Source organism: Cupriavidus sp. YAF13 (assembly GCF_052113425.1).
Lineage (GTDB): Bacteria > Pseudomonadota > Gammaproteobacteria > Burkholderiales > Burkholderiaceae > Cupriavidus.
Map to the genome: position 1 here is coordinate 57,121 of NZ_JBFRDD010000005.1, position 57,671 is coordinate 114,791.

The window sequence follows — 57,671 nt, forward strand, 5'->3', positions numbered from 1 at the left end:
GAAGAAGACCATTTCGCCGTTGACCGGGTCGATCTTGGGGTGCGCGGTCATGGGCCCGGAGAGTTTTTCATCGAAGGTCTGGTAGCCGCGTGGCGCCAGCGATACCGGGTCGACTTCAAACGGCGCGTGCGCTTCTTCCAGCGCCAGCAGGCGCCCGCCATGCCAGACCACGTTGGTATTGGCCACGGTGGAGTTCAGCTCAAGCAGCCTGGGGTCCGTCAGGTGCCGGCTTGCCAGCGAGCCCGACAAGCCTTCGCCGTTCTCGCTTTCCATGACCCATTTCGGCGTGCGGATCCAGCGGTTGCGGTAGGACACGCGGCCCTTCTCGAAATGAAACGCGTGCAGCATGCCATCGCCCGAGAACCAATGATATTTGCCGCGCGGCGCGAACTGCGGATTCGGCCCGTTGCGGTAATAGGTGCCGCGCAGCCCGGCGGGCACTTCGCCCGTGACCGGCAGGTTGGGCGCGTCGCACTCGGCGTGCAGCGGCGCGAAGTAGCCGGACAAATAGGGCTCGTTGGTGGGGAAGGCGATGGCCATGGTTGCTGTCTCCGATCGGTTGGTTTTTCTTGCGGTTTTTACTTGCTTGTTATCGTCACGATGCTGGTGGGAACGGATTAAGTCAGGCGTCAGGGATCAGGTGGCCTATGTCAGATGGCGCGCGCCTGGTCCTGCCAGTGCGGCTCGCGCAGCTTGCGCTTGAAGATCTTGCCGGTGTCTTCTCGTGGCAGAGTCGCGTGGATCTCGACAATGCGCGGCACCTTGTAGTTGGCAATACGCTCGCGCAAGAACGCTTGCACCTGCACGCCTTCCAGGCTGTGCCCCGGGCTTGGCTGGACCGCGGCGGCCAGGCCTTCGCCGAACTCCGCATCGGGAATGCCGAAGACCGCGCAGTCCGCAACGCCCGGCATGGTCTGCAGCACCGACTCGATCTCCGCCGGATAGATGTTCACGCCGCCCGAGATGACCATGTCGGCCTTGCGGTCGCAGATGTGCAGGAACCCGTCCTCATCCAGGTAGCCCATGTCGCCCAGCGTGATCAGCCCGTCGCGCTCCACGGCCGCGCGGGCTTCGGGCCGGTTGATGTAGGTGAAGTCGGGCAGGGCGCGCTGGCGCACATAAATCAGGCCGATTTCCCGCGCCGGCAACGCGTTACCGTCCTCGTCCAGGATGCGGATTTCGGCATCGGGAAGCGGGCTGCCCGCCGAGCCAGGATGGCGCAGCCAGTTCGCCGAGTCGGCGAACGTGGTGTAGCCCGCCTCGCTCGATCCGTAGGCCTCCGTGATGATAGGCCCGAACCACGCGATCATGGCTTGCTTGATGGGAACGGGGCAGGGCGAGCCGGTCGACGCCACCTGGCGCAGCGCGGACAGGTCATGCCCCGTGCGCGCTTCAGGCGGCAAGGCCAGCAGGCGCTGGTACATGGTCGGCACCAGGTAGGCATGCGTGACCTTGTGGCGCGCGAGCAGCGCAAGCGTGCGCTGCGCATCGAAGCGCGGCTCCAGCACCAGCGTGGCGCCCAGGTTGCAGAAGTGCGAGAGGTAGGCCATGGCCGCGCTGTGGTAGATCGGCGCGGACAGGTAGGCGGTCACGTCCGCACCGGTGCCGTAGACGATGTCGGTGACCCGCTGCAGCCGCTGCTCCATGGCAGCGCGGGCTTCGGGCGCGCCGGGAATGCGGCGCACGCCTTTGGGCTTGCCGGTGGTGCCGGAGGTATAGGCGATGGCCCCGTGCGAGGTGCCGGTGCGCGGCGGCATGGCCGGCAGGCCCGCCCCGAAATCAGCCCAGTGATGCGCCCGCGGGCTGGACGGCGGCGCCGCGTCGCGCGAGACCAGGATGACGCCCACGTCCGTGGGGATGCCTTCGCGCACCTGGTCGAGCAGGTCCGCATCGGCAACCAGCACGCGGGCGCCGCTGTCGGTCAGGATATGGTTGGCTTCGAGCGCCTTGAAGTGCCAGTTGATCGATGCCAGGTACAGCCCCGCCTGGCGGCAGGCCAGCACAAGCGCCACGTACTCCGGGCTGTTGCGCAGCATGGCGGCGATGGTGTCGCCCTCCTTGCATTGCAGATCGTGCAGGCCAGCGAGAATGCGCTGGATCTCCCCCTTCATCCAGTCGGCCGAGTACGCTCGCCCGTCAAACCATAGTGCCGGAACCATCGTGTCTCCTGTCGTTGGTCGTTGCGCCTGCCAGGCGGCACGATCGATTCTTCTTTAACTATGCAGTGATCAGTTGTGGACTCTAGCAGGCGAATCATGACGTTGCAAGGAGGTTTTACGCGAGTGGCGGGAGACGGCAGATGGCGGCACGCGGGGGGCCGCGGGGCTGGGAACCAGGGGGGCGAGACGGCCATCGCGACCCCGACGTTTTCCAACGTCCTGTGTTTTGCAGTCTATTGCCCAAACGAGGCTTTCGGCGAGGCATACGCAAGGTACAACGCTCTATACGCCCCAACGAGGTCATCGAGGCTGAACGAGCGGTTCAATCCGCTCGGATTCGGAAGGATCCACGCTGTCGACCCGCCGAACATAGCGTTCTGGCGTCCCCATAACACGTGCCGCTGACCTGAAATGGCCGCGTATGCGGTCTTCCCCAGGAAGGCGATATAGGTGGGGCGATGAAGTTCGATTTTCTTCAGTAACGCCGAAGTCGATGCGTGGAATTCATGCGGTGAAAGCTGATCGGCCCGTACGGTAGGCCGGCCAACGGCTGTAGTCAAACCGCACCGATGGGTGAGCAGGTCCCGGTCGTTTTCGGGGCGCATCGGCGCTGGCGTGAAACCGGCCAGATGTAGGACTCGCCAGAAGCGGTTGCCATTGCCTTCGAAGTGGTGGCCGGTTGCCGCCGCTCTCATGCCGGGGTTGATTCCACAAAAAACGACTGCCAAACCTTCCGATAGCACGTCCGGTAGTGGTGGCGATGGTGCGCCGCCTGTCGGGTCGGAGAATATGCGCAGCTTCTGAACTTCGGTCATTTCGTTCGCCGTTTCAACCGCCGAGCAGCTTACCGTTAAGGAGAATGTGCAGCGTTTTGACAAAGAGCACCGCAATCGCGATGGTCAGCATGGCGAGCAGGATGATGGCAATCGCCTTCACGGGCCAGGCCTGGATGAACGTCGCGTATTTCAGCGAGGCAATCGCCAGCGCTGCCATCGGAAAGCTGATCGCCCACCAACCGGAAGCGAACGGAATTCCCCTGCGAAACACCTTGGGTGCCAGTGTGAGGAATACGAAAAGACCGAAGTAGAACAGCAACCCGGAGAAAGTGTCGACCTGCTGCGTAAAGTTGGTGTAGGCAAGAAAGCCCACTTCGAACGGCGCCATCAGGATCAGCAGCGAAGGGACCATGCCGGCGGGCAGCGGCTCGTGGTGAATCATTCGCGACATGATCATCGTAAAGAACAAGAGGGCAATCATCGTTCCCACGGCCAGCGCGAACAGGTTGACTTCATGCGCCCACGGCATTGGCATGGTTCCGCCGGCAACGGCGATATCCAACGTGGCCACACCCGGGATAAACCAGGCGGGAACAGCGTGCGCAGCATCAATCTTTCCACGCAGCAGCCGGCCCGCAATCGCGAAACAGAGCGCAAGCGTGAAAATGGTACCCACCGTCCACATGACTTCGGCAAGCGTCTGGCTCCGTTGCGCAACGACCGAGGAAAGCAGCAGGATGGCGATCGTGATCGTGCCGAAGRAATTGCCGGCGACGGGATGTTGGTACTCGGCGACGACCGCCTCAGGATGTTTGACTGCCTTGACGAGATAGCCCGCGCCCAGCACGACGAATACCACCAGGGCAAGGATACCGGCGGCTTCGGAGATCAGCGGACTTACCCCAAATTCGTGGCTGGCCTGGCGCCACGCGATGGACAGTCCGGCAAGGCCCATTACCGACGCAAACAGGTTGACGGGCAGATTTCTGATGGAAGCGGTTGTTCGCAAGGACTGCGGATGGGGGCTCGAAAGCGTTGACACAGCACATTCTCCAGATTTTTGGGGACCTGAGACGTGGCGGCCCAGAGCAGCCAATCGAGAAGCCTCAAATCGCTCGCCGCCTCGTTTGTCGGGGAGGTGCAGGCGATACTATTCTCTTCCACGCATAAAGATAATCTGCCATTATTGGAAATCATCCTCCCAAAAACCGAGAACATGGCTGATCGCTTCGAATCCATGTCGATCCTGGTGGCTGTGGTCGAAGCAGGCAGTTTTTCTGCTGCGGCGCGCCAGCTCAAGATTCCGCTCGCAACGGTGAGCCGCAAGGTCGCAGACCTGGAGTCGCACCTGAAAACCCGACTCCTGCACCGCTCCACCCGACAGCTTTCCCTCACCGAAGCCGGGCAAGCGTACGTCGCCGCATGCCGGCGCATTCTCGAGGAAGTGGGGGAAGCGGAGCGCGCGGCGTCGGGGGAATATGCGGCGCCCAAAGGCGAGATCGTCATCACCGCACCCCTCGTCTTCGGGCGCCTGCACGTTTTGCCCGTGGTCGCGGATTTCCTCAAGACTTATCCGGACATCGATGTACGGATGGTGCTGACCGACCGCGTGGTGCCACTTCTTGAAGAGCACGTCGATGTCGCATTGCGGGTTGCCGAACTGCCCGACAGCAGTTTCGTCGCGGCGCGGATCGGCACAGTGCGCCGGGTGGTGTGCGCAAGCCCAGCCTACTTCGCTGAACACGGCGTGCCGACGAGCCCGCTCGAACTCACCGCGCATGCATGCATTACGTTCGAACGCATGACATCCAGGCAGGTTTGGACCTTCATGTCGGGCAAATCGGAGATCGCGGTGCCCGTCCGTTCGCGGCTTGCCGTCAGCACGGCCGAAGCCGCGGTCGATGCGGCGGTGGCCGGCGTCGGGATCACGCGCGTGGTGTCCTATCAGATGGCGAGCGCGTTGCGCGCCGGCGCGCTCAAGATCGTGCTAGCACCGTTCGAGCCGGCACCGTGGCCAATCAGCCTTGTCCACACCGGACAGGGCATCCTGCCGCTGAAGTTGCGCGCTTTTCTTGATTTCGCCGCGCCGCGCCTGAAGGCTCGGGTGGTGGAGGTGGAAGTCTGACGTTTACATGTGGAGGGTGCGAACGTCGCAGAAATCCGCGACAATCAGCCGAGATTCGAATAGAGGGAGCGTCGAAAATGTTGATTGCCTTCGGAGGACTACCGGGCACCGGAAAAACAACGGTAGCGCAAGCACTTGCGCGCAAGCTCGCCGCGGTATATCTGCGTATTGATACGTTGGAATGGGCATTTATTGCGGGCGGGAGCGACGGGGCCGATATCGGACCTGCCGGCTATCTGGCCGGATATGCCGTTGCAAAAGATAATTTACGCCTTGGAATGACCGTCGTCGCGGACTCGGTCAATTCGTTGCATGTGACGCGTAGCTCCTGGAGAAACGTGGCGCTCGAAGCAGGGGTGCGCCTCTTCGAGGTTGAGCTGATTTGTTCTGATACAACGGCGCACCGTCTGAGGGTCGAGGGGCGACATGCAGATATCCCAGGCCACAAGCTGCCGACATGGCAGAGCGTGCTCGAACGTCAATATGACGCATGGGAATCAGACCATCTGGTAGTCGACACAGCTAACGTTTCAGTTGAACAGGCCGTTGAAACTATCACTCATCGTCTTTCGATGTCACTTCCAAAGCGTCGATTGGCCGGTTGAATCCGCAGCTACTTTCGGTCATTCGACATCACTAGCCGAATCGACGACAATTCCAATTGGTACCATATGCGAACCATATGGTACCAAGGCGGCCCGCCGGTAGATTGCCATCTCGCTCTGGCTAACATGACTACGCTCCCGAAACATGAACCTCGCAACGTTACGAGTTGAAGGCGACGACGAAACACTGGCTCTTTTGTGCGACGCGCTTGGGCGCAACTTTGACAACACATGGAAGAAAGGTGAACCGAAGCGCCGTGGTGGAACACATACGCTGTCGGGTTTTGGTTTAACTCTCGCCGACTCTGATAACCCCGGTGAGATGGTTGCCTCTATCAGGCAATTCTTGGCTGAGTGCAAGGTCCTCGGACTCGCATTCTCGGGAACCAACTTGTCCTCTGAATTGGCAATCGGTGTGACCGTTGGCGATTCAGTGCAATTTGTCGCTTTCGTTGACCTTACGGTCGCAGACCTGTCATTGCTATGCTCTCTGGGGATCAATCTGAGTGTTGCTGCTTATCCAACATCCGACGAGGCGAATGCCACCGGCGACAAAAAATAACTCCGCCCTGAATGACTGGTTTCGGAAAACGGCTACTTCCGCTTCGGGTCGACTACGGAATTTTGGAGCTGAGTCGGGGCGATCAAGCGTTGGCCGGCGATGAACTTCCGGGTTCGGCTGCGGATTCGACCGGTTGATGCAACAGCTTGATGGAATCGGTCACCCCTAGAATCGACGGTATGTGTTTGCAAAAAATTCGTTTGAAAAATGGAGGATACGGATGGCTAGTTTTCTGAAGAAGCTGTTTGGCGGTGGTGATAAAGGCCCTGGGAGGGACAGTGACGGTGACCACGGCGACGCAGCGACTCTTCCCGAACCAGACCTCACCATTGCGCGCGCGAATAACGAAATGCGGATGCGCACGCAAGCCGCGATCGGCATGTGGGGCCTCGACACCGCCTCGTGGAATGCCGATCTCGACGCTGGGACGATCATCTTCACCAATGCCGAAAAAGGGCTGGTGGTGACCTCGCCGGTGCAGGTGGTTGGCACCTACGATACCGAAGACGGCACCTGGCTATGGGGCTGGGATCACCCTTCGGTACCTGAGGCGCTTGGCGAGCACGCCCGACGCGTGCGAGACTTTGGTCAGCAATATGGGCTGGAGAGGCTAACCACCCGCAAGATCGCCGCGTCGATAGACGATGCCTGGGAATTCACCGCGCTCGCCTGCCACCTCGGCGGTGGGCAGGGCGGCTATAGCGGCCCGTCTGGCTCGGCGCGGGTGTTCATGACTTATGGCACCGTGACGATCCCGCTTCCGAAGGCGACTACACACGTCGCCTAGTGTATTGGGCCAGCGCGGCATGCTACGGGCCGCAACCGTCGACCGATTTCCTGTGTTCTCCAACGCACGTACAAGCCGGCGAGCTCCTGGTAGCGTGTCGGGGAAAGTGCAAAGCGACATCAGGCCTCAGGAGATCGAGCGATGACTGAACGAGAAACCCTCCTCCAAAAGCTTGATGTGGGCGATATCTTTCATGCCGAAAGCCCGAATGGAGCCAGCTTAATTTGCTTCGCCACTCGGATTGACGAAGCCATCATCTACGCCCGGACAGTAACAACTCAATATCGCTTTCAGTTTGATCGGCGGACAGGGGGCGCTGTGTGCGGTGATGGCTCGGTATGCTTCATAGATTCCGTGGCGCCGCTTCCGCTGGAGATACATAACGTCATGTTGGGAATTGATCGTAAGTATAGGCTGGAGCGAGACGAAGAAAGATTCAAACTGAATGACGTGGAGAAGAAAGCACTTATCTTTGTTGATACGTACTATAGAGAAAATCAACTATAGGATTGGTCAGGCTCCTGAGACCTCAAGCGTTGAGATCCGCTGCTCGATTTTGGCCTTGGTCGCCGCTCTAGCCAGGACACATACTTGCGGCGTTTTGAGTGCGTTCCCGTCGTTAACACCAGGCGAAGCATTGGCGTAGCCATCAACGGCGCTATGCGGATAACTCACATCGCCCTCGCGGGTTGCTCGACACGGAAAGCGAGTTAATATCTCAAGTCTGCCCGCCGATAAGTCGGGATTTCCCTGGGAGGTGCCATGAATCCGCGGCGCGTTCATGAACTTATGCGTCAGCATTTCCCGCCGGTTGATGCGGCGTCACGAGAATGGATACACATCGTTGGGCCGGAAGGCCTTCGGAAACGGGAACTACTGTACTTACTGGACAAGTATCTTCCAGCAGAGCGCGTTCTCGTTGAAGTACATCGAAAGCTCGGCGACTACCTTAGCAAGAACGAAGCCGCAGTATTTTCTGCCGCGCACTGGGGAGATGGCGAGATTCATTTAGCCGATCGGGATTTTCGTGGCTTCGTTGTCATTGGTCACAATGGTGTCGCAACTGGTTGGTCCAACTCTTGAATGCGTTCTGCGAGGAGACTCAAAGTGGACGGTCATACGGAAAATTAGCTGCGCCTGATGCTGGAAGGCGAGAACCCGCGCTCATACAGGCTCGATCATGTCAGCGCGGGAATGACCGATTCGCAATGACCTTCAGTCGTCTGCAGCGTAGAGTACGCGTGGCCGAGACGGGTCGACTACGGAAGTTCGGGGCCGAGTCGGGGCGATCGAGCGTTGGCCGGCGACGAGCTTCCGGGTTCGGCCAAGTACAGCCCGTCGACATCGATGCCTGGATCGTTGACAATCGTTTCCCGCGCGTAAGCAAACAGGAGCCCGCTTTGCCTTCAACGAATCTGCGTCTCTACGTCGACGCTCAATTCGCAAGTCCATATGCGATGTCGGCCTTCGTGGCCCTTCATGAAAAGGGATTGTCGTTTGAGCTGGTAACCATCGACCTGGCCAACAATGTGAACCTCGAACCTGGGTATGCAGAGCGCTCACTCACGCAGCGTGTACCTGCGCTGATTCACGGCAGTTTCGCTTTGTCCGAGTCATCAGCAATAACTGAATATCTCGACGAGGTTTTTCCGGGCATCTCGTTATACCCAAAAGATGCGATCAGTCGCGCTCGGGCACGCCAGGTCCAAGCGTGGCTGCGAAGCGATCTCATGCCCATCCGGCAGGAGCGGTCCACTGAGGTGGTGTTTTACGGCGCTCCCGCGGCGCCCCTATCTGCTGCAGCACGTACAGCTGCAGCAAAACTGTTTTCTGCTTGCGAGGTGTTGCTTACCGACCACTCACCGAACCTCTTTGGCGAGTGGTGCATCGCAGACGTCGACCTTGCTCTAATGCTGAACCGGCTCGTCCTCAATGGTGATACGGTGCCGGGAAGGTTGGCTGACTACGCTGCGCATCAGTGGCAAAGGCCGTCTGTTCAGCGTTGGGTCGCCCTGAATCGCGCCCCGCTGTGAAACCCTCGAACTTGCTGCAGGTTCTTCCTTGTTTCTGTTCATGCTGGCGTTTTGACTTAGAACGTCTAACAAAATGACTTCCTGAGGTGCCGCCAGCAGTTTCGTACCGGGAGTTTCGCGCGCGATATGGTGGTGGTGGACAGCCTGGCGAAGCGGTCGCCGACAACATCGCCACGTGCACGCCAATCTGATCCTGACTCCTCACATCGATCGCCAGGACGATCGGCCATAGCCGGACAGATGAAAGTCACACGGGAAAAGAGGCGTTTGTCATGAAGTATTCATAAAATTCGACGACATTGCTGGCGAAGCATCCACCCCGCTTTTTCCAAAAACTCCGGCGACTCATGCGTTTGAAATGACAGGCAACTCGGCATCGGTCAGCGTGCTTGCGCTGACAGGATTCTTGAGTGGCTTGGGGCTCCTGATTGCGACTGGGGTGGTGCGTGCGCAGTCGACGGGTACGTCGGGGGGGCCATCACGGTCGGACATGCCTCTCCATGGACCGGCCACTGCTGCCACATTGCCGTTGACGGGTGTGCCGGCCATCAGCCTCACGGCCGGGAGAAATGAAGGGTTTTTCGACTTCGACATACCCGCGCTACCCTTGGATTCCGCACTTGACCGCTATGCGGCGCAGTCCAGACGGCCGGTGCTTTTTCGAAGCGAACTCGTGACCGGGCGCATGTCGTCAGCTGTGCAGGGGCGTTTCTTGCCCGAAGCCGCGCTGAACCAGCTGCTCAAGGGGACGGGCCTCGTCGCAGAACGAGACAATGCAGGGGGAGGCGGCAGTGCCTTTGTCTTGATGGAAGCCGATGAGCACGCCGCACCGGCACCCTATGCCGGGATCGACAATCTGGTCAGTGATCGACGGTATCCTGGCCAGGTTCAATCCCGCATCTGGCAGGCACTCTGTAGCGCCCCACGGACCGCCCCCGGGAATTACCGCGCGCTCATGCGCTTTCAATTGAGCGCCGATGGCCGCATCCAAGGGGTGCGCTTGCTTGGTTCGACGGGGGAGCCCCAACGTGACGTGGCGCTGATGGATACCTTGAGAACGATCCGGGTTCCTCCGCCACCGCTGGATATGGTGCAACAACCGCTAACCATGTTGATTGTCCCCGGGGATCACAATGGCAGGCTTCGCTGCGACAGGGAGGCGTTCTAGCTATGTCCGACGACGCGCAGCCGGCCTTGCTGGAACATTTGGCCAATCGCTACGCCAACCTCAAGCGAAGTCTCGTGCGGGTGCTGGGCAGCGATGACCTGGCTGGCGATGCTTTGCACGATACCTATCTGAGGTTGCAGCGCCAGGAGAACCGCGGGCCGATCCTGAGCCCGAGTGCCTATCTGCTGCGCATGGCGGTCAATATCGCCGTCGATATTCAGCGCAGGCAGAGCCGCAATTTGTCGACCGACGACGTTGAGGCGCTCATGGATCTGTCCGATCCCGCACCCGGTCCGGCGCAGGTGGTCGAAGACCGTGCCGAGCTCGAGGCCTTGAGCAGAATCATGGCGCGCCTGCCGGCACGCCGGCGGCAAGTCTTGCTGCTGGTCCGCTGGGAAGGATTGTCGCAGAAGGAAGTGGCCGAGCGACTGGGGGTTTCGATACGCACGGTCGAGAACGAATTGAAGCGCGCGCACGATTTCTGTGCCCAAATGTCGAGCAGACAAAAATAGTTGAGGGATTTGAGCATTGTCATTCGTCTTTACTCGTGAAACGCAATCCGCGCCGAAGTTGCGCGCGGCTCGACGACGCCATCCAGAGCGTGTCTTCATGGTGGCTTGATTCGATATCGTGAAGAAACCCATCGACCAACATGCCGTCTCCAACGACGCGCTCCAGGAGGAAGCGCGGGCTTGGGTGCGCTTGCTCACCTCGCGCGAAGTCAATGCATGGGATGCGCAAGGATTTCAACGCTGGCTGCAGAGCAGCCCGGCCAACAAGGAAGCGTTCAACGAAGCCAAGCGGCTCTGGACTGCGATGAAGCCGGCGGCAGGGGAATTGCTGCGTGCCAATCCGGGGATCGCCGCCGCACACAGCCATGCATCACGCCCCGTGCAGTTGGGGCGCCGTGCATTCATGGGCGCAGCGGTGAGCGCTGCGGCCGTAGCGGCCGTAGCCGTGGTGTACCCACCCCTTGGGGTTTGGCCAGCGATCACGGAGTGGGGGGCGGACTACCGTACCGCCGCCGGCGAGCGGCAGGAAATCGGGCGAGCCGGCAGTGTTCTTGTTACGCTCAACACGCGGACCAGCGTTCGACGACAGATGGACGATGGCGAAATGGTCGGCCTGGAACTCATCAATGGGCAGGCCGCCGTCGACCTGTTCCGGGGCGGCCGGCGCTTCGTCGTGACGGCGGGAGTCGGCCGAAGCGTAGCCGAATCGGGACGCCTCGACGTGAAGTCTCTCAACGGCAAGGTCTGTGTCACCTGTCTTGAAGGTGCCGCGCGCGTGGAGCATCCCTCGGGGATTCGCGCACTCCTGGCTCGGCAGCAAGCCATCTACGACGATCGTGTCGTCAGCTCCGTCGTCGGCGCTGAACCGCAGGAGGTGTCGGCTTGGCGCACCGGAGAAATGGTGTTCCGCAATACGCCGCTTGCCGAGGTGGTCGAAGAAATCAATCGTTATCGACCCGGCCGTGTCGTGCTGGTGAACAACGCCGTTCGCGCCCACCTGGTGAGCGGTCGATTCCTGATTACGTCTCTCGATGCGGTGCTATGGCAAATCGAGCGTACCTACAAGCTTGAAGCCACGTCCTTGCCAGGGGGACTGCTGGTCCTGAGTTGAGCCGTCCGGCACGAGGGCTGGCCTTTCCACCGCGCAAAATGCATCGGGTGTGGAATGCCCACCGCCTCACGAGGTTCGCCGCTGTAGCCCGGCGAGAAAGTGCAAAGTCAAAAAAATAGTTGAGGGATCTGGCGGTAGCCATTCGTCTTGTCTCAGCGAGTTGCTGTTGCCGCTTACTGCGAAGCGGAACCAGACAAAACGCGAAGGACGTGGCAGCCCGGCACCGGGCGGGCTGCCGTAGCGGAATCGACTCAACTATTGGGCAGGACTTCAGATGAGCACACGCGGGCGCAAGTGCGCAATAGCGAAATCACGACACCTGGCACCGGCGGCACGGCCATTGCGCATGGCGCCGCTGACCCGGGCCGTTGCCATGCTGCTTGCCACTGRCGGGGTCTGGGGTACGGCGCAGGCGCAGCAGGCGTTCAGCAATGCATGGTTTGCGGCCAAGGGCGCGGCGCAGAGCGCGGCGCAGCAGACCGGGCGCCTGCCCAACGGCATGCCGGTGTCGGCGCTGACCAACCCCTCGGCGCAGCAGCAACAGGCCAACACCGAGCTACAGCGCTCGCTGGCCAACCTGGGCACGGCCGCACAGGGCATCGCGGCGATGCAGGCGGCGCAGGCCAGCGCGCGTGCGGCCGCCGCGGCGGCGAACGCCACGGTGCCGGACGGGCTGGCCGAGGGCGGCCTGAAGATCGACACCAACAGCCTCACGCAGGGCTGGGTCAGCGCCAACGCGCCGGCGCAGACGGTGGCCGACGGCAAGACGACGGTGGCCATCCAGCAGACCGCGGACCGCGCGGTGCTGAACTGGGAGACCTTCAACGTCGGGCGCAACACCACGGTGGATTTCAAGCAGCAGGCGGACTGGGCGGTGTTGAACCGCGTCAACGACCCGCAGGCGCGGCCGAGCCAGATCCAGGGGCGGATCCGGGGCGACGGCACGGTGATGATCGTCAACCGCAACGGGGTGATCTTCAGCGGCACCAGCCAGGTGGATACGCGCAACCTGGTGGCGGCGGCAGCCAGGATCAGCGACGGCCAGTTCAGCAGCAACGGCATCTACGGGTTCAACGGCACGGCGCCGAGCTTCACCGATGCGCTGGGCAAGGTGGAGGTGCAGGCCGGCGCGCGGATCGCCACGCGCACGCCGGCCACGGTGACGCAGGGCGGGGGCTATGTGCTGCTGCTGGGCGGAGAGGTTAGCAACGCGGGCACGATCGCCACGCCGCGCGGGCAGGCGGCGCTGGCCGCGGGCGACAGCTTCGTGATCCGGCGCGGGGTGGGTACCGACGGCAACACCACGTCGACCACGCGCGGCAACGAGATCTCGCCGCAGTTCGTGGCGAGCGGTAGTAGTGCGGGCAGCGCGGGCAAGGTGGCCAACAGCGGGCTGATCCTGGCCACGGAGGGCGACGTGACGATGGCCGGGCGCGACGTGCAGCAGCTCGGGGTGGCGGTGGCGACGACCACAGTCAACACGCGCGGCACGGTGCACCTGCTGAACTCGGCGGCGGACACGCGAGGGCGGGTGACGCTGGGACCGGGCGCGGTGACTGCAGTGCTGATCAACGACGACGGCAAGACCACGGCGCTGGACAGCCAGCGTGACGCGCTGATCCAGGACTCGGCGGCGCAGGACCTGCTGCGCGGGGGAGCGGCGTTGGGGCTGTTCGACAACCTGTCGAGGCTGTCAGACCGGCGCGACCAGTCGCGGGTGGAGATCGTCAGCGGGGGCGACGTGCTGTTCCAGGGCGACTCGCTGACGCTGGCCACGGGCGGGCAGATCGCAGTGAGCGCGATGGGGCGCAGCTTCGTGGCCAACCGGGCGCAGTTGGATGTGTCGGGGGCGGTGGGCGTGGCGCTGGCGATGGACACGAACAACGTCAAGATCAATGTGCAGGGCAACGAGCAGCGCGACGCGCCGGGCAACCGCGACAGCGGGAACCTGCTCAATGCGAATGTGTGGATCGACCGGCGCCGGCTGGTGTACGTGCCGGCGGGCGTGGGCGGCTACGCGACCGAGCGCTGGTACACGGGGGGCGGGCTGCTGGAGGTGGGCGGCTACCTGGGCAACCAGGGACACCGGATCGGCGAGTGGGCGGCGCAGGGCGGCACGGTGACGCTGGGCGGCAAGGAGGTGGTGACGCAGGCGGGCTCGTCGATCAACCTGTCGGGCGGCAGCCTGGACGTGCAGACGGGGTACCTGAGGCAGACGTGGTTCAAGGGGGCGGACGGGACGCTCCACAACGCCGATAACGCGCAGGCGGGGGTGTTGTACACGGGGCTCTACACGGGCTTCAACGACGAGCACCCGCGCTGGGGCAAGACGGCGACGCAGTTGTTTGCGAGCCCGCTGATCGCGCCGCAGCAGGTGCTGCAGAACGGCTACACGGTGGGCCGCGACGCGGGCCGCCTGCAGGTGAGCGCACCGACGGCGGTGCTCGAAGGCGAGGTGGTGGCCAAGGTGTTCAACGGCGCGCAGCAGACGCAGGCGCGCGCGGCCGGTCTCGCCGACGGCTACAAGCAGGGGCAGTACGCGGTGGCGCAGGCGGGCGGGCTGGCGCTGGGGCAGTACACGGGGCCGGGGCGCACGGGGGTGTTCACCAGCGAGGTGAAGATCGGCACGGAGGCGGGCGTGACGCCGGGCATGGGGGCGGCGGACGCGCTGGACCCACAGCGGCAGAACACGGTGTGGCTGGACGCGGGCATGTTGAACGGCTTCCAGCTCGGCGCGCTGGATCTGGCCAGCGGAGGCCGCATCGTGGTGAGCCAGCCGCTGGTGCTGGCCGACGGCGGCTGGCTGAGCCTGGTGGCGCCCAACGTCGACGTCAATGCCAACATCACGGCGCGCGGCGGCACGGTGAACGTGTCGAACCTGTTCACGCGCGCAGGTGACCGCTATCCCGGCGCGCTGATGGCGGCCGATGGCGCATCGCAACTGACGCTCGAGGCCGGCAGGACGATCGACGTGCGCGGCGTGTGGACCAATGCGCGCATCGATCCGGCCAGGCTTGCCGGGCTAGCCTATGTCAATGGCGGCAACGTCACGATCGACGGCTCGCAAGACGTGACGATCGCCGGCGGCAGCGTGATCGACGTCTCGTCCGGCGCGGCCATCCTGGCCAGCGGCAAGACCATGGGCGGCAAGGGCGGCAACGTCACGCTGATTGCCGGCGACGTGTCCGGCGGCGTCAGCGCTGTCACCGGCAATATGGTGCTGGACGGTGTGATCCGCGCAGCCGGCGTCAACGGCGGCGGCACGCTGACCTTGTCCTCGCCGAACAATGTGCTGGTCGGCGAGAACGCCTCGCTGGCCGGCGGCGTGCTGGCCGCCGGCACGGCGGCGCCGTTGCGGATGCAGCTCACGCGGCCGCTGACCATTGCCGCCGGGCAGCCCTTGCCCTTCACGCTGACGGAGGCGCACAACACGCTGCCGCTCGATGTTCCCGTTCCCATCGACATCTCGCTCTCGGGCGGGTCGGGCATACCGACCGCGGCGGACTGGGTCGTCGCGAACGGGATGAGCGCTTTGTATGCCAGAGGCGCCGATGGCAACCTCGTCTACTATGGCCCCGGTCAGGTGGTGCCGGCCGGGACATTGATCATCGGCGCGTCCGGGTCCGGCACGATCCCGGCCGGGACCGTCATCCCCTCGAGCGTTTTCCCGCAGGGCCTGCAGATCGACCCTTACCGTCTCGTCTATGCCGCCGGCTCGGTGCAGGCGCAGGATATGACCTACCAGGCCGGCACGGTGATTCCACCGGGCACGGCCCTGCCGCAGACGGTGTCGGTGGCGCCGGCCCCGGCGCTCAGCCCCGCGTTCTTCCGCGCGGGCTTCTCCAACTACGACATCAATGCCGGGCTGGGCATGCTGGTGGCGGGTTCCGCCATCGCGCCGGCCATGCCCATGTACCGGATCACCGCCGGCAGTCTCGTGGCGCCCTCGGGCAGCGATCCCTCCGCGGCGATGTCCTTGTGGCTGCCGCCGCTGTATGCCGAGCACCCGCAGAGCGCGACGCTCACGCAGCGCGGCGGCGCCAGCCTGACGCTGCGCTCGCAGACCCGCAGCCAGAACGGCCTCCTGATGGGCGGCGGGTCGATCATCATGCAGAAGGACGCCTCCATCACCGTCGATCCTGGGCAGAGCATCAAGATCGACGCCACCGGGCAGATCGATATCGAGGGTACGCTGACGGCGCACGGCGGCAGCATCAGCCTGGTCAACGAAGCGGACGGCTCCGTCGACACCCTGCGCAATTTCGATGTGGCCGGCGTCGGCCGCGGCGTGTCGGTGTGGGTCGGCCCGAGCGCCAAGCTCGATGTCTCGGGCCAGGGCTACGCGGCGGTGGACGCCCAGGGGCGCAGCTATGGCACGGTCATGGATGGCGGCACCATCAAGCTCAGCGGCGGCACCGCGTTCGTGGTGGTGCGCCCGGGCGCCGAGCTGGACGCCAACGGCGCCCGCGTCGTGGTCGATGCGGGCACGGTGGACGCGCGGGCCGCGGCGGGCGGCGCCCTCACGCTGGCGAGCAATGGTGGTGCCATCTCGCTCGATTCGCTGAGCGGGCTCTACCTGGACGGCACTCTGCACGCCGCCAGCGGCGGTGCCGGGGCCAGCGGCGGCAGCCTGTCGATTGCGCTGCTCACGCCCTATTTCTCCAACCTGGGCGGAGCGCTGCCGGCCAACGTCCTGGTGCCGAGCATCATGACCGTGGTGCAGGCGCAGCCGTCGCCGTCGCTGCCCGCGGATCTCGCCGCGGGCACGAACGCCGCCGCGCTGGCCTTCGGCCGGGCCGCCGTCAGCGCGGACGCGGTCAAGGCCGGCGGCTTCGACGCGCTCGCGCTGCGGTCCGGCGACTACATGCAGTTCTCGGGTGACGTCGCGCTGGCGCTCGGCAAGAGCTTGTCGCTGACGGCGGGGGCATTCACCTCGGGGCCCGTGCTGGCGGGGTCTCCCGATGCCTCCACGCCGCCGGCAAGGGGCAGCGTGCGTATTGCCGCGCCGTACGTCCTGCTCAGCGGGGTACCGGTCATCGTGCCGGACGGCAACAGCACTGGCACGATCTACAACCCGCGCAGCACGGGGGCACCGACCGTCGCGACCTTCGAGGTCGATGCGAAGCAGATCGATATCCAAGGGCTGCTCGCTTTCTCGGCGGAGACCCGGCGCTACGATTCGTCCATCTACGACTGGGTCTATACACCGGCTCCGGGTTTCCGCACGACCCGGCTGGTCAGCCAGGGCGACATCCGCTTCCTGCCCACCACCGTCGACCAGGGGACGACGCTTGCCAGCGCCTGGGACGTCGACCTGCTGGCCGCCCAGGTGTACCCAGCCACCAATGCGAGGGCCACCGTCATCGCGGGGCAGAACAATCCAGGCTACGTGGCGAAGCTGACGATCGGGCGCACCACGCCAGACGTGCCGGACGCTCCCCTGTCCGTGTTCGGCAGCCTGAGCTTCCAGGCGCCCATCATCGAGCAGGGCGGCATCGTGCGCGCCCCCTTCGGCGCCATCACGCTGGGCACCAACTACCCGGCGACGCAGCGGGTCGACCTGTTGCCCGGCAGCTTGACCTCCGTCTCGATGGCCGGCCTGACCATTCCCTATGGCGGCACCGTCGACGGCGTGACCTACACCTACGGCGGCGCCAGCGTGCGGCCCCTGGACCTCACCGGCTTCACCGGCAACAGCATCTTGCGGTCCGGGGCCGGGATCACGCTGGACGCGCAGGCGGTCAACGTACAGGGCGGGGCGACGCTGGACCTCTCCGGCGGCGGCACGCTGACCGGCGCGGGCTTCGTTTCGGGCCGCGGCGGCTCGGTCAACATCCTCACCACGCCGCTGGTCAACGCCAACCCGGCCACGCCGCTGAGCAAGGCGAGCGACAAGGTCTACGCCATCCTGCCGGGCTATGCCTCCGGCTACGCGCCGGTGGCGCCGGAGAACGGCGCCGGCGACCCGGCCATCGGCCAGCAGATCACCGTGGGCGGGGGCGTGCCCGGCCTGCCGGCGGGCACCTACACGCTGCTGCCCTCCAACTACGCGCTGCTGCCCGGCGCCTACCGGGTGGAACTCGGCGCGGGCGGCGGCAAGCCGCTCGGCGGCGTTGCCGCGGTCGGCACCGGCACCTATGCCACCGCGGTCCAGACCGGCACCGCCAACACCGGTTTCCGCGGCGCCTTGCCGCTGACGGCGCTGATCACGCCGGGGACGGCCGTGCGCCGCTATGCGCAGTACAACGAGCAAGGCTACGCCGACTTCTTCACCGCGGGGGCGGCGCAGTTCGGCGGCCTGCGCCCGCTGCTGCCGGGCGACGGCAAGATCCTGCAGATCAAGTTCGAGCAGCCCGGCACGCCGCCGGGCACCTCGGCGCTGAGTTTCGCTGGGACCGCGCGACTGCGGGGCGACGCGGGCGGGATCGACGGCTCCGTGGCCCTGTCGAACGTGGGCGAGATCGTCGCGGACGCCGCCACGCCGGGGTTCGGCGGCACCTCGGTCCGCGCCGCGGACCTGAATGCCATCGCGTCCCCGCGACTGCTGATCAACGGCACGGTGGGTGTGATCAACGGCACGCTGATGTTCCAGGGCGGGCAGGACCTCGCCATCCGCGACGGCGTCACGCTCCGGGCCGGCGAACTGGTGCTGGTCGGCGGGAACATCGGCGTCGGCAACAACGTGACCTTGAGCACCATCGGCCAGGGCGGGACGCCGTTCGACTCGGCCTCCACCGGCATGGGCTACACCACCGGCTACGGTACCTCGGTGCTGGCGTTGTCCAACGGCAAGCTGGACTTCCTCGGCTCGCAGGGCACCGGCGCCATCACCATCGGCGCGGGGTCGCAGCTGTACTCCGAGGGCACGCTGGCGTTTGCCACCAACGGCGGGGTCAACATGGACTCAGGCGCCCGCTTTGGTTCGCGCAATATTGCACTGGCCATGAACACCATCAACGTCGGCAGCAGCGGCGACATTGCCGCGGCGGGTGCCCCGGCTGGGCTGCTGTTCGACCAGGCGCTGTTCAATCGGCTGGTCAGCGGCGATCTGCCGCAGGGCGTGCCGGCACTGCAGACGATCGCGCTGGGCGCGTCCAGCGCGATCAACCTGTTCGGCAGCGCCGGCCTGGACGCCGCCGGCGCCGGCATCAACCTGGTGCTGAACACGCCCGCGATCTATGGCTGGGGCGGGGCCGGCGATCATGCCACCATCGCGGCGGGCAAGATCACTTGGAACGGCATCGCCGGTGCCACGCCGCCGGCGATCGTCGGCAATGGCCCGGGAACGGGCCTGGGCACGCTGGACCTGGTGGCCAGGGAGATCGACCTCGGCCAGTTCGTGTCGCTGGACAATAGCAAGGCCGGCCGCACGGTCTATGGCTTCGGCAACGTCAACTTGAGGGCCAGCGAGAAGATCGTGTCGGCCGGCAACGGTTCGCTCTTCGTCTACCAGGCGGCCAGCGCGGACCCTGGCGCGGTGTTCGGCCAGAGCGGCACGGGCGGCAACCTGATGCTGGCAACGCCGCTGCTGACCGGCATGCAGAAGTCGATCATGGCCTATACGGCGGGCGGGGCGCTGAACGTGCTGGCGCCGCAAGGCCAGGCGCCGAGCCAGGCGAACTCGACCATCGCAGGCGCGCAGATCGACCTGGGCGGCGACAGCGTCGCCATCGGCAGCACCATCCTGCTGCCGAGCGGCAAGCTGGTGGTGAACGCCACCCACGACATCGCGCTGGACGCCGGCAGCCGCATCGACCTGAGCGGCCAGCCGTCGACCATCCAGCGGGCCACGGTCTATGGCTTCGGCGGCACGGCCAGTTTCAACAGCGCGCAGGGCGGCGTGGCGCAGGCAGCCGGCGCGGTGATCGACGTCTCGGCGATCCATGCGAATGCCGGCGAGATCACGATCGATGCGGGCAACGGGCGGGTCGCGCTGAACGGAACGCTGAATGGCGGCGCGACCGATGGCCAGGCCAGCGGCGGCTTCAGTGCCAGGGCGGCTACCTTCGCCGACTTCGCGGGGTTGAACGCCGCGCTGACCCGGGGCGGCTTCTTCGACGCCCGCAGCTTCACCGCCAGGCAGGGCGACCTCGTGGTTGGCGACGGTGTGAAGGCGCACAAGGTGTCGATCGCAACGGACGGCGGGCAGCTGACCGTGACCGGCACCATCGATGCATCGGGCGTGGCCCCCGGCACGATCCGCCTGTCGGCCGCCAACGGGCTGACGCTGGCATCGGGTGCCGTGCTCGATGCGCGCGGCACCGTGCTGCAGGCAGATAGCTACGGGCTGCCGATCGAGGCCAGGAACCGCGGGCATGTCGAGCTCACCGCCGCCGGCGGTACCCTGACGCTGCAGCCGGGCGCCACCATCGACCTGTCCACGCCGGGCAGTGTGGCCTATGGCGACGTCGTATTGAATGCGCAGCGCGTCGGCGCGACCGCGGCGAGTGCGACCGGCGTGGGGGCTCCGGCCAATGCGACCGGCAACGATGTCGCCATCTCGGCAGCCGGACCGCTCACCATCCGCGGAGCGCGCAGCATCCAGCTCAACGGATTTGCCACCTATGCGAACGCGCCGGCCGATCCGGGCGATCCCGTCGGCCAGGTCATCACGCAGGGCTGGCTCGATCTCGTCGATCGGGACAGCCAGGCCTTCATGGCCGGCGCGCTCGCCAATGCCGGCCTGCAGAGCCGCATGGCGGGGCTGTCCGCCTATGGCAGCGCCCTGCACCTGCGCCCCGGCGTGGAGGTGGTGAGCGCCACCCCGCAGGGCAACCTGACGGTATCCGGCGATATCGACCTGGCCGGGTACCGCTATGGTCCCGGCGCCGACCGCGATACCACATCCGCCAGTTACGGCGCGGGCGAGCCGCTGGCCCTGGTGATCCGGGCCGGCGGCAACCTCGCGGTCAAGGGAAGCATCTCCGACGGCTTCCGGGCGGTCGCGGGCAAGCCGGCGGTCTATGACGGCATCCTGGACATCACCAACAGTCCCGAGTTCTCGCTCCAGGATGGCTACTGGGGCACGCCGGGTGCCAGCTATGTCGCGTCGAAGGATGTCTACCTGATGACGAGCTGGACGGTGCCGAATGACGATTTCTACAACTACCTCGGCGGCCTCATCGGGTCGGATGGAACCATCTACTACGTCGGCGACACGATCCCCGCGGGCACGAAGCTGTCCGCCTCGGACGGCCTGCTGTTCGAGGCCGGGATCCGTCTGCCGGGTGTCGCGACGACGCTGGTCAGCAAGGGGGCTCCTGGCGCGGCCGCCGCGTCGGCTGCGGCGGCGATGCTGGCGGCCGGTGCGCCATCCGCGTCGCTGCGCCTGGTTGCCGGTGCCGACCTGGCCGGCGCGGACCAACGCGCCTTGCAGACCGTGCGCGCGCTCAATGGAGGCGGCAATCTCACCCTCAGCGATCCGAGCTACAACGCCTCCTTGAACGGCACCTTCTTCAGCGTGCTGCGCACCGGCACCGGCAATCTCGAATTGCTGGCCGGTGGCAGCTTCAGCGAGGCGACCCCGTACGGCGTCTACACCGCCGGCACGCAATCGGCGCCGATCCTGGCAGCGGACGGCAGCAATCCCTACGACATCATCGCCACGCGGGGCGGCGGCCTGCATGCCTGGTACCCGGAGCATGGCGGCGACCTGCTTCTCATGGCCCAGCAGGACGTGACGGGCAGCGTGCAGATCGCCAACAACAATTCCCGCTATGTCGATTCGGACCTGACCGGCAACTGGCTCTGGCGCCAGGGCGGCGGCGTGTCCGCCGATCCCACGGCATGGTGGATCAATTTCGGCGCCTTGACCCGGACCTCCGGCTGGAAGGTGGATAGCTCCATGACCGGCTTCCAGGGGATCGGCACCCTGGGCGGCGGCAACCTGACCGTGATTGCCGGCCGCAATGCCGGCGTGACCGGCAGTGGCCCGACCGGGCTCGACCTCGCGGTGGCTTCGACCGGGCGCGTACTGGCCGATGGCACGGTGGTCGCGACCGGCGGCGGCGATCTCACGCTGAAGATCGGCGGCGGGCTCAATGCGGTGTTTCCGGCCTCCATTCAGGCGCCTGACTACTATGGCGCGATCACGAACCTGCGCGGCGACATCAACGTGAATGCCGGCTCCATCGGCGCGCTCGCGGTCGCGCAAGGCGGCACCCTGTTCACGTCGTTCGATCCGCGCGCGGTCGAAGCCAACGTCTTCAAGCGCTCGGCGAAGACGCCCGGTCCCACGGTGACGCCAGGCGACGGTGTCGTCAACATCGCCACGCGCGGCGACCTGGTGATCGCGGGTGCCGCCGATGCCGGCATGGGCACCCCGGTCGATCAGGCCGGCATTCCCTATCTGCTGCGCAACGCGGACGGGAGCACGACATTCGTCCCGAATGGCGGTACCTCCGCATTCACCCTCTGGACGCCGGCGTCGGCGATCCAGCTGTATTCCGCCGGTGGCGATGTGGCGCCGTTGCCGGGCGGGTCCTTCGGCAACAGCGTGCAGAACAGCAACGGTTTCTATCCGGGCACGCTGATCGTCGCGGCTGCCAACGGCGATATCCGTTTCGCCGAGCCGTTGCCGGGCCTCGCTTATCCGGTGCTCGAGCTGGTGCCGTCGCCGCGCGGCCAGCTCGAACTGCTGGCGGCGGGCTCCATCTATGGGTCGAGCCAGGTGGTGGCGATGTCCGGCGCCGACATGAGCACGCTGGCGACGCCATTGCGCCCGGTCTTCGAAACGGCGGTCGGTGGCGGCGGCACGAACAATGCCAGTCCGACGTCGGCCTATCTGGGCTTTACGCGCAGCAGTCCGATCGCGTTCGGGCCGGACACGCCGCTGGGAAATCTCCATGCGGCCGACGATCAGCCGGCCCTCGTCTATGCCGGCAAGGATATTGTCGACCTGACGCTCGGGCAGGTACAGAATCCGTCGCCAGGGTTCGGCCCGGGCTCCTTCCAGCCGTTCCCGACGACCTGGTACGCCGCCGCCAAGCCGTTCCAGGTCATCGCCGGGCGCGATATCGTCGGCACGGGCACGACGCCGAGTGCCTACCTGAACCTGGATGCGGGCGACATCACGCTGATACAGGCCGGCCGCGACATCTTCCGCCAGTCGGTGACGATCGCCGGGCCGGGCCTGCTCCAGCTGCAGGCAGGGCGCAATCTGTACCAGGGCTATGACGGCGCGCTGACGAGCGCGGGCGATGTCGTCAACCCGTCGAACAAGTCGGGCGGGGCCGGCATCACGGTGCTGGCCGGTGTCGGCGCGAACGGCCCCGACTACACGGGCTTCGCCAGACTGTACTTCGATGCGGCGAACCAGTTGAACGCCGGCACGCCGCTGGCGGGCAGCGGCAAGGTGGCGCATGCCTACGACGGAGAACTGCTGGCCTGGCTGCGGCAGCGCTTCGGCTACAAGGGCGCGGCGGCCGATGCGCTGGCGTATTTCCTGGCGCTGCCCGGCGAGCAGCAGGGCGTCTTCGCGCGGCAGGTCTACTTCCAGGAGTTGCTGCTCGGTGGACGCGAGTACAACGACCCGGCGAGTTCGCGCTACGGCAGCTACCTGCGCGGGCGCGAGGCGATTGCGATGCTGTTCCCGAGCGCTGACGCGCAGGGCAGGGCGATCGGCTACCAGGGCGACATCACGATGTTCAGCAGCATCACGGGCTCCAGGACGGTGAACGGCCAGGCGGTACCCGTGACGACGGACGCCGGCATCCGCACCAACTTCGGCGGCGACATCCAGATGCTCAACCCGGGCGGCAGGACCCTCATCGGCGTGGAGGGCGTGCCGGCGGGGACTGGCGCCGGCCTGATCACGCAAGGGGCGGGCGATATCGCTCTGTACTCGAAGGGTTCGATCCTGCTGGGCCTGTCGCGCATCATGACCACCTTCGGCGGCAGCATCCAGGGCTGGTCGTCGGAAGGCGACATCAACGCCGGCCGGGGTGCCAAGACGACCGTGCTGTACACCCCGCCCAAGCGGGTCTACGACGGGCTGGGCAATGTCACGGTGTCGCCGAACGTGCCGTCCTCGGGCGCGGGCATCGCCACGCTGAGCCCGATTCCGGAGGTGCCGCCCGGGGACGTGGACCTGGTGGCGCCGCTGGGCACCATCGATGCCGGCGAGGCGGGCATCCGGGTCTCGGGCAATGTCAACTTCGCGGCGCTGCAGGTGGTAAACGCGGCCAACGTGCAGGTTCAGGGGAAATCGACGGGGCTGCCGGTGGTCGCCACCGTGAAGGTGGGGGCGATGACCAATGCCAGTTCGACGGCGTCGCAAGCTGCCGCCGCTGCGCAGGATGCGATGACGCGTGATCGCGCGGCGCAGCGGCAGAACTTGCCTTCGATCTTCACGGTGCGCATGCTCGACGCCGGCACGGAGTCGTCGTCGCCCGCTGATGGCGAGAGCAAGAAGGCGCCTGCTGGCGGCCTCCAATCCAGCGCGCCATACGATCCGGCGAGTCCCGTGCAGTTCGTCGGCCTGGGCGGGCGATTCAATCCTGCCCAGCTGGAACGACTGACTGACGACGAGCGCCGCAATCTGAAACAGATCCGGTAGCAGCCAAGCCAGCGGCATCCGCGTCTATCGTGGCATCGCCTTCTCTAACGCCTCACAGCGTTCGGCATGACGGCGTCGAGGCGGGAGTGTTGGCGCTGGAATCACCTGTGCGGTTAAGGACTTCGTAGTGGAACACGGAGATGGACGTCTCATGGATACGAGCATTCCGCATTGCATCAAGGCTCCCGGGACAACTGGCGGCGCGGCCGGTGCGGCTTCCCATGCTGGTGAGTCCGGGGTCGTCCTGCGCGACTTCCTGGTATCGAACTATGACCAGCTCCGCCGACGCCTGACGCGCCATATTGGTTGCCCGGACATGGCGTGCGACAGCCTGCAGGAGGCGTGGCTGCGCCTGGGGAGCGCGACACTCCCTGACGCGGTACGTAGCGCCGAGGCTTACGTGTATCGCGTCGCTTGCAACCTCGCGACGGATCAGTTGCGTGACCGTCGTATCTGGCCATCGCTGGCCGATGCAGACACCGTGTTCGAGCATCTTGCCGACCATGGACCGGGGCCGGAAGCCGTCGTGGAAGCGCGCTCGGATCTGGCGGCGCTCGATCGTGCGCTGGAGAACGTTCCGGGCCGTCACCGGCGCGTGCTGGTGGGCCTGCGCCTGGAGGAACTGACCCGCGAGGAAGTGGCTGCACGCCATGGCATTTCGCTGCGCAGCGTGGATACGGTGCTGCGTCAGACCCTGGACTACTGTGCGACGCAGACCGGGCGGCGCGCCGTCGGGGGTGTCAACACGCCGCGGCGCGCGTTACCGCACGAGAGAAAGAGGGACTGCGGTGCCTATGCATCGGAAAAGGAGGCGCCAACCGGGGCGTACTCCGCGCTTGTGGATACCGCCCATTCCTTATGCACGGTCGAATAAAGGGCGACGAGGCGCGCGCCGCGCCGCGGTACGAGGTCGACTTCCCGGGAATCTCAAGAAGGCTGGCGAGCCGGGGGGGTGCAAATCAAAACGCGGCCCTTTGCTCCGAATTGAAGCATTGCTGCTCGTGCGACCGCGCCGCAGCAAAGCTTCAATGGTCCTGGGAAGGACGTTGACGCGTCGACACATGCCGCCGTCCAGTCTAAGGCGTCTTCCTGGGCGCGGGGAAGCCTGTTCGCAGCCTTGGAACACTAGGTGGAAATGACGCTTAGTCGGTCGCCGTGACCCGGCTGGCATCTGACTGAATCCACAGCCAGTTTCGGTCTCTCGCCATTACGTCTGCTCGGCAAACGGGGGAAGTTGCACCATGAGGAGCGTTGCACCTGGCGACGACTGGATGTCGAAGATTCCCCCAAGCTTGCCGACGCGCGCGCGCATACTGCGCATGCCCGTTCCATGGTCTTCTCCATCGCCGTGGGGAATGAAGCCCACGCCATTGTCTTGGACGGTGACTCGTAAGCCCTGCTCGTCATAGCGCATGCCGATTTCGACTTGGCTTGCGCGGCTGTGCTTGAACACGTTCGTCAATGCCTCTTGCACGATTCGCATGATCTCCATGCTCTTAGCGGATGGCAGAACGCAGGCCTCAATGCCGGAAGGGTACCAGTGACATTCGATGCCTTGTGTTTCAAGCAGCCGCGTCAGGCGGTGCCGCAGCGGTGCAAGCTGGTCGGCCAACGTTGTCTCGCCATAATGCTGGCTTGCGGTCGAGTCGATGATAAGGCGCAGATCGTCACGCAATTCCTTCAGGATGGACAGGAAGCGTTGCGGTGGGACATCCTGGGGTGCGCGTTCGAGCGCCACGATATTGCTTACCAGTGTGCCTCCCAGGCCGTCATGCAGGTCATGCGCAAGGTTAAGGCGTTCGCCAAGGCGTGCGTTGGCGATCTCCAGTTCGTGCTGACGCTGCAATGTACGTGTGAGTTCAGACCTGGCCGCTTCAACGCTTTGCGTCAGGTCCTCGTTGAAGCCTTCGATTCGGCGCAGGTTCGCGACAAAATGCCGACCGAGCACGAGTGCCATGCCGATCATCTGCAATTGGGAAGTTAGTGCGGTGTAGAAAACAAAACCGCCGATGATCGTGAGAAATGTCAGCAGATCGTGAACGCCGGCGACCATGAAAACCGCAGTGCAACAGGCGAGGATACGGTGCTCGGTGCGCCCTTGTCGCCAGGCGAAGAAAATGAAGACCAGGCTGGTCGCAAAGAAATGGATGGCCTGCCCGATATACAGCACTGTTCGTACATCATGAATCCGCTGGTGTGGCACGCATAGTTGTATCGCGCTGGAAAGGATGACGATGAGCCAGAGAACGCGCTCGAAGCGCGGCCAGCGTCGTGCACAAAAACGCAGGGTGAAGACGGTGTAAGAGGTGCAGTACACCGAGAATGCGACGACGTTGGCGATTTCCCATCCGTCCGTGCTCGCGAACGGCCAGGGGCTGGTCGCGGTCTGGTTGCAGCCGAAAATCCACCACGTAAGCGACATAAGGGAAAACCAGCTATAGACGGTTTCCCGACGCCGCATCAGCCACATCGACAGGAAGAAACATCCCAACGTGGCGGTGACAGCAAGGCTGAACAACTGCAAATCAATCCGGATCCAGCGAGCGTCGTTAGATCGTGCTTGCAGGAGCGCGGGAGGCCCGATTGCCGCGCTTCCCAATCCGCACTGGTAGATAGCGAACCCGGACACGCGCACGAACATCGTGTTGGTGCCTTCATGCAGGAGCGCGGACGGCAGCAGCAAATAGCGCGGCATGTTCCAGGCGCGCGACAGCGGCTCGGAGAGGTGGGCATCGCTATCAAGAAGGGTGCCGTTCAGATAGATCGCACCAGACATATTGAGGTAGTCAAGCAAGACTGCGACAGGCGTGTCGACGCGCGCCTGTTGCCAGCTCAGCCGGTACCATACGACGCCATCAAAATCAGGCCAGCGCGTCGACCAGACGTCGGGAAGCTTGACGTCGACCCAACCGGCGGCAGGAGGGTGATCCTGCTCGATTGGGATTGCGGGTTGTGCGTCCAGCGGGTAGGCGCGGACAGCTTGGACGCTGACGAACGAAAGCGCTTCAGCTGGCTGGGTTGCAGTTGCCGCGGCCGACGACGAGGGCGTGAGCACGCATGTGCAAATTATGGCAGCCAGCCATACGAGCGCGCTTCGAAGATTGCCTGCGTGCGTGAATTGACGGCGAGCTTCTTGTAGATATTTCTGATGTGGCATCCGACCGTCAGCTTCGATAATGACAGGACGTCGGCGATTTCGCGATTGGTCAACCCCTTGGACACCAGCGAGAGAATCTCGATCTCGCGTGCGCTAAGAGGTGATGTCTCGCCTTGTTGCGATGCCCTGGCCGTTTGATTCGCGAGCAGTGTTCCCCCGGTACCGATCAGTTCAAGAATGCGTTTCGCAACAAACGGATCAATCGGTGCCCCGCCGCGCAGCGCGCTGCGGATCGACAGCGAGATCTCGACCTCGTCGCGCTCCTTGAGCAAATAGCCGGTCGCGCCAGCTTGCAGTGCCGTCACGACTGTCTGTTCGGTATTCCAGGTGGAGATTACCAGAATCGGCAACGCCGTATCACGCTGGTGGAGAACGCGAATGAGGTCGATCCCGTTCCCGTCCGGCAGGCCGACGTCGACCAGCGCCATCGCGATGGGCTGTTCGGCGACAAGTGCTTGGGCTTGGGCGATGTTGCCAGCAAACATCAACGCTTCGCTCGTGTAGCCCAGCGACATCAGCAAATCGCGCAAGCGCATCTGCGTCAGCGGATCGTCTTCGACGATCAGTATCGGGCCGGGCAGCAGCGAGTCGTCGGGATTCGAGGAGACGTTAGTCATGGGCGAGTTCAGCAGTATACATCGGGGCGTTGCCAATTGTCCGCTTACTTCGGCAACGCATGTGTGTTTTATGGGAAGGCAGGCTTGAGGTTACCGCAAGCAAAGATTCTGTCGCACTTCGGCAGAGCTTAGCGAGGGGGGCGCAAGGCGCAATACCTCGTTTGCGGGATTGGCCAGACCTCGATCTCGCACTGCCAGCCTGTCGATCCTCTCGCGAACCGGGGCTTGCGATACCGGTCCGCCCCTACCAGTTTTTAGGTATTTGTGGTCAGGGTCAGGTGTCCTACTATCGCAACGCGGATGACGCTGCCTGTCAGTCCCCGAAAGACAGGGGACAGGGGGATAGAGAACAACAACGGAGCGCGTCGCACGGGGAGTCCATCTCATAGCCAGGGCCATGGCACCGTCGTGCCTGTGGCTTTCGGCTCGCGCAAGGCAGCGTTCCGGCTTGCCTTGCGCGAGCTCGCCGGCACGATCGACACCGCTATCGAGCAGATGTCGGTTGTGCCATAGCGGGTTGGTCAGGGCAGATCGTTTTGTGGTCATGGTGCCTCTCGGTGTACCGGAGGCAAACATCTATTGGTACGGGGAAGTCGCGCACCACGCGGCTGGCGTGGCGTTCGGGAAAATAGAAAAAGAAAATGAATCGCGTCTATCGAGTCGTCTGGAATCCCGCATTGGATATCTTGCAGCCTGTTCCGGAAAATGCCCGTTCGCGTGGCAAAGGCGGGCGCGGGCGCCATGCGCTTGCGGACGCCCGGATCATTGCCGGCGCGCTCGTCATGACGCTTGCATCCGGCGCGGCCCTGGCCGATGGCGGCGGGGGGCAAGGCCTCCAAGCTGTTTCCGGTCCGGCTGGCGGTGCGGGAACGGGGGCTGGCACTTTCGGAAATGGCGGCAGCGGCGGCTATCTGGCTGGAGGCAGCGCCGGTATGGCCGGAACGCTTGCCGGCACAGGGGGCGCAGGCGGCGGTAATTCACAAGCCTCGGACAGTACCAACACGGCCGCGGCAGACGGCGCTGCCGGAGCGACCTCGGCCAGTGCTGGCGGCAGCGGTGGCAATACCGGCGCGATCGTAGGCGGTGGCGGCGGCGGCGGAGGGACGAGCGGTGCCTTCGGCGGCGGCTCGGCCGGAAGCGTCAACGGTGGCGCCGGCGGCGCGGGCCTGTCCCTGAGCGGGACGAGCGGCAACTACTCGAATGCCGCGGCAGGCACGATTGTAGGCGGTGGCGGCGGTGGCGGCGGAGCCAGTATGAGCAGTGTCATCACGACCAATGTTGCCAACGGCGGCGTCGGCGGAGCGGGTGTCTCGTGGACGGGCAGCACTCAGACACTCAGTAACGCAGGGACCATCGCGGGCGGCGGTGGTGGTGGCGGCGGATTGAGCCAGGATCGTGGAACGGCGTCCTCGACCGCCAGCGCTAACGGCGGCGACGGCGGCGCGGGCATGATGGTTTCCGGTAGCAACGACATCCTCGTCAATTCGGGTGTCATCGCCGGCGGAAATGGCGGAGGCGCAGGGTCCGGAGGCTCGTCGACGGTCACTGGCGCAGGAGGAGTCGGGGTCATCGGCGCCGGTCTCACGGTTTTCAACGGCGGGACGATTGCTGGCGGCATGTCGGGCGATGGTAAAACGCGGGCTGACGCCATCGCCTTCATCAGCGGCACCAATTCGCTCACGCTGAACGGTGGCTCCATCCTGAACGGTGCAGTGGACGTGGCGAGTGGGGCCACTGCGACGATTACCGCCGGTGCCAGCGGGTTGAATGTCACTGGCGGATCGTCCGGCAGCCGAGCGCTGATCGTCAACGGTGCGACGACGATCAACACCAACGGCAACGCGTTGGCTGTTTCCGGCAGCATTTCCGGCAGCGGCGCGCTGACTGCGACCGGCAACAACACCGGCGGCGATCATCTGACGCTCGGCACCGTGGGTGTCGGCTCGCTGACCGACAGCGTGGCGACCACGCTGAACGGCAACGTGACGACCGGCGGCGGGCAGACCTACAACGGCGCGGTGACACTGGGCGCGGATGTGGTGGCTTCCGACACCAACGGCGGCAACATTGCGTTCAACTCGACCCTGGACGGCGGGCACAATCTCACCGCAACGACGACGGGCGCCGTCAGCTTCGCCGGTGCACTAGGTGCCTCGACGGTGCTGAACAGCGTGACTACCACAAGTGGCACGTTCAGCGCGGGCAGCGCAATCAACGTCACCGGCTCACTGTCGATCACCACCACGGGCGGCAGCATTGGCCAGAGCGCTTCATGGATCGTTGACGGAGCGACGACCCTCAACGCGGGCAGCAACGCGATTACGCTGAGCAATGCCGCCAACGTATTCGGCGGCGTGGTGAACCTGGCCGGTGGCAACACGCAACTGACCAGCGGCGGCGCATTGACCCTCGGCACGGTGAATACCAGCGCGTTGACGGTGAGCGGCGGCGGTAGCCTCAATCTCGGTACGGGGGGTGTCGGCGGCGCACTCAATGCGACCAGCCAGGGCGATATCAGCCAGACGGGCGCGTTGTCGATCGGCGGTTCCAGCACGCTCAGCGCGGGCAGCAGTGCGATCACCCTGACCAACGCCGGCAACGTATTCGGCGGCGTGGTGAGCCTGACCGGCGGCACGACGCAACTCTTCAGCGGTGGCCAGCTCACGCTGGGAACCCTGAACACCGGTGCGTTGACGGCGACCAGTGGCGGCGTGCTCAATCTCGGCTCGGGCACCGTCAATGGCGCACTCTCGGCGAACAGCAACGGCAACATCACCCAGACGGGCGCCTTGTCGATCAGCGGCTCAAGCACGCTCAACGCAGGCAGTGGCGCGGTCATCCTGACCAACGCCGGCAACATGTTCGGCGGCGCGGTGTCGGCTTCGGGCCGCGGGGTGTCGCTAGCCAGTTCCGGAAATCTCAACGTTGCGGCGTTGACCGACAGCAATCACGGCAATGTCCGCCTGACCGCCGGCGGCGCCTTGACGCTTCCCGCCAGCGGCATCACCACCGGTACCGGCGATCTGGCGCTGAGTGCCGGCAGCGGCTTGCTGAGCGCCAATGGCAACCTCAGCGGCGGCACCGTCAGCTTGTCTTCCGGCGCCGGCATGGCGCTGAGCGGGAACGTCTCCGGCTCCAGCGTGAATCTGTCTTCGTCGTCGGGCACGATGGTGTTGACGGGTGTGCTGGCCTCCACGCGTGGCACCACGATCAACGGCGGTACGCTGCAGGTCGGCAACGGCGGCACCTCTGGCTCCATCACGGGCAATGTCGTCAACAACGGCACGCTGGCTTTCAACCGCAGCGACAGCATCACCTTCGGCGGCGCAATCTCCGGCAACGGCGCGCTGGTGCAGTCCGGCACCGGCACGTTGACGCTGACAGGCGCCAACACCTACACCGGCGGCACGACGGTTAACAGCGGCACGCTCGAAGTCGGCGACCAGGGCCATCCGAGCGCCGGCGTGGCCGGCAATGTCCTGGTCGACCCGAACGGCACGCTGCGCGGCCACGGCACCGTGGGAGGCAGCATCACCAACGACGGCGTAGTCTGGCCGGGGGGCTCCATCGGCGTGCTCAGCGTCGCCGGCAACTACACGCAGGCGCCCGGCGGCAAGCTGGTGATCGATGTCAGTCCCACGGCAGCCTCGCAGCTGACCGTGGGCGGTACCGCCTCGCTGGCTGGCACGCTGTCGCTCCTGTATGGCCCGGGCACATACCGGACGACGACCTACCGCATCATCAACGCCGGCGCCGTCAACGGCGGATTCGCAACGGTCACCGGCAATACGCCGCAAGGGTTCACCCAGAGCGTAGCAATGGGCGCCGGCGCGGTCGAGCTTGCCTTGAGCGCGGCCGACCCGTTGGTGGTCGCACCGAGCAACGCGACCGTCTTCGGCGCGCTTGGCTCGGCCGCCGTTCGCGAAGGCCAGCGCATCAATGGCGCGCTTCTCGACCGGCTCGGTGGAGCATGCGCGGATGCGCCGGCCTCGCCCATCCAGTGTGCGAGGCCGGGCGAGCAGGGCTGGGCACAAGCTACCGGCAACATCACGCGGGTCGGCGGCAATCACGACGCTCCCGGCTACGACGACCGCCGCTACGGGTTCCTGGCTGGACTCGACCGCCCGCTCGGCGACTGGACACTGGGTGTCGCGGCCGGCTATAGCCACGGGGATGTCTCCGAAGACGGCACGGGCAGCAGGGGCTCGCTCGACACGCTGCGCGTGGCCGGCTATGGCGGCCGCGCGCTCGGCCCCGTCAACCTGGCGGGTACGCTGGGCTATGCCTATGACTTCCTGTCATCCAAACGGTCCTTCGCCGGCCTGGGCAATGCCGAGGGCAGCGCCCATGGGCAGGAGCTGCATGCCGGTGTGCAGGCCGCCGTGCCGCTGCCGGCGGGCGCGCTGGTGGTCACGCCGCGCGCTGGGTTGCGCTACCAGTATTTCCACGGGCAGGACTTCAGTGAAACCGGCCCCACCAGCCAGAACCTGACGGTGGGAGCACAGAACCTGCGTAGCCTGCAGCCGTATGTGGGCCTGACCGTCAGCTACCCACTCCTCATGCAGGCCGAGCGGCCAGCGCTGATCGCGGCGCGTCTGGGGTATGCCTATGAGACGCTGGGGACGGGCCGCGAGGTGGCGGTGACGTCCGCCGACGGCACCGGTTTCCTGATCCCGGGCGCGACGTCGTCGCGTGGCATGTTGAGCGCCGGCCTGTCGCTAGCGCTGCCGCTGCGCAAGTCGCTGGATATGCAGGCGAGTTACGACACGCTCATCCGTACGGGAAATGTCTCGGCGCAAACCTTCAAGCTGGGGCTCAATTATCGATTCTGATGGGTGCGGCGCCGCGACATGGTTGTTCAAAACCACATACCAGGTCGTTGATTCCGTTCGGCGGTTGGCCGCTTGTGGCTGTCGGTAGGAGTCGGTGAGCAACCGGTGAGGAGCAGTCCGGCTAAGGTCCGCCATCGGGTCAGCACCGGTCGCTCAGACATGGGACCCATTTATAATCGGGAAGAACCAGAATCGGTCGGAATTGCGAGGATTGCATGCTTACGGTATGGGGTAGACGTAGTTCATTCAATGTGCAAAAGGTGTTGTGGCTTATTGGCGAGCTAGGCATTCCGTACAAGCACGTACCGGCCGGAGGCACGTTTGGTGTTAGGGATACGCCTGAGTTCCTGGCAATGAATCCACATGGTCGGGTTCCGATGATCGACGATGGCGGAACCGTCGTGTGGGAATCGGACAGTATTCTGAGATACCTGGCCGCGCGCTATGGACGCCCTGATTTTTGGGACGAAGATCCCGAGCGGCGGTCCAACGCGGACCGTTGGATGGACTGGTCTCAGACGAGCCTGCAACCTGCATTCCTCACCGGCGTGTTCTGGGGCTGCTATCGAACTCCCCCTGAATTGCGGGACCGGACATCTATCGAAAAAAGCATAGGCCTGTGTTCCCAATACTTCCAACTTCTCGACCAGGTGCTTTCCGATCGGCCATTTCTCGCTGGCGATAGCTTGACCTTGGCGGATATTCCCGCTGGGACGAACCTATATCGATATTTCGAACTTGAAATCAAGAAGCCTCATGTGCCAAACGTTGAGGCTTGGTACGAGCGAATCAAACATCGCGCCGCATATCGCGAGCATGTGATGATTCCTTTTGATGATTTGCGCGGACGACTCGACTATTAGTGCGACGAGGCAGATAGTGCCTCGAGTATCGGTGTACTCCGTAGTGCACGGTGCGTCTTTGTCCGGCCTCAGCAATTCAACGCAGGACTAGATATTAAGGCCGAGAGTGTCGGAATGAAGGCTTGGCAAACGGGGACGTCAATGTACGGGCACTCCTCACGGACCCCGAGGACCAGTTGCCGACCGGCGGCTTTGGCCGATGAATAGGCGGTCCACGATGGCCGTTCGAACGACCGCCTCGTTGAAAACCTCCCTTGCGATGCAGATCGGCTGACTCTCCTGGAGATGGCAAATCGATGAGGCGCCGTCACGCTGGATCAGCAAGGTGGATCGAAGGACAGGCTGATCTACTCCTTCAACCTTGATGACCTCGCGTGGCGATGTCTTCGTTGGTATGCTTCGGGCTTCCGCTGGCGCTTACGTTGAACACTGCGATACGACTAGCCATTTGGGTATTCCTGAGCGATCAAGTTCGCGCGCAAAGTCGCGAACTGATTGGTCATATCGCTAAGCAGGTAGAGATCGCGGCGACGGTTCGCGGGCGGTGACGCCTGGGAATCGTAATCGACAGGCAGCGTAATCTCCTGCGCAGCGTAAGCGTTCATACCTTGTGCCCTGGAAATTTGTATAGCCCGCTTGGCTTGATCCCGATGTGTGACGATCGCCACCGTACCCATTGCCGCCGCTGTTCCTTCAAGCGCAATAACGGCTGCCGCCACGTTATCGAGGGTTGGATAGGTGATCGTGCCGTTGCTTGCGAAGACGGGTGGCTTGACCGATTGAAGGTTCGTACTGTTCATCTGGTACTTGGACGCGAGCACGCTCGCCACTTCCCATTGTGCAAATACCATGACGGGCTTCAATTGATAGAGCTGGTGCACGGCATCTGCAATCTTCTCATTGATGGGGCCCGGTGCGGGCAGCGTGGACTGAGTCGTTCCGCTGCCGATTGCCGCATTGGGTCGGGCGCCAAAGCTATAGGCGACAATGGCACTGACCTGAGCCGCGTTGATTGAAGGAAGGTCCCAGGTGAAGAAGATGTCCTGCAGATAGGCTACTTCGGAATTGGCGGTCGTCGAGTCGTTCAGCTCTACGATCAGTTTGCCGATCATCTGTCGCTTGAGCTCGGCGTCGGAAACGAGAGTGTCGGCTGCCATGGCATTCCCGCTGACACTGAGTGCTGTCGCCATGACGGGTAGCGTTGCGACTGTTGATGTGGAAAGAAGAAATTTGCGGCGTGTTGACATGATTTGAATGGATGTGCTTGGGGGATAGTCGCCGCGATTTAGCCGTGGGGGTAAGCCTGAGCGATCATGGTTCCGGTCTTGACGGCCAACTGGGCATACATGTCGTGCGCGAGGTAGAGATCGCGGCGACGCGTCCATGGCTGCCCTGACAGTGGATCGTAGTTGACGGGCAGCGCGACCTCCTTGACAGCGTACGCATTCATGCCGCGCGCCGTGGAAGTGTTTATGCAACGTTTCGCGTGGTCGCGATGGCCAACGACGGCGACCGCACCCAGCGCTGCAGCAGTGCCTTCAAGGGCGACGATCGCGGCTGCCACGCCATCGGTGCTCAGGTAGGTGATCGTGCCGTCGCTCGCCACAATCGGCTCGATCGATTGAAGGTTGGCACTGTTCATCTGGTATTTGGACACGAGAAAGCGCGCAATTTCCCATTGCGCGAATACCTTGACCGGCTTTAGTTGATAAATCCGGTGCACCACGTCCGCGAGTTCTTCATTGATGGGTCCCGGGTCGGGTAGGGCGACTTGATTTGCCCCGGTGCTGGACGTATTGCCACTTGCGGTGTTGGGCCGGTTGCCAAAGCCGTACGCGACGATGGTATTGACCTGTGCTGCGGGAATCACAGGAAGGTCCCAGGTGAAGCCAACATCCATCAGGAATGGTTCAATGACATTGGCAGTCGATGCGTCGTTCAGCTCTGCGCTCAGTTTTCCGATCATCTGCGCCCGGAGTTCGGCATCGGAGATTGGCACCTCTACTGAATTATCGTCTCCGCCGCATGCACTCAGTGTTGCTGTCAGTAGGGGAACCGTCGCGGCGGCGGCTGTAGAGAGAAGAAATTTACGGCGAGTTGACATGCGCGTGGATATTGCCCAGTTGGTATGTGAAGTGCAATCTTCTACATCATCTCCGTTACTTGCTCATGACATTGCCAGTAGGAGCCAACGCACGGTGCTCATATCAGCATCGGCAGCTGCTGAACCGCGATGCGACGAGAACAGAAATCTCTGCTAGGACACCGGAAGGGGCCGGCTAGTTGTGTTCGCTTTCGAGTAGCTTCACCGTCCCTTGTGTCCGCTCTTTGAACATGACTGCATCAGGATCTCGCGGATGCGCATACACCATTGCGGTAGGGAATTTCGGGACGCGTGCCGATTTGATAGTGACTCGCTCGTCGCTGCGATGGTGCCTTGCTGTTTCAGCGAAGCCGCCCCGGGTCACGAACTTGTTGAAGCCTCAGTCATGTCCACGCCAGCTGGCTGGTCGTTGCCTGTGGTTTGGCAATAGTTCGTGCGATTTCGCACAGAGCAAAATATGGCGAGTCACTAGTCTGGATCATCAGAACACGCCGTTGCTTCGAACGGTGTGCGCCGGTCTCAGTGGAGAATCGGATGGATCGCTTTTGCCCGTTCGACGCGTCGTTCTGCCCCATCGCGACCGTGGGACGCGTACCCATTTATAGCAGCACGCCCGAGTGCGCCGCAGCGTCGCAAATGACGGCATTCACCACTGCCCTGCAGGCATACACCGGCCAAGTCTTCAATGATTACGATACGCTGCACGATTTCTCGGTACGGGAGTACCGGACGTTCTGGCAATGCTTCGTACAGTGGTCGCAGGGGCTCGAGTGGTCCGGCAGCACCGAGCCGGTCTGCGTCGGCGACGAGTGCGAGCATGCCCGCTTCTTCCCGCAGGTCCAACTGAACTACGCGGACAACCTGCTTGGCCTGGCGGTAGCGACGCCCGACACCCCCGCGCTGACCGCATGTCACGCAGATGGCCGACGTGTACGCCTGACTCGCGGCGAACTGCGCGATCGAGTAGCTCGTCTCGCGCATGCTCTCTCGGAGTTGGGGCTGCGCGATGGGGACCGCGTGGTTGGTGTGATGCGCAACGACGCAGATGCGGTCGTTGCCGCGCTGGCCGTCACCGCGCTCGGTGCAACGCTGTCGACTGCTGCGGCCGAGATGAGCGTCGAGACGATCCTCGATCGCTTCGCGCCGCTAGCGCCACGGCTGCTGTTCGCGCACGCCGCGGAGCGGGCGTTCGACACGGGCATGTCGCTGGCGGATAACATCGCCGATCTGGCTGCTGCGTTGCCGTCGCTGCAGGGTGTCGTCCGGCTCGACGACGGAACCTTGCCCGGCACCGTCAAGCAGCGGATCTATTCGCTTGGCGAACTGATCGACAGCGGCGATGCCGGGCGCTTCGTGTGGCGGCGCTTCCCGTTTGACCATCCGCTTTTCATCATGTTCTCGTCGGGCACTACCGGCAAGCCGAAGTGCATTGTGCACGGCGCCGGCGGCAGCTTGCTCGAGCATCTGAAGGAGCATCGGCTGCACTGCGACCTGCGGCCCGGCGATCGATTGTACTTTCACACCACCTGCGCGTGGATGATGTGGAACTGGCAGTTGTCGGCGCTCGCGTCCGGGGCCGAGATCGTTACGTATGACGGTCCGATCTCGACGGTCGATGCGTTGTGGCGTCTCGTCGCCGACGAGCGCGTCACCGTGTTCGGCACAAGTCCCGCTTACCTGAAGATGTGCGAGGACGCGGGCCTGGTGCCAGGGCAGCAATTTGATCTCGGCGCACTACGCGCGATGATGTCGACGGGTGCGGTGCTGTTCGACGCGCAGTTCGAATGGGTGCGCGATCACGTGAAGCCGCTGCCCCTGCAGTCGATCTCGGGCGGCACGGATATTCTCGGCTGCTTTGTGCTGGGGAATCCGAACCTGCCGATCTATGCGGGGGAAGCCCAATGCAAGAGCCTCGCGCTCGATGTTCAGGCGTGGGAACAGGGTGCCCGCACCAGCCGAATCGGCGAGCTGGTCTGCGCGAATCCGTTTCCTTCACGTCCGCTCGGTTTTTTTGGCGACACGGACGGCAAGGCGTTTCACGCTGCCTATTTCACCAGCAACAAAGGTGTCTGGACGCACGGCGATCGCATCGAATTTTCGCCGGAAGGCACCGCGCGGCTGCATGGCCGTTCCGATGGCGTCCTGAATGTTCGCGGCGTCAACGTCGGTCCGGGCGAAATCTATCGTGTGCTGAGCGATATCCGGGACATTCGCGACGCGCTGGTGGTCGAGCAGCGGTCACGCGCCACGCCGCCAGCTGGCACGCACGCGGAAAGGTACGACCAGCGCATCGTGCTGCTGCTGGTCTTGCACGATGGCGTCGCACTGACTGGCGCGCTGGCCGCCCGAGTGCGCCGCGACCTCGCACGTCGTGCCTCGCGATCGCACGTGCCGGACCGGATCATCGCCGTCGATGCGTTGCCGGTCACGTATAACGGCAAGCTGTCCGAAGCAGCCGCGCGCAATGCGGTCAACGGCTTGCCGGTCGGCAATGCCGCGGCGTTACGCAATCCTGGATGCCTCGACGCGATCCGGAACCATCCGGCACTGAACCTTGCGGCGCGCGAATTGCCAGCCGTTGGCGAGTCGCGCGAACAACTGGAACGTCATTTGCAGGTGTTGTGGGAGAAACTGTTCGACTTCGCACCGATCGGTCGCGACGACAACTTCTTCGACCTGGGTGGTCATTCGCTGCTCGCAGCGCGCTTGCTTGCCGACGTGCATCAGTCGACCGGGCGCACGATTCCACTCGCGACGCTGCTGATCGCGCCGACGATCGCGCGCCTCGCCGCAGCGATCGACGAGGGTGCACCGCAGCCGCCGTCGCCGATCCTCGTGCCCGTGCGCGCCGGCACCGGGACGCCGCTATTCCTCGTGCATGGCTTGAGCGGCTCGGTGATGGAATGCTGGGGGCTGGTCTGCGCGCTGCGTAGTCCGCGTCCGGTCTATGGACTGCAGGCACGAGGCCTTGATGGCGAGCAGCCGACACAGCGGTGCGTCGAAGACATGGCGGCCAGCTACATCGAACAGATGCGCACCGTGCAGCCCGACGGACCGTACGCGCTGGCCGGCTACTCGTTCGGCGGACTGGTCGCCCTTGAGATTGCGCAACAGCTGATGCGCGCTGGCGAGCACATCGATTTCCTGTGCCTGCTCGATACCTATGTGCACGAGCATTTCCTGCCATGGAGTGCTTGGATGCGGTACTGCTGCAGCAATTCGAGCTACCAGTGGCGCAGGCTGCGCGCGGTGCCTGCGTCGCAGCTTTTCGGTTATCTGACGTACATGCTTGGGAAGGCGGCCAATCGCGTGGGAATGAGCCTCGGGCGCATGACGCGCCGGCCGGACGCCTACACCGAATCGTTCCCGCCTGCGCTTTGGCGCGTGCGCGAAGCGATGAGACAAGCAACGACGACCTACCGACCGCAGCCGTATCACGCGGGCCCGATTGTCTATGTGCGCGCGGCGATTCGACATCAGGATTGGGGCGATCCGATATCGCTATGGCGGCGTGTCGCGCGCGGCGGCTTGATGATTGCAGAAGTGCCTAGCGACCATGCCGATATGCTCGTCGAACCGAATTTGCAGGTCATAGCGGCGCTACTGGACGAGGGGTTGGCAAACGCATGACGCGGCAGGTGTGTTTCATGAGGCGCCGCAAGGCGTGAGCTGGGATCGAACGGCATGCAGCACGATCTTGTCACCGCACGCAACGCGGGGCGTACCGCGTCGCCTTTATTGCCTGATCCGAGCCACCTCTCGTTGCCGGATAGCGCCGTGCACGTGTGGGTGCTGAATGACTATCTTATCGAACCAGCATGTTCGACGCTCGCCCACGCGCTTTCGCCGGATGAGCGACAGCGTGCCCGAGCCTACAGACATGAGAGGAATCGCAACGCCTTCATTGCCCGTCGGAGCCTTCTCCGCTGGCTGATCGGCGGCTATCTGACCTGCAGACCCGAATCCCTGCGCTTTTGTGCTACGCCGTTCGGCAAGCCCGTCTTGCAGTGGCCGCACGCCGCAAAGCTCGCATTCAGTGTTTCCCACACTGACGGGATGACGCTGCTCGCTTTCGCATGGGATTGCCGCGTCGGCGTGGATGTGGAGCGATGGATTGACGGCCTAGACATTGCGGGCATTGGACGCGGGATTTTCTCTCCGATCGAGGAGGAGGCGCTTGAGCCGGCGCGACCCGATTCGGCCGCCACCGTGCTCAGTATCTGGACCCGCAAGGAAGCTCTGCTGAAGGCGCTCGGCATGGGTCTCTCCGGCGAGCCGAATGCCTATACGACAGAAGACGATTTGCAAATCGGCGAGGGCCGCTGGCGTGCTTCGCATCACGGCACAGCCATTTCCGGCTGGACGTGTCTCGATCTCGTCCTCGGGCCGGAAGTCCGCGCAGCGCTAGCCGTGTCGCTAAAAGCTGCAAGCGTCACCTTTCATCGTTGCTCGTTATCGACTTGGGCAATCAGCTGACAAATTCGACGGCCATGCTAGCACCGGCTAGGACAGGCGCGCGATCTCCTCCAGCAGTGCCGCCTCCATCGCCTCGATCGGCGCGCGTGCGCAGCCGGTGTAGAACTCGACCTGGGCGCAGGCCTGGTGCAGCATCATGCGCGTGCCGTCGATGGTGCGGCAGCCAAGCGCGGCGGCATCCCGGATCAGCTTGCTCCTGACCGGGATAAAGGCAGCGTCCATGACGATCAGGTGGGCGGCGAGCTGCCCGGCCACGGGGTTGACATCGGGTGCGCGAAAGCCGGCGGCCGTCGCGTTGGCGAGCATGTCGAAGTCTGCCTCCTGGAAGTCGGACAACGCGCCGCCAAAGCGCAGGCCAAGCGACGCGGCCAGTTCCTCACCGCGCGCCGCGGTGCGGTTGAATACGGTCACGGCGGCGCCGGCCTCGCGCAATCCATAGGCCATGGCCCTTGCCGCGCCACCCGCGCCCAGCAGCGCGATGCGCTTGCCCGGCAGCTCGGTCACCTCCTGGAAGGCACGCACGGCGCCGATGCAATCGGTGTTGTAGCCGGTCAGCACCCCATCGACATTGTTGATGGTATTGACCGCGCCGATGGCGCGCGCGGTCTCGTCGAGGTGGTCGAGGTGAGGGATCACGGCCTGCTTGTGCGGCATCGACACATTCATGCCGCGCACGCCCAGCGCGCGGATCGATTGCACGGCGCCGGGCACGTCCTGCACGCCGAAGCAGACGAAGGTGTAGTCGATCTCCAGCGCCCGGTAAGCCGCATTGTGGATGCGCACATTGAAGGTGAAAGGCTCGCCCATGATCGAGCCGCACAGCGTGGGAATGGAACGGGGCATTGCGGATGGTCCTTGCGGTGAAATCGGGTGGCGGTCCGGCTGGCCTAAGCGGCCATGGCTGTCAGGTCGAAGCGCGCGGCGGGTGGCCGGCCGGCCAGCGCGTCCAACAGGTTGCGCGTGGCCAGTTCCGCCATGGCGCGGCGGGTTTCATGCGTGGCTGAGCCGATATGGGGCAGGGCGGTCACCCGCGGATGGCAGCGCAGCGGCGAATCCTGCGGCAGCGGTTCGGTGGCGAAGACATCGAGCCCGGCGGCGCGCAGGTGGCCGCCGTCGAGCGCCGCGAGCAGCGCGTCTTCCTGCACGATCTGGCCGCGGGCGCCGTTGACAAAGATGGCCCCCGGTTTCATCAGCGCGAATTCGCGCTGCCCCATCAAGCCACGTGTGCTCTCGGTCAGCGGCAGCGTGACGGCGACGATATCGGCGCGCCGCAAGGCGTCGTCGAGTTCCGTGCGGGTGGCGCGCCCCACGAGATCGGGTGGTTCGGCGGCAGTCTCGTTGACGTAGAGCACCTCCATGCCGAAGCCAAGCGCCGCGCGGCGTGCCACCGCCTGGCCAATGCGCCCGAAACCGAGGATCGCCAGGGTCTTGCCGTGCACGTCCCAGCCGAACAGGTTTTCACCGATATTGGCAGCCCAGCGGCCTTCGCGCACATGCGCGGCGAGCTCGATCAGGCGGCGGCTGGCCGCCATGATGAGCGCGAAGACCGTGTCGGCGGTGGTTTCGGTGAGTACGCCGGGCGTATGGCAGAGCGCAATGCCACGCTGGCGCAGGCAGGCGAGGTCATAGTTGTCGACCCCCACCGAAATGCTCGAGATCACTTCCAGCTGGCCGGCTTCTGCCAGTTCGGCCGCGCCTAGCTTGACGCTGGAGCCGATCAGGCCGTGCGCGTTGGCCAGCGCGGCGCGAAAGGCCGGCCGTTGCGCCGGCTGGCGCGGGTCGGCGACGATCACGTCATGCTCCGATTCGATCCGGGCGAGCAGGTCGGGCGGAATGGGACGGAACACCAGTACATTCTTGCGCATGGGAAATCCTTGCTGTGACTTCACAGGTTGCTGGCCGCCAGCAGGGCATGGGTGGGCAGGCCTTCGGTATCGCCGCGCACTTGCACCGCCCGCGCGCCGATCCATGCGCCGCGCCGGACGGCGTCGGCCACCGGCCGGCCTTCCAGCAGCGCGCTGATGACGCCCACGGCAAAGCCGTCTCCTGCGCCGACGGTGTCGACGACACGCTCGACGCTGAACGCCGGCACATGGCCGGTGCCGGCTTCGCCATCGAAGTAGGCGCCTTCAGCGCCCAGCTTCACGACTACCAGCCTGGCGCCGCGCCCACGGTAAAAGGCGGCGATGCGTTCGGGCTCGGCATGGCCGGTCAGGAAGCGGCCTTCCTCGATGCCGGGCAGCACCCAGTCGCACTGTTGGGCCAGGCCGTTCAGCGTCTCGCGCATCAACTCGGGCGTGGCCCACAACGCGGGGCGCAGATTGGGATCGAACGAGATCGTGCGGCCGGCAGCCCGCATGGTGGAGATGGCCTGGCGCGTGGCGGCCTGCGTGCCTTCGGCCAGCGCGGGGAATACGCCGGTGACGTGCAGGTGGCGTGCGCGCCGTAGCCACCGCTCGTCCAGATGCCCCGGGTTCATGCGGCTTGCGGCCGATCCGCGGCGGTGATATTCCACGGGCGGATCGCTGCCGTCGTCGACCCGTCCCTTGAACTGGAAGCCGGTGCGCTCGCCGGGCTCGCACACCACCTGGCTGCAGTCCACGCCTTCTCGGCGCATTTCACCGAGCAGGTAGCGCGCCATCGAATCATCGCCGAGGCGGCTGGCCCATCCGACCTTCAGGCCCAGGCGCGACAGGCCGATGGCCACATTGGTCTCGGCGCCCGCGGTGCGTTTGTGGAAGGTCTGCACGCCTTCGAGCGGCCCGGCTTCACCGGCCACCAGCATCAGCATGGCCTCGCCCAGCGTCACCACATCCAGATCGGGGCTCATGCGGGAATCTCCACCGAACGCAGCAGGTCGACATGCTTGCGCGTGACCTGCACCAGGTCTTCCCCTTGCAGCGGGAACTCGATGGCACGCGCAACGTCGGCGGGCAGGCGGCGCAATACGCTGCGCCATGGCGCAGCCGATTGATCCAGCGGTACCGCAATCCACTTGGCAGGCGTGCGCAGCACGCCTTTGCAGTGCACGTAGCCCACCTGGGCGGCGAAGACCTGCGCGGCGTCGAGCGGATCTTCGCCCGTCCAGTGCCAGTTGCCCATATCGAAGGTCATCGGCACCGTCTTGCCGAGTGCCGTGGCACGCGCGAAGAAGTCGCGCAGCGGGGGTACGGTGCCGGCGCTGGCGGTCTGGTCGTTCTCCACGACGAGTTCGATGCCGCCGTGCCGCAGCCACGGGAGCAACCCGTCAAGCGCAGTGCCTTCGCGGTAGCCACCCAGCGACATCTTGACCCGGCCGGCGCCGAGCGCCAGCGCGGTCGTGAAGGCGCGGTCGAGCGCGGCGAGGTCGAGGCTGCCGGTTTCGCTCCAGAGCCCCTCCGGGCTCGACCAGACCACGGCCAGCCCGTGCTGTTCGGCGACTTCGCGCTGTTCCCTGACTTCATCCTTGTGTCCGCGCTGGAGTTCGCCGCGGTATTCCACGCCGTCGGCGCCGGCCGCTGCGGCAATCCGCGCCAGCGCCGCCTGCCCGTCGCGCTGGGCCAGGTCCGCGCCATAGGCCGTGAGCGAGATCAGCACCGGCGGCCGGGAGGAACCATCTTGTCGCCGCTGGGTCATTTCAGGGCTCCCGCGCTGAGGAATTGCTGTAGCTCCGGTGTCCGTGGCTGCGCGAACAGCGCCTTTGACGGGCCCGCCTCGTGCACCTTGCCCTGGTGCATGAAGATGGTGGTATGTGCCATGCGGCGCGCGAACTCCATCTCATGCGTCACCAGCACCATGGTCATGCCGGAAGCGGCCAGGTTTTCCATGACGCGCAGCACCTCCGCCGTCAGCTCCGGATCGAGCGCGGAGGTCACCTCGTCGAACAGCATCACCTTGGGTTCCATCGCCAGCGAACGGGCGATGGCCACGCGCTGCTGCTGGCCGCCCGAGAGCTGCTCGGGGTAGCAGTCCTTCTTGTCCAGCAGGCCGACCTGGGCCAGCACCTGGTCGACGATGCCGTCGATCTTGCCCGTGGCCATCTTCTTGACGATGGAAGGCGCCAGCGCAATGTTCTCGCCCACCGTCAGGTGCGGAAAGAGGTTGTAGCTCTGGAACACCATGCCCACGTCGCGGCGCAGGTCGAGCAGCCGCTTCCGGTCGTGATCCAGCTTGTGCCCGGCGACCGTGATATTGCCGGCATTAATGGCCTCCAGGCCGTTCAGGCAGCGCAGCATGGTGCTCTTGCCGGAGCCGCTGCGGCCGATGATGGCGACCACCTGGCCCGGCTCGATGGCAAACGATACGCCCTTCAGGACTTCGACGGGGCCATAGGATTTGTGCACGCCTTGTGCTTCAACGATGGGCATGGAGACTCCTTTCCATGCGCCTGGCTGCCGAAGAAAGCGGGAAGCAAAGCGCGAAGTAGATAAGTGCGACGACGACGAAGACCGCGAAGGGCTGGAAGGTCGCGTTGTTGATCAGCTGGCCGGCGCGGGTGAGTTCGATGACGCCGATGATGGAAGTGATCGAGGTGTTCTTGACCAGCTGGACCGAGAAGCCCACCGTGGGCGGCAGGGCTAGCCGCACGGCCTGCGGCAGCACGACATGGCGCAGTTGCTGCCAGCGGGTGAGGGCGAGCGCCTCGCTGGCCTCCCACTGCCCTTGCGGCACGGCCTCGATGCAGCCCCGCCAGATCTCGCCAAGATAAGCGCTGGCGTAGATCGACATCGCCAACATGGCCGCCACCATCGGCGACAGCTTGAGCCCAAGCACGGAGAGGCCGTAGTAGCTCAGGAACAGCACGATCAGCACCGGCGTACCTTGCACGATCTGGATATAGACCGTGCTGGCGAGGCGCAGCAGGACGTTTCTGGAGGTCCGCCCCAGCGCCACCAGGAAGCCGGCCAGCGTGCCGCCGACGAAGGCCAGCAAGGTCACCCACAGCGTCCAGCGTGCCGCCAGGAGCAGGATTTCAAGATGATTCCAGGAGAACTCGGTGATCATTTCGCGCTCCCTGCCACCGCCGGCGTCAGCGCCGCATGCGCCAGGGGCGCAACGCGGGCAGTGCGCGCGGCGCGCCTGGCGCGCGCCACCACGCGGCGCCGCCTGAACACCAGATTGCCGATCAGGGCAAACATGGCGCGCAGCAGCAGTGCCAGCCCGATGTAGATGAACATGACAAGGATGTAGCTCTCGAAGGTGCGGAAGGTCTGCGAATCGATCTGGCTGGCGACCGCCGTCAGCTCTTCCACCGAGATCGCCGACACCACGCTCGAAGTCAGCATCATCAGCGTGAACTGGCTGGTCAGCGCCGGATAGACCTTCTCGAACGCCGGCACCAGGGCGACATGGCGGATCAGCTGCCAGCGCGTCATGCCTAGCGCGGCGGCGGCTTCGAGCTGCGAACGGTGAACCGCCTGCAAGCCGGCCCGGATGATCTCGGTCGAGTAGGCGCCGAGGTTGACCGTCATGGCAATCACCGCGGCGGTGATGGCATCGATCTGCAGGCCGATGGTAGGCAAGCCGAAGAAGATGATGAAGAGCTGGATCAGGAAGGGCGTGTTGCGGATGGCCTCGACGTATGCCCTGGCGGCGCGCTGGAGCCAGGGGCCGCCAAATGCTGCCGCGATGGCGCCGGCGGTACCGACCAGGGTGCCAAGCAGGATCGAGCCGAAGCTGAGCGCCAGCGTCATGGCCGCACCCTGCGCAAAGCGATCCAGCTGCGACAGCACCGGGTTCCATTCAAATTGATAGTTCATGCGGGTCTCCTGGCGCGCCGGCTGGCGCTGGCGCGCAACGTCGGACTTGCCGGGGTCAGAACGTTTGCAGCGTGGGCAGCGCCTTGCCGGTCCACTTCTGCGCAATGGCGTCGAGTTCGCCATTGAGCTTGACGTAGGCGATGGTGGTGTTGAGCCACTGGCGCAGCTCGAAGGCGTCCTTGCGCACGGCCATCGAGTTCGGTTGTACCGAGAACGCGAACTTGGCATCGAACTTGCCGGCGCCGCGCGCCTTCATGATCTCGTTGCCGGTGGTGCTGGGCAGGGCAATGGCTTCGACCTGGTTGCTGATCAGCGCCTGCGCACAGGTGGCGTCGTCCTCGAAGCGGACGATGCTCATGCCGGGCACCGCCAGGCGGGTCAGTGCCGTGTCTTGCGTGGTGCCGCGCGTCACGCCAACCTTCCTCTTCCCAAGCTCAGCCAGCTTGGCGTACTTGGCCGCGACCGGCGCGAAGATGGTCAGCTCGAACGCGCTGTAGGGCGAGCTGAACATGATGGCGCGTGCCCGCTCGGGCGTCGGCGCCAGGGTGGCGACCAGGAAATCGACCTTGCCGGCTTCCAGCGCCGGAATGCGGCTGGGAGAGGTGAGCGGCACGATATCGACCGGCACGCCGAGGTACTTGCCCAACAGGTTGGCCACGTCGACATCGTAGCCGGCGGGCTTGCCGGTGGCATCCGTGGTGCCGAAGGGCGGCGCGCCCGTCACCACGCCGATGGTGACCTTGCCCCTCTTGACGATCTCGGCGACGGTCTGTGCCTGGACGCCGGCCGAGGCGCTGGCCAGGACCAGCAGCGTGAGCACGGGCGCGGCAATCTGGCGCAACAAGCGGTGGATATTCATCAATGTCTCCTGCACGTTCTGTGGAATGTGTCGCTGGCGTCGCAGCGCTCGGCAAGTACGGTTCTGAAACCGGTTTCAGGATTATAGGAAACCGGTTTCAGAACTCCAGCAGTGGAAACCCTTACGGATGAAATTGGGGGATGGAGCGGGGGAGGGGGAGTAACAGCCGTCGCCATCGCGATCGGCTTTGGCGTACCGGCCGGCTCCGTCCAAAGCCGCTGGTTTGCGCCCCTCTCCCGCCTGCGGGAGAGGGGACGGGGGAGAGGGTGGGCGCTCGTTACGCCGTTGCGTTGCCAGGAACCACTTGCGGGTTCCTGTCAGCCGCGGCGCGTCGACCCGCGCTTGACCAGGGTGCCGGGCAACAGGACCTGGCGCGGCGCGAGCTGCGCGCCTTGCAGGCGCTCGATCAGGCAGTTGGTGGCGGCGCGCCCGATGTCGTCGGTTGGCTGGGAAATCGTGCTCAGGCCGGGGCCGACCAGGGCAGCCCATTCCGGATCGTCGAACCCGATCAGGCCGAGGTCGGTGCCGAGCTGCCACCCCAGCCTGGCGGCGGCGGCGGCCACGCGCAGCGAGATCACCGCATTGGCCGCCAGCACGGCGATGGGTGCTTTGCCGGCCCCCTGGCGCAGGGCGCGCAGCGCTTCGTCCAGGGCGTCGTCGTCGCCGGCACGGGCTTCGAAAACGCTGCCACCAAGCGAGTCCGCATGCTCCGCGATGAAGTGCTGGAAGGCCCGGGCCCGCTCGTTGCGCGAGCTGATGGCCTTGATCGGCTCGCTGATGAACAGCAGGCGCCGGTAGCCGGCTTCGAGCAGGTGGCCGGCAGCCTCATGGACCGCGGAAAGGTTATCCAGGGCCACCAGGTCGACTTCCGCGTCGCCGACCTTGCGGTCGACCAGCACGACTGGCTTGCCCAGTTGCGCGGCATCGGCAAGGGCGCCGGCGTCGTGGCCCAGCGTGTGCAGGATGAAGCCCTCGACCCGGTAAGCCGACAGCGAGCGAATGGCTTCGCGCTCCAGTTGCTCGTCATTGCCCAGGTTGAACAGCATCACCATATAGCCCGCGTCGCGGCAGGCCTTCTCCACACCACGCAGCACGGCCACCGAGAACGAATTGGAAACGTCCGCCACCACCAGCCCGATCAGGCGCGACTTGCCGCGCTTGAGCGCTTGCGCCATGGGACTCGGGCTATAGCCCAGCGCGCGCACCGCCGCGGCCACGCGCGCCTCCACGTCGGCGGACAACTGCTCGCCGCCCCGGTTCAGGTAGCGCGACACCGTGGCTTTCGAGACGCCCGCATAGTCGGCAACGTCCTGGATGGTGAGTTTCTCTGCGGGCTTCAGGTTGGACTTGGCTTGTGTCACAGGGCGTGGCATGGAAAGTCGGTCTCGGTGAAACCAGTTTCAGGATTATGCATCGTGCGTACCCGACTTGCCAGCACCCCGGGGGCCGGGCGCGAATGCGGCCAGGCCATTGCGCAGATCCGCCAGGTCGTGGCGGGCATGCCGATCGTGTTTGCGCCGCGCTGTGCGTCACGCAGAACGCGTACCCGCGCTGTGCCCAAGAGGCTCAGGCCGCACCTGCGCGATAATGGCGGCCTTGCTATCAAAGTGAAGGACAGAAGGCGTAATGGATCAGCATTTCACCGCGCAGCTCGAAGCCGCCCAGCGCCACTTCGACGCTGGCCAGCTGGACGCGGCAGCGCAGTTGCTTGAGGAAGTCATCGACACGGACTCGCATCACGGCGATGCCCTGGAAGGGCTGGCCTACATCGCTGCGCGCAAGCAAAGCCCCGCGGCCGCCGCCGGATACTTCGACCGCGCCCTGGCTGTCCTGCCTGCCTGCCCGCAGCGCTGCCATGCCGCTGGCCTGGTTCACCAGGCCGCCGGCAACCATGCGCGTGCCATTGCACTGCTGGAGCAGGCCATCGGGCTGGCCCCGCGCCAACTGCCGTCCCTGCACGCAGCGGCGATGTCGCTGTCCGCGCTGGGCGAGCACGGGCGCACGCTGGCACTGCTCAAGCGCGCCGCCGCCCTCAGCCCGGGGTCCTGGGAGATCCACTACAACATGGGCCGCGCCCTGGGCCTGCTGGACCAGTACGATGCCGAGATGGCGGCGTACCGGCGCGCGATCGAGCTCAAGCCGGATTGCGCCGACGCCTACAACAACCTCGGTGTCGCGCTGGGCGAGTCGCATCGCTTCGATGAAGCGCTGCGCATGTTCAAGAAGGCCATACAGATCGCCCCGAACAATCCCGGCGCGCGCRCCAACCGGGCTGGCACCAACCTGTTGCTAGGCGAGTTCGAGCATGGGTGGCGCGAATACGAATGCCGCTGGTACAACGGGACCCAGCGGCCGCACGGCCTCGGGGAGAACCTCTGGCTCGGCGAGCCGCCGCTTGCCGGCAAGACGCTGCTGCTGCACTGCGAGCAAGGCTTTGGCGATACGCTGCAGTTCGTGCGCTACATCCCGTTGCTGGCGGGCACCGGCGCGCGGATCGTGCTGCGCGTGCAGGAGCCGCTGCGTGCCTTGCTGGCGGATTTTCCAGGGGTCGGCGCGGTGATCGGCAAGAACGAGGCGGTGCCGGCGTTCGACTATCACTGCCCCTTGCTGAGCCTGCCGTACGCACTCTGGAAGGTGACCACCGCCATCCCCGCGGCCACGCCGTACCTGCACGCGGATGCCGCGCGCCGCGCCAGGTGGGCAGCCTGGCTCGGCGAGGACACGCGCCGCCCGCGCGTTGGCGTGGTGTGGAGCGGCAGCCCCACGCACCTCAACGACCGCAAGCGGTCGATATCCCTGCGCGACCTGGCTCCGTTGTTCGAGGCCGATGCCACGTTCGTCTCGCTGCAGAAGGACGTCAGGGCATCCGATCGCGACGCCTTGCGCGCGCTGCCCGCGATGCGCGACCCCTCGCCGCAGCTGGAAACGTTCTGGGACACCGCCGCCCTGATCGCCGAGCTCGACCTGGTGATCTGCGTCGACACGGCGGTGGCGCACCTGGCCGGCGCATTGGGCAAGCCGGTGTGGATCCTGGTGCCGTTCACCCCGGACTGGCGCTGGCAGCTTGCCCGCACGGACAGCCCCTGGTATCCGACCGCGCGGCTGTTCCGCCAGCCGGCCAGGGACGACTGGCGCACGGCCATCATGGCGGTGAGGACGGCGCTACAGGACTTCACGGGCATGCATTGATTATCTGATTCCTTGTCAAACGGAGTGAGGCAACATGGAATATGGAACGCCGTCGCTGGACATGCGCCTTGCGCATCTGCTGGCGGACAAATCCGTCACCGGCGCCTGCCTGGCGCACGTGCGCCAGGACTCGGTCGAGGTGGCTGCCGCTGGGGTGAGGAACCAGGACACCGCCGAGCCGGTGGATGCCAGCACTGTGTTCGGCGCGGCCTCGCTCACCAAGCCGATCGTCTCGTACGCCTTGCTGCAGCTTGTCGACGCCGGCGTGCTGGATCTTGACGAGCCGCTGTCGCGCTCGGCCCAGCCGATCGTGCCGGACGATGCGGCCTCGGCGCGCATCACCATGCGCCACGTGCTCACGCATACCTGTGGCCTGCAGAACCTGCGCGACAAGAATCCGCTGCGGCTGCACTTTCCTCCTGGCGCATGGTTCAGCTACTCCAGCCTGGGGTTCATCTTTCTGCAGTCCGCCGTTGAGGCAAAAACAGGGGAAACCCTGGAAGCGATCCTGCGGCGCCTGGTGTTCGAGCCACTCGGGATGCGCTCATCGAGCCTGGAGTGGCAGGATCGGTTCCTCGCGAATGCGGCCAACCCGCATGAGGCGGCGCAGCGGCTCGACGTGCATCGCCCGCCAGCGGCGAGCGCCTCCTATTCGCTGCAAACCACGGCAGGCGACTACGGTGCTTTTGTTGCCGCCGTGCTCCGGGGCGACGGGCTCCGTGCATCGACCTGGCAACAATGGCTGACGGCGAGCGTCATGGTGCCGAAGGGAGAGATCGTCTACCTCGATGGCGCGCCGGCTGCCACGGAGCCTGACATTGGCTGGGGGCTGGGGTGGGGCGTCGAGCCCAGCCGGGGCACGTTCTTCCAGTGGGGCAAGATGCAAGGCGTGAGGGCATTCGTGATGGGCAGCACCGAGCTGCGCTCGGGCGTCGTGCTGCTCACCAACAGCAACACCGGCCTGCGGCTGATGGAGGATGCCACCCGCGCGGCACTGCCCGGAGAACACCCTGCGATTCGTTGGCTTGCGCACGGGGTCAGCGAGTAGACGCAGGCGGTGGCGAGCCGCAATGGCGCCGGCGCGGGTTCCCCGTGGATTCGATCGCGAAACTGGTCGTGGCGGCAAACGCCGCAAACGGGTGGATGCCGGCGCCGCCGGTGGAGTGAGGGGGCGTGCGTGGCGGTGCCTGGCGCGGGATCCGCGGGATCCCTATCTGAGCTACCTGAATCCCGCCGCGCGCCAGGGGGCATGGTGCTGGAGCCTTGCTTGTTCGCGCTGTAGCAGCGGCGCATAGCCATGCAATTCCTGCGGCGCGATGTCGTAGGCGCGGCGGAATGCGCGCGTAAAGCTCGATGCATTGTTGAACCCGAGCCCGGAGGCAATGTCCTGCACCGCCATATTGGGAAAGCGCACCAGTTCATCGGCCGCCACCCGCAGCCTGCGGCTACGGATATAAGCGGCCAGGCCACCCTCATGCATGAATAGACGGTACACGCTGGCGCGCGACAGATGCAGCGACTGCAACACGCTGTCAGGGGTCAGGCCGGGGTCATGCAGATTGGCCTCGACATAGCGCCGCACCTGTCCGTACACGGCGGCCCGCACCGCTGCGCGGGCGTTGCCGGAGAGCCCCGCTTGCCGGCTGAACACCGCGGCCAGCAGTTCGATCGCGGTGCGAAAGGACCGGTCGGCTTCCTCTTTGCTCAGGCCCACGATTTGTCGATTCAGTGCCACCAGATGCGAGATCAGCACGCGCATCAGCGGTGTGGTGGTCTGAACCAGGCGCCCATGCAGCGAGGCGGCGTCGGGGAAGGCCATCTCCACCAAGGCACGCGGCACAAAGAACAGCAGCATGCGGCCTTGAAAACTCCGGATAGTGCACGGCTGGTCCATGTCCAGCGCGAGGATGCTTGGCAAGCCGGGCCGCTGCGGCGCGCCGAGTCCCGGCTTGCCGCCCAGGAATTGGGCGGGCGCGCCTTCCAGGAACACGCTGAAGGTAATGTCGCGAATGTTCTCCGTCGACACGCGTCCCAACGAGCGCTCGGCCACATTGGGGCTGGTGCGGATGTCGAAGAAGCTCAGATCGTCGATGGTGTAGCGAGACAGCGAGGCCTCGAACGTCTGCTCGCCTTGCGCCGTGGCAGGCCGGATGTCGTAGACCGGGCTCATCCGCTCCTGCCAGGCCAGCAAGCTCTGGCCGGCGTCGCCTTGCACGCTGAAAGTGCTGTGCGCGATGCCCGGCGCGAGCATCGGCGGCTGCGGCGGCAACAACAGCCGGCTTAGCGGCATGCGCGCGGGCAAGAGGTTGTGCGTGCAGGGGTACGCAAGGCTGATTTCCGTCCAGATGTGCCCGCCCGGTGCCGGAGGATTGTCGATTGAGCGCTAGCACACCCCGTGTGGGCTATTAGGCGGCCAAGAGCATAACTTGTCCGGGCCGCCCAGACTAGGGGGGTACCGCTGGGGAAAACCCGGATGCGCGAACCCGGGGCGCGGCCACGCCGTTGCGACGGATCCGGGCAGTGCCTCGCATCAACCTGCCCGCCGCCGGCATGAAGCCCATCATTCAGCCCGTTGTTCCCGGGGTGTCCTCATTCCTCGATCTCGCTGCGCACCATCAGCACCGGCTTGTTGCTCTTGTGCACCACGCCTTCGGACACGCTGCCCATGACCAGGCGCCGCAAGCCGCTGCGGCCATGCGTGCCGACAACGATCAGGTCCGCATTCCAGCGGTCGGCTTGCTCCACGATCGTGGTGGAGATCTGTCCGGGGGAAACGGGCTTCTCGAGGATCAGCGTGGTATGCGGGATGCCGGCATCCGCCAGGCGCGTGGCGGCCGCTGCCAGTGCATCGCGTCCCGCGGCGAGGATGGCTTCCATCAGTTTGCGCGGGTCGTAGCTGCCCGCGGTGAAGAAGACATCGTTGTCGTCCGCCACGAAGAGCACTTTTACCTCGCTGCCGGTCGCCTTGGCCACCGTGATGGCCTGGCTCAGGGCAAGGTCCGAAGAGCGGCTGCCGTCCACCGCGAGCAATATTCTCTGGTACATGGTCCGTGCCTCCTGGCTGGATGTCGCAATTTCGCAATGTCGCAATATCGCAAGGCAAGCGCGCATGGGCGCGCCTTCCATCTACAGCTTAGAGGGCCGGGCACAGGGCGTATTGATGCACGTCAAGCGGCCTTGGCGATGCGCGCGAGGCCCAGAAACGGCCCGTTGCCCGGGAAAGCAGCGAATGCCATGATCTACATCAACACCGCGCTTGCCCGGGTGTACAAACTGGAAGCGTCGGCTGCAAGCTGCGGCGCCTGTCTTTTAAGCAGGAGGTACAAGATGTACAGCAAGATCCTGGTTGCCGTGGATGGCAGCGAGTCCTCCGATCGGGCGCTGGAGGAGGCTCTGCGCCTGGCCACCGCGATGCGCTCGGCACTCACCGTGGTGCATGTGATCGATAACAGCTACCTCAGGTACGAGGTCGGCTACATCGACCTGACAGACTTGCATGCCGGCCTGCTCGAAGGCGGGCAGATCCTGCTGGACGAAGCCAAGGCCAAGGCGGCGGCTGCGCAGGTGACATGCAAGACGCTGATGGTGGATGAAGCATTGGCGCTGGGCGACGTTGCCAACGCGATCGAGCAGGTGGCGCAGCAGACCGGGGCGGAGCTGCTGGTGCTGGGCACGCACGGACGGCGCGGTGTGCGGCGCCTGCTGATGGGCAGCGTAGCCGAAGCACTGGTCCGGCAATGTCACCGGCCGGTACTGCTGGTGCACGCGCCCCAGGCCGAGGCGAATGCCGGCACAAAGCCCGCATCAGGCTCCCCGGGCACCGGCCCAGGCTCGACGGTGGGGCCATGACGCGCACGTTGCGCGCTCGCCGGCGGCGCGGTGGCGGGCGCTGGGCATCGGTGCCAGCGTGGATATCAATACCGCGTGGGGCGAATTTGTGGGGTTTGTGCTGACCAACGGCGGCATCATGATCAGCCTGTCGCTGGTCGGCGCGCGGATTACCCGGATCGAGAGCTGAGGAGCCATCGATGGAACAGATCCTGATCGTTTACTACTCGCGCACCGGCACGGCGCGCCAGGCCGCCGAAGCGCTGGCGGCGCAATCCGGCTGGCCGCTGGCGGAAGTCGGCGACCAGGCCAGCCGGGCCGGCTTGCTGGGTGATGCGCGCTGCGTACTGGATATCTTGTTGCAGCGGCATGTAGGCTACCGCTACGCCGGCCCGGCGCTGGACGACTGCCGGCGGCTTGTCATCGTCGCGCCCATCTGGGTCGGCCACCTGGCCGCGCCCATGCGCAGCTTCCTGCGCGACCACATGCCACTGGCCTGCAAGACGTCGGTGATCTGCGTGATGGCCCGGCAAGGCGCTTTCAGGGCGGCAGAGGAAATCGCCCGCCTGGCCACCGAGCCGCCGTCGCCGGTACTGGCGCTGCGCCAGGCCGATGTGGCCAGCGGGGCGGCGCTGCCGGCCCTGCGCGCTTTTGCCGAGCAGGTGGAAGCCGCCAACGGCCAGGCCGGCGTCGCGCAGCGGCCAGCATGGATATCGCCAAAGGAAGCCTGAGCGGGCAGGTTTCCACGGCAACCACGCGCCTACCTATATTGAAGCGGAACGAGGGTTTGGCGCGGCAGGTCACGGGCGCGACAAGGCGGGGCCTCGGCGCCAGCAACTGGAGGCGGCGATGAAGATGACAGTTCCCGGTTCACGTGCCGCGGGCGGCGGCGCGCGCTGGCTCGGCCTTGCGGCTTGCTGGCAACCGGTGTTGTTGCCATTGAGGCGCCGCGCCAGCCGGCGCACAGCCAGGCCTAGAGCGCGAAACGGAAATGACCGCTGTGCAGCACAATGTTGTGAGCCGCGGTCAATTCAAACAGCTGCCGCGCCACGCATTCGATATCCTCGCGGTGTCCTTCGAAGGCTTGGATGAGGTCTTCCGGCCGGTGCGAGCGCGCACCGAAGTGGTCTTCCAGTGCCTCCGCCGTGATCGCGTAGCTGGCCGGGATGCCGTTGACGCTGGCAGCGCACTCGAGACAGAGGTCAGCCGGGCAATAGGAGGGGATGGCTTTTGCAAAGACGATCTTGATGGTCATGGCATTGACCCCCGGGGACGGAAAAAGGAAGGCGCAATGAAGTGCAAGGCGGGGCACGGGAAAGGCGCGCGCCGCGGGTACGCCTCCGCAGCTTTCTGCCAGTCTAGGCACTACGGTTGCGTCCGCAAGCCGAACCGCGCGCGCTTCCTGACCCGACGTCAAGCCAGCCGCAAGCCAACCGCAAGGCATCATCAAGCAGGCGCGCAAGATGATGCGCCGCGCACTCATTGCCCCCAACAAGGCTGGCGCGGCTGACGATCTCCAGCTTCATGCCCAGGTAGCTGCCGATTTTCAGGGGGGCATGGCAGCGGGGGCCGGCGGCATTTCCGCCGGCATCCCCGCCGGCAGTTCAGCCGGCATGAATGGCCCGCTTCTTCGTAGCGGCGCCGGTGCTGCCGGCGGTCCCGGTCAGCGTGGCCGCCGTCTGGCTGAATTTTTCGAACATCTCCTGCACTGGCGCGGGCAGCGAAGCGGTGCTCCCGGCCTGCTGCAGCGCTGCGGCCTGGCAGTGCTGCCAGGTCTCGCCGGCTTCCCGCAGTTGTTCCACCATGGCGGTCTGGTTGTGAATGGCGAGACTCATCCAGGCTTGCATCCGCTGTGCGTAATGCTCGGCCTGGTTGCGCAGGAAGGTGGCTGGCACGGTGGCGAGCGTGGCGAAGTCGCCGGCATTCGCCAGCTGCGCGCCTACGTCGTGCAAGGTCTTGATGTCCTTGCGCACGGCATCGAGCTGGAGCTCGAGGAAGCGCTGCCGGGCCTCCTGCATCAGGGTCAGCGCGCGCAGGCCTGCCTCGCAATTGGCTGTGAAGCACGCGAGGGGGACATCGGTCTGGTCTGTCATGGTGAATCTCCTGGATGCGCGCGATAGTGCGGTAACGCGATGACGCGATAGCGCGGCAATGCGCGTGGATTGCCGCTGCATCGCTCACTGTTGTCAACGGTCAGGGCGGGCCTGTCTTACCGGGCATGTCTCATCGGGCCTGCATCGCGCAAATCGAGCGGCGACGCAAATCATGGTTTCGCCCATCTGATGCCCATCTAATGATTCTAGAACCGTGCCGCCGGCCCTTGTTGATCCGCATCAAGCTTGCGGCATATCAAGCCGGTTGCTTCCACGCATGGTCAGACTGGATGGCATGGCGTTGCCGGTACGCTCAGCCTTTCGCTCAACGTTTGCCGAGGAATGGCATGGTTCACCCGGCCGTGGCATGTTGCGTCGCGCTCGGGATTGGCGCGCTGGCTGTCACACGCATCCGGCGCAGGCGCTTTTGTTCGTCAAGCGTCCCCCAGCGCGTGATACAGCTCGTCCTCCTGCGCGAAATGCAGGCGCAGGATCGCATTGAGCTCGTAGAGCAGGCGCCGGACTTCCTGTGCGCTTTCCAGGTCGATTCCGTCCGCGGGCTGGTCCGCGGCGATGCGCTCCAGCATGCCCACCAGGTGGAAGATCTCGCGATGCCCGCCGCTGAGCGCAGCCAGCGGGTCCTTGCCGCCGAGGCGCCGCGCGAGTTCCGGATAGAGGTCGGCGTCGTCTTGGATCTCGTGCGCAAGCAATTGCGCGCGCAGTGCCTCGTTGAGCGCCCCCAGTTCGGCGGCGGCGGCTTCGCCGGGGAGGCTGGCTACGCGATCCGCCATCGATCGCACCTGGTCGAGCACCTGCCCCAGCTCGCTATGCTCGGCCTTCAGTTTGGCGGCCTCGGCCGCCGTGATTTGCGCGGGCTGCCATTCGGGCCCCGGCTTGCGTGCCCGCAGCGCGTTGAGAATCACAACGACGTCGATCAGTTCTTGCAGCAGCGCGCCCGCCAGTGGCGGCAGGTAGCCGAATGCGGCCGCGATCATGGCCGCCAGCGACAGCGCCATGCCCGCCACGACGCTTTGCACGGCGATGCGGCGCGTGCGCAGGGCGATCTGCATCGCCTCGGCCAGGCGGTCGAGGCGGTCGACCAGCAGTACCACGTCGGCAGCCTGTGCCGACGCGGCCGCGCCTGCCGCGCCCATTGCCACGCCGACGTCGGCGGCGGCCAGCGCGGGCGCGTCGTTGACGCCATCGCCAACCATGATGACCGTGTCGTTGCGCTGCGCCTCGCGGATTGCCGCGAGCTTTTGCGCGGGCGTCTGCTGGGCGCGCACTTGCGTCACGCCCAGCATCGCGCCTGTCATCTGCGCCACGTCGTCGCGGTCGCCGGTCAGCATCACCATGCGCTGGATGCCGGCCTGCCTGAGCAGCCTGAGCGCGCGAGGCGTGTCAAGCCGGATCTGGTCCGCGAGCTGCAGCGCGCCGCGCATGGCGCCATCGACGCCAAGAAAGACGGCCGATGCGCCTTCATGGCCCATGCGCCGTACCCATGCCGTACTCCACGGCATG

The 57,671-nt window shown here is 65.1% G+C and carries 42 protein-coding genes and 1 pseudogene (2 of these 43 only partly in view); 21 read left to right on the top strand and 22 right to left on the bottom strand.

Features of this window, described 5'->3' with window-relative positions:
- The 4 genes from AB4061_RS06230 to AB4061_RS06245 form a co-directional block, all read right to left on the bottom strand.
- Positions 1-540, bottom strand: partial view of a carotenoid oxygenase family protein gene (locus tag AB4061_RS06230; protein ID WP_441631932.1) — the 5' end (the start) only. 882 nt of this gene lie to the left of the window's left edge; 540 of the gene's 1,422 nt are visible here — the first part of the coding sequence; the start codon lies at positions 538-540; the stop codon falls past the left edge of the window.
- A 110-nt stretch (positions 541-650) separates the two neighbouring features.
- Entirely contained in the window at positions 651-2,159 is a 1,509-nt protein-coding gene (locus AB4061_RS06235; RefSeq protein ID WP_441631934.1) for an AMP-binding protein, read from the bottom strand.
- Between the two features lie 233 nt (positions 2,160-2,392).
- On the bottom strand, positions 2,393-2,974 hold the full coding sequence (gene mug, locus AB4061_RS06240; protein WP_441631936.1) for a G/U mismatch-specific DNA glycosylase: 582 nt from the start codon (positions 2,972-2,974) through the stop codon (positions 2,393-2,395).
- Between the two features lie 13 nt (positions 2,975-2,987).
- Positions 2,988-3,977 (bottom strand): SLAC1 anion channel family protein, encoded by a 990-nt coding sequence (locus AB4061_RS06245; protein ID WP_441631938.1) that lies wholly within the window; start codon positions 3,975-3,977, stop codon positions 2,988-2,990.
- A gap of 174 nt (positions 3,978-4,151) precedes the next feature.
- Here AB4061_RS06245 and AB4061_RS06250 point away from each other — a divergent pair, with 174 nt between their 5' ends.
- The 12 genes from AB4061_RS06250 to AB4061_RS06305 all read left to right on the top strand — a co-directional run bounded on the left by AB4061_RS06250 (position 4,152) and on the right by AB4061_RS06305 (position 25,268).
- A complete protein-coding gene (locus AB4061_RS06250) occupies positions 4,152-5,060 on the top strand; it encodes a LysR substrate-binding domain-containing protein (protein WP_441632134.1) in 909 nt (302 codons plus the stop codon).
- 77 nt (positions 5,061-5,137) lie between these two features.
- Positions 5,138-5,665 (top strand): AAA family ATPase, encoded by a 528-nt coding sequence (locus AB4061_RS06255; RefSeq protein ID WP_441631940.1) that lies wholly within the window; start codon positions 5,138-5,140, stop codon positions 5,663-5,665.
- Between the two features lie 145 nt (positions 5,666-5,810).
- A complete protein-coding gene (locus tag AB4061_RS06260) occupies positions 5,811-6,227 on the top strand; it encodes a hypothetical protein (RefSeq protein ID WP_441631942.1) in 417 nt (138 codons plus the stop codon).
- A gap of 220 nt (positions 6,228-6,447) precedes the next feature.
- Complete coding sequence (locus tag AB4061_RS06265; RefSeq protein WP_441631944.1) at positions 6,448-7,014, top strand: DUF6882 domain-containing protein; 567 nt, start codon at positions 6,448-6,450, stop codon at positions 7,012-7,014.
- A gap of 141 nt (positions 7,015-7,155) precedes the next feature.
- Positions 7,156-7,521, top strand: a complete 366-nt coding sequence (locus tag AB4061_RS06270) for a hypothetical protein (protein WP_441631946.1) — start codon at positions 7,156-7,158, stop codon at positions 7,519-7,521.
- 255 nt (positions 7,522-7,776) lie between these two features.
- The gene (locus tag AB4061_RS06275) at positions 7,777-8,097 is read left to right on the top strand and encodes a hypothetical protein (protein ID WP_441631948.1); all 321 of its coding nucleotides are present in this window, start codon (positions 7,777-7,779) and stop codon (positions 8,095-8,097) included.
- Positions 8,098-8,414: 317 nt separating this feature from the next.
- Complete coding sequence (yfcF, locus tag AB4061_RS06280) at positions 8,415-9,047, top strand: glutathione transferase (protein ID WP_441631950.1); 633 nt, start codon at positions 8,415-8,417, stop codon at positions 9,045-9,047.
- 358 nt (positions 9,048-9,405) lie between these two features.
- A complete protein-coding gene (locus AB4061_RS06285) occupies positions 9,406-10,215 on the top strand; it encodes a secretin and TonB N-terminal domain-containing protein (protein ID WP_441631952.1) in 810 nt (269 codons plus the stop codon).
- Positions 10,216-10,217: 2 nt separating this feature from the next.
- Positions 10,218-10,727: an RNA polymerase sigma factor gene (locus AB4061_RS06290; protein WP_441631954.1), complete on the top strand. Its 510-nt coding sequence runs from the start codon at positions 10,218-10,220 to the stop codon at positions 10,725-10,727.
- A 118-nt stretch (positions 10,728-10,845) separates the two neighbouring features.
- Complete coding sequence (locus AB4061_RS06295; RefSeq protein ID WP_441631956.1) at positions 10,846-11,838, top strand: FecR family protein; 993 nt, start codon at positions 10,846-10,848, stop codon at positions 11,836-11,838.
- Positions 11,839-12,184: 346 nt separating this feature from the next.
- The gene (locus AB4061_RS06300; RefSeq protein ID WP_441631958.1) at positions 12,185-24,394 is read left to right on the top strand and encodes a filamentous haemagglutinin family protein; all 12,210 of its coding nucleotides are present in this window, start codon (positions 12,185-12,187) and stop codon (positions 24,392-24,394) included.
- Between the two features lie 151 nt (positions 24,395-24,545).
- Positions 24,546-25,268, top strand: a complete 723-nt coding sequence (locus AB4061_RS06305; RefSeq protein WP_441631960.1) for an RNA polymerase sigma factor — start codon at positions 24,546-24,548, stop codon at positions 25,266-25,268.
- Between the two features lie 333 nt (positions 25,269-25,601).
- Here AB4061_RS06305 and AB4061_RS06310 read toward each other — a convergent pair whose 3' ends face one another.
- Positions 25,602-27,449 (bottom strand): sensor histidine kinase, encoded by a 1,848-nt coding sequence (locus tag AB4061_RS06310; protein WP_441631962.1) that lies wholly within the window; start codon positions 27,447-27,449, stop codon positions 25,602-25,604.
- 11 nt (positions 27,450-27,460) lie between these two features.
- Positions 27,461-28,168 (bottom strand): response regulator transcription factor, encoded by a 708-nt coding sequence (locus AB4061_RS06315; protein WP_441631964.1) that lies wholly within the window; start codon positions 28,166-28,168, stop codon positions 27,461-27,463.
- Positions 28,169-28,809: 641 nt separating this feature from the next.
- Here AB4061_RS06315 and AB4061_RS06320 point away from each other — a divergent pair.
- The 3 genes and pseudogenes from AB4061_RS06320 to AB4061_RS06330 all read left to right on the top strand — a co-directional run.
- Positions 28,810-28,932 (top strand): annotated as a pseudogene (locus AB4061_RS06320) (ESPR-type extended signal peptide-containing protein); the annotation flags it as partial.
- Between the two features lie 168 nt (positions 28,933-29,100).
- Positions 29,101-33,000 carry an autotransporter outer membrane beta-barrel domain-containing protein gene (locus tag AB4061_RS06325; RefSeq protein WP_441632136.1) on the top strand — a complete coding sequence of 1,300 codons (3,900 nt, stop codon included), beginning with the start codon at positions 29,101-29,103 and terminating at the stop codon, positions 32,998-33,000.
- A gap of 215 nt (positions 33,001-33,215) precedes the next feature.
- Entirely contained in the window at positions 33,216-33,863 is a 648-nt protein-coding gene (locus AB4061_RS06330; RefSeq protein WP_441631966.1) for a glutathione S-transferase family protein, read from the top strand.
- 440 nt (positions 33,864-34,303) lie between these two features.
- Here AB4061_RS06330 and AB4061_RS06335 read toward each other — a convergent pair whose 3' ends face one another.
- Together AB4061_RS06335 and AB4061_RS06340 are read right to left on the bottom strand one after the other, a co-directional pair.
- Complete coding sequence (locus AB4061_RS06335; RefSeq protein WP_441631967.1) at positions 34,304-35,110, bottom strand: hypothetical protein; 807 nt, start codon at positions 35,108-35,110, stop codon at positions 34,304-34,306.
- Positions 35,111-35,148: 38 nt separating this feature from the next.
- Positions 35,149-35,967, bottom strand: a complete 819-nt coding sequence (locus AB4061_RS06340; protein WP_441631969.1) for a hypothetical protein — start codon at positions 35,965-35,967, stop codon at positions 35,149-35,151.
- A 534-nt stretch (positions 35,968-36,501) separates the two neighbouring features.
- Here AB4061_RS06340 and AB4061_RS06345 point away from each other — a divergent pair.
- Positions 36,502-39,597 carry an acetoacetate--CoA ligase gene (locus AB4061_RS06345; RefSeq protein WP_441631971.1) on the top strand — a complete coding sequence of 1,032 codons (3,096 nt, stop codon included), beginning with the start codon at positions 36,502-36,504 and terminating at the stop codon, positions 39,595-39,597.
- 54 nt (positions 39,598-39,651) lie between these two features.
- Complete coding sequence (locus AB4061_RS06350; RefSeq protein WP_441631972.1) at positions 39,652-40,443, top strand: 4'-phosphopantetheinyl transferase family protein; 792 nt, start codon at positions 39,652-39,654, stop codon at positions 40,441-40,443.
- 27 nt (positions 40,444-40,470) lie between these two features.
- Here the strand turns inward: AB4061_RS06350 and AB4061_RS06355 are convergent, their stop codons facing one another.
- The 9 genes from AB4061_RS06355 to AB4061_RS06395 all read right to left on the bottom strand — a co-directional run bounded on the left by AB4061_RS06355 (position 40,471) and on the right by AB4061_RS06395 (position 48,413).
- A complete protein-coding gene (locus AB4061_RS06355) occupies positions 40,471-41,286 on the bottom strand; it encodes a shikimate dehydrogenase family protein (RefSeq protein ID WP_441631974.1) in 816 nt (271 codons plus the stop codon).
- A gap of 44 nt (positions 41,287-41,330) precedes the next feature.
- A complete protein-coding gene (locus AB4061_RS06360) occupies positions 41,331-42,308 on the bottom strand; it encodes a 2-hydroxyacid dehydrogenase (RefSeq protein WP_441631976.1) in 978 nt (325 codons plus the stop codon).
- A gap of 20 nt (positions 42,309-42,328) precedes the next feature.
- On the bottom strand, positions 42,329-43,273 hold the full coding sequence (locus AB4061_RS06365) for a sugar kinase (RefSeq protein ID WP_441631978.1): 945 nt from the start codon (positions 43,271-43,273) through the stop codon (positions 42,329-42,331).
- Positions 43,270-44,058: a sugar phosphate isomerase/epimerase family protein gene (locus AB4061_RS06370; protein WP_441631980.1), complete on the bottom strand. Its 789-nt coding sequence runs from the start codon at positions 44,056-44,058 to the stop codon at positions 43,270-43,272. The genes AB4061_RS06365 and AB4061_RS06370 overlap by 4 nt, the downstream gene beginning before the upstream one ends.
- The gene (locus tag AB4061_RS06375; RefSeq protein WP_441631981.1) at positions 44,055-44,789 is read right to left on the bottom strand and encodes an amino acid ABC transporter ATP-binding protein; all 735 of its coding nucleotides are present in this window, start codon (positions 44,787-44,789) and stop codon (positions 44,055-44,057) included. The genes AB4061_RS06370 and AB4061_RS06375 overlap by 4 nt, the downstream gene beginning before the upstream one ends.
- Complete coding sequence (locus AB4061_RS06380; RefSeq protein ID WP_441631983.1) at positions 44,776-45,426, bottom strand: amino acid ABC transporter permease; 651 nt, start codon at positions 45,424-45,426, stop codon at positions 44,776-44,778. Before AB4061_RS06380 ends, AB4061_RS06375 begins: the two co-directional genes overlap by 14 nt.
- A complete protein-coding gene (locus AB4061_RS06385; RefSeq protein ID WP_441631985.1) occupies positions 45,423-46,181 on the bottom strand; it encodes an amino acid ABC transporter permease in 759 nt (252 codons plus the stop codon). The genes AB4061_RS06380 and AB4061_RS06385 overlap by 4 nt, the downstream gene beginning before the upstream one ends.
- A 55-nt stretch (positions 46,182-46,236) precedes the next feature.
- Positions 46,237-47,040 (bottom strand): transporter substrate-binding domain-containing protein, encoded by an 804-nt coding sequence (locus AB4061_RS06390; protein ID WP_441631987.1) that lies wholly within the window; start codon positions 47,038-47,040, stop codon positions 46,237-46,239.
- A 317-nt stretch (positions 47,041-47,357) separates the two neighbouring features.
- Positions 47,358-48,413 carry a LacI family DNA-binding transcriptional regulator gene (locus tag AB4061_RS06395; RefSeq protein WP_441631989.1) on the bottom strand — a complete coding sequence of 352 codons (1,056 nt, stop codon included), beginning with the start codon at positions 48,411-48,413 and terminating at the stop codon, positions 47,358-47,360.
- A gap of 253 nt (positions 48,414-48,666) precedes the next feature.
- Here AB4061_RS06395 and AB4061_RS06400 point away from each other — a divergent pair, with 253 nt between their 5' ends.
- The gene (locus AB4061_RS06400) at positions 48,667-50,229 is read left to right on the top strand and encodes a tetratricopeptide repeat protein (protein ID WP_441631991.1); all 1,563 of its coding nucleotides are present in this window, start codon (positions 48,667-48,669) and stop codon (positions 50,227-50,229) included.
- A gap of 34 nt (positions 50,230-50,263) precedes the next feature.
- Complete coding sequence (locus AB4061_RS06405) at positions 50,264-51,277, top strand: serine hydrolase domain-containing protein (protein ID WP_441631993.1); 1,014 nt, start codon at positions 50,264-50,266, stop codon at positions 51,275-51,277.
- Between the two features lie 171 nt (positions 51,278-51,448).
- Here the strand turns inward: AB4061_RS06405 and AB4061_RS06410 are convergent, their stop codons facing one another.
- Positions 51,449-52,531 (bottom strand): helix-turn-helix transcriptional regulator, encoded by a 1,083-nt coding sequence (locus AB4061_RS06410; protein ID WP_441631995.1) that lies wholly within the window; start codon positions 52,529-52,531, stop codon positions 51,449-51,451.
- A gap of 287 nt (positions 52,532-52,818) precedes the next feature.
- Positions 52,819-53,274, bottom strand: a complete 456-nt coding sequence (locus tag AB4061_RS06415) for a universal stress protein (protein ID WP_441631997.1) — start codon at positions 53,272-53,274, stop codon at positions 52,819-52,821.
- Positions 53,275-53,556: 282 nt separating this feature from the next.
- Here AB4061_RS06415 and AB4061_RS06420 point away from each other — a divergent pair, with 282 nt between their 5' ends.
- Both AB4061_RS06420 and AB4061_RS06425 read left to right on the top strand, forming a co-directional pair.
- The gene (locus AB4061_RS06420) at positions 53,557-54,078 is read left to right on the top strand and encodes a universal stress protein (RefSeq protein ID WP_441631999.1); all 522 of its coding nucleotides are present in this window, start codon (positions 53,557-53,559) and stop codon (positions 54,076-54,078) included.
- A 179-nt stretch (positions 54,079-54,257) separates the two neighbouring features.
- The gene (locus tag AB4061_RS06425; RefSeq protein WP_441632001.1) at positions 54,258-54,788 is read left to right on the top strand and encodes a flavodoxin family protein; all 531 of its coding nucleotides are present in this window, start codon (positions 54,258-54,260) and stop codon (positions 54,786-54,788) included.
- Positions 54,789-55,030: 242 nt separating this feature from the next.
- Here AB4061_RS06425 and AB4061_RS06430 read toward each other — a convergent pair whose 3' ends face one another.
- The 3 genes from AB4061_RS06430 to AB4061_RS06440 form a co-directional block, all read right to left on the bottom strand.
- Positions 55,031-55,312, bottom strand: coding sequence for a DUF1488 domain-containing protein (locus tag AB4061_RS06430; RefSeq protein ID WP_441632003.1), 282 nt, complete (start codon positions 55,310-55,312; stop codon positions 55,031-55,033).
- A gap of 349 nt (positions 55,313-55,661) precedes the next feature.
- Positions 55,662-56,150 (bottom strand): phasin family protein, encoded by a 489-nt coding sequence (locus AB4061_RS06435; protein ID WP_441632004.1) that lies wholly within the window; start codon positions 56,148-56,150, stop codon positions 55,662-55,664.
- A 434-nt stretch (positions 56,151-56,584) separates the two neighbouring features.
- On the bottom strand, positions 56,585-57,671 hold the 3' end of the coding sequence (locus AB4061_RS06440) for a heavy metal translocating P-type ATPase (RefSeq protein ID WP_441632006.1). It continues 1,214 nt past the right edge of the window; the window shows 1,087 of its 2,301 coding nt (coding positions 1,215-2,301); its start codon lies beyond the right edge, outside the window; it ends in the stop codon at positions 56,585-56,587.

Coding starts and splice junctions, on each gene's coding strand:
- AB4061_RS06235 (WP_441631934.1), bottom strand. CDS start 2,159: ATGGTTCCGGCACTATGGTTTGACGGGCGAGCGTACTCGGCCGACTGG.
- mug (WP_441631936.1), bottom strand. CDS start 2,974: ATGACCGAAGTTCAGAAGCTGCGCATATTCTCCGACCCGACAGGCGGC.
- AB4061_RS06250 (WP_441632134.1), top strand. CDS start 4,152: ATGGCTGATCGCTTCGAATCCATGTCGATCCTGGTGGCTGTGGTCGAA.
- AB4061_RS06255 (WP_441631940.1), top strand. CDS start 5,138: ATGTTGATTGCCTTCGGAGGACTACCGGGCACCGGAAAAACAACGGTA.
- AB4061_RS06260 (WP_441631942.1), top strand. CDS start 5,811: ATGAACCTCGCAACGTTACGAGTTGAAGGCGACGACGAAACACTGGCT.
- AB4061_RS06265 (WP_441631944.1), top strand. CDS start 6,448: ATGGCTAGTTTTCTGAAGAAGCTGTTTGGCGGTGGTGATAAAGGCCCT.
- AB4061_RS06270 (WP_441631946.1), top strand. CDS start 7,156: ATGACTGAACGAGAAACCCTCCTCCAAAAGCTTGATGTGGGCGATATC.
- AB4061_RS06275 (WP_441631948.1), top strand. CDS start 7,777: ATGAATCCGCGGCGCGTTCATGAACTTATGCGTCAGCATTTCCCGCCG.
- AB4061_RS06285 (WP_441631952.1), top strand. CDS start 9,406: ATGACAGGCAACTCGGCATCGGTCAGCGTGCTTGCGCTGACAGGATTC.
- AB4061_RS06290 (WP_441631954.1), top strand. CDS start 10,218: ATGTCCGACGACGCGCAGCCGGCCTTGCTGGAACATTTGGCCAATCGC.
- AB4061_RS06305 (WP_441631960.1), top strand. CDS start 24,546: ATGGATACGAGCATTCCGCATTGCATCAAGGCTCCCGGGACAACTGGC.
- AB4061_RS06315 (WP_441631964.1), bottom strand. CDS start 28,168: ATGACTAACGTCTCCTCGAATCCCGACGACTCGCTGCTGCCCGGCCCG.
- AB4061_RS06325 (WP_441632136.1), top strand. CDS start 29,101: ATGGCCGGAACGCTTGCCGGCACAGGGGGCGCAGGCGGCGGTAATTCA.
- AB4061_RS06330 (WP_441631966.1), top strand. CDS start 33,216: ATGCTTACGGTATGGGGTAGACGTAGTTCATTCAATGTGCAAAAGGTG.
- AB4061_RS06335 (WP_441631967.1), bottom strand. CDS start 35,110: ATGTCAACACGCCGCAAATTTCTTCTTTCCACATCAACAGTCGCAACG.
- AB4061_RS06340 (WP_441631969.1), bottom strand. CDS start 35,967: ATGTCAACTCGCCGTAAATTTCTTCTCTCTACAGCCGCCGCCGCGACG.
- AB4061_RS06345 (WP_441631971.1), top strand. CDS start 36,502: ATGGATCGCTTTTGCCCGTTCGACGCGTCGTTCTGCCCCATCGCGACC.
- AB4061_RS06350 (WP_441631972.1), top strand. CDS start 39,652: ATGCAGCACGATCTTGTCACCGCACGCAACGCGGGGCGTACCGCGTCG.
- AB4061_RS06355 (WP_441631974.1), bottom strand. CDS start 41,286: ATGCCCCGTTCCATTCCCACGCTGTGCGGCTCGATCATGGGCGAGCCT.
- AB4061_RS06360 (WP_441631976.1), bottom strand. CDS start 42,308: ATGCGCAAGAATGTACTGGTGTTCCGTCCCATTCCGCCCGACCTGCTC.
- AB4061_RS06365 (WP_441631978.1), bottom strand. CDS start 43,273: ATGAGCCCCGATCTGGATGTGGTGACGCTGGGCGAGGCCATGCTGATG.
- AB4061_RS06370 (WP_441631980.1), bottom strand. CDS start 44,058: ATGACCCAGCGGCGACAAGATGGTTCCTCCCGGCCGCCGGTGCTGATC.
- AB4061_RS06375 (WP_441631981.1), bottom strand. CDS start 44,789: ATGCCCATCGTTGAAGCACAAGGCGTGCACAAATCCTATGGCCCCGTC.
- AB4061_RS06380 (WP_441631983.1), bottom strand. CDS start 45,426: ATGATCACCGAGTTCTCCTGGAATCATCTTGAAATCCTGCTCCTGGCG.
- AB4061_RS06385 (WP_441631985.1), bottom strand. CDS start 46,181: ATGAACTATCAATTTGAATGGAACCCGGTGCTGTCGCAGCTGGATCGC.
- AB4061_RS06390 (WP_441631987.1), bottom strand. CDS start 47,040: ATGAATATCCACCGCTTGTTGCGCCAGATTGCCGCGCCCGTGCTCACG.
- AB4061_RS06395 (WP_441631989.1), bottom strand. CDS start 48,413: ATGCCACGCCCTGTGACACAAGCCAAGTCCAACCTGAAGCCCGCAGAG.
- AB4061_RS06405 (WP_441631993.1), top strand. CDS start 50,264: ATGGAATATGGAACGCCGTCGCTGGACATGCGCCTTGCGCATCTGCTG.
- AB4061_RS06415 (WP_441631997.1), bottom strand. CDS start 53,274: ATGTACCAGAGAATATTGCTCGCGGTGGACGGCAGCCGCTCTTCGGAC.
- AB4061_RS06420 (WP_441631999.1), top strand. CDS start 53,557: ATGTACAGCAAGATCCTGGTTGCCGTGGATGGCAGCGAGTCCTCCGAT.
- AB4061_RS06425 (WP_441632001.1), top strand. CDS start 54,258: ATGGAACAGATCCTGATCGTTTACTACTCGCGCACCGGCACGGCGCGC.
- AB4061_RS06430 (WP_441632003.1), bottom strand. CDS start 55,312: ATGACCATCAAGATCGTCTTTGCAAAAGCCATCCCCTCCTATTGCCCG.
- AB4061_RS06435 (WP_441632004.1), bottom strand. CDS start 56,150: ATGACAGACCAGACCGATGTCCCCCTCGCGTGCTTCACAGCCAATTGC.